The sequence below is a fragment of the Halobaculum saliterrae genome, from assembly GCF_009831625.1.
Taxonomy (GTDB): Archaea; Halobacteriota; Halobacteria; order Halobacteriales; family Haloferacaceae; genus Halobaculum; species Halobaculum saliterrae.
This window is the reverse complement of record NZ_WUUS01000006.1, coordinates 107,952-162,989: the sequence shown is the minus strand read 5'-3', so window position 1 is coordinate 162,989 and position 55,038 is coordinate 107,952. Positions and strand designations below refer to the sequence as shown.

At 69.5% G+C, this 55,038-nt stretch carries 58 protein-coding genes (2 of these 58 running past the window's edge); 26 read left to right on the top strand and 32 right to left on the bottom strand.

The window, feature by feature from the left end; genetic code table 11:
- From GRX01_RS10885 to GRX01_RS10855, 7 genes are all read right to left on the bottom strand, one after another.
- Nucleotides 1-389, bottom strand: the 5' portion of a protein-coding gene (locus GRX01_RS10885; RefSeq protein ID WP_159666981.1) for an archaellin/type IV pilin N-terminal domain-containing protein. Its footprint begins 217 nt before the window's first position; the window shows 389 of its 606 coding nt (coding positions 1-389); it begins with the start codon at nt 387-389; its stop codon lies off the left edge, out of view.
- A gap of 114 nt (nt 390-503) precedes the next feature.
- Nucleotides 504-1,316 (bottom strand): undecaprenyl-diphosphate phosphatase, encoded by an 813-nt coding sequence (locus GRX01_RS10880; RefSeq protein ID WP_321168036.1) that lies wholly within the window; start codon nt 1,314-1,316, stop codon nt 504-506.
- A 131-nt stretch (nt 1,317-1,447) separates the two neighbouring features.
- Entirely contained in the window at nt 1,448-2,770 is a 1,323-nt protein-coding gene (locus GRX01_RS10875; protein WP_159666978.1) for a hypothetical protein, read from the bottom strand.
- The gene (locus GRX01_RS10870; protein WP_159666975.1) at nt 2,763-3,461 is read right to left on the bottom strand and encodes a hypothetical protein; all 699 of its coding nucleotides are present in this window, start codon (nt 3,459-3,461) and stop codon (nt 2,763-2,765) included. Before GRX01_RS10870 ends, GRX01_RS10875 begins: the two co-directional genes overlap by 8 nt.
- 64 nt (nt 3,462-3,525) lie before the next feature.
- A complete protein-coding gene (locus GRX01_RS10865) occupies nt 3,526-4,698 on the bottom strand; it encodes an AI-2E family transporter (protein WP_321168035.1) in 1,173 nt (390 codons plus the stop codon).
- An 81-nt stretch (nt 4,699-4,779) separates the two neighbouring features.
- Nucleotides 4,780-5,532, bottom strand: coding sequence for a VOC family protein (locus GRX01_RS10860; RefSeq protein WP_159666972.1), 753 nt, complete (start codon nt 5,530-5,532; stop codon nt 4,780-4,782).
- 101 nt (nt 5,533-5,633) lie between these two features.
- Complete coding sequence (locus GRX01_RS10855) at nt 5,634-6,716, bottom strand: hypothetical protein (protein ID WP_159666969.1); 1,083 nt, start codon at nt 6,714-6,716, stop codon at nt 5,634-5,636.
- A gap of 159 nt (nt 6,717-6,875) precedes the next feature.
- Between GRX01_RS10855 and GRX01_RS10850 the strand changes: the two genes are divergently transcribed.
- Nucleotides 6,876-7,790, top strand: coding sequence for a hypothetical protein (locus GRX01_RS10850; protein WP_159666966.1), 915 nt, complete (start codon nt 6,876-6,878; stop codon nt 7,788-7,790).
- A 33-nt stretch (nt 7,791-7,823) separates the two neighbouring features.
- Here the strand turns inward: GRX01_RS10850 and GRX01_RS10845 are convergent, their stop codons facing one another.
- Both GRX01_RS10845 and GRX01_RS10840 read right to left on the bottom strand, forming a co-directional pair.
- Entirely contained in the window at nt 7,824-8,273 is a 450-nt protein-coding gene (locus tag GRX01_RS10845) for a TIGR04206 family protein (RefSeq protein ID WP_159666963.1), read from the bottom strand.
- 1 nt (nt 8,274) lies between these two features.
- Nucleotides 8,275-9,384: an OBG GTPase family GTP-binding protein gene (locus GRX01_RS10840; RefSeq protein WP_159666960.1), complete on the bottom strand. Its 1,110-nt coding sequence runs from the start codon at nt 9,382-9,384 to the stop codon at nt 8,275-8,277.
- A gap of 238 nt (nt 9,385-9,622) precedes the next feature.
- Here GRX01_RS10840 and GRX01_RS10835 point away from each other — a divergent pair, with 238 nt between their 5' ends.
- From GRX01_RS10835 to GRX01_RS10805, 7 genes are all read left to right on the top strand, one after another.
- On the top strand, nt 9,623-9,823 hold the full coding sequence (locus tag GRX01_RS10835) for a VNG_1110C family protein (protein WP_159666957.1): 201 nt from the start codon (nt 9,623-9,625) through the stop codon (nt 9,821-9,823).
- Nucleotides 9,824-9,879: 56 nt separating this feature from the next.
- Entirely contained in the window at nt 9,880-10,257 is a 378-nt protein-coding gene (locus GRX01_RS10830) for a DUF7541 family protein (RefSeq protein ID WP_159666954.1), read from the top strand.
- Between the two features lie 144 nt (nt 10,258-10,401).
- On the top strand, nt 10,402-10,899 hold the full coding sequence (locus GRX01_RS19160; protein WP_233740989.1) for a DUF6684 family protein: 498 nt from the start codon (nt 10,402-10,404) through the stop codon (nt 10,897-10,899).
- 128 nt (nt 10,900-11,027) lie between these two features.
- Nucleotides 11,028-12,770: a cbb3-type cytochrome c oxidase subunit I gene (locus GRX01_RS10820; protein ID WP_159667278.1), complete on the top strand. Its 1,743-nt coding sequence runs from the start codon at nt 11,028-11,030 to the stop codon at nt 12,768-12,770.
- 197 nt (nt 12,771-12,967) lie between these two features.
- Nucleotides 12,968-13,276 carry a DUF7520 family protein gene (locus GRX01_RS10815; RefSeq protein ID WP_321168034.1) on the top strand — a complete coding sequence of 103 codons (309 nt, stop codon included), beginning with the start codon at nt 12,968-12,970 and terminating at the stop codon, nt 13,274-13,276.
- A 99-nt stretch (nt 13,277-13,375) separates the two neighbouring features.
- The gene (locus tag GRX01_RS10810; protein WP_159666951.1) at nt 13,376-13,777 is read left to right on the top strand and encodes a universal stress protein; all 402 of its coding nucleotides are present in this window, start codon (nt 13,376-13,378) and stop codon (nt 13,775-13,777) included.
- Nucleotides 13,778-13,883: 106 nt separating this feature from the next.
- Entirely contained in the window at nt 13,884-15,023 is a 1,140-nt protein-coding gene (locus tag GRX01_RS10805; RefSeq protein WP_159666948.1) for a hypothetical protein, read from the top strand.
- Nucleotides 15,024-15,142: 119 nt separating this feature from the next.
- Here GRX01_RS10805 and GRX01_RS10800 read toward each other — a convergent pair whose 3' ends face one another.
- Nucleotides 15,143-16,762, bottom strand: coding sequence for a glycosyltransferase family 39 protein (locus tag GRX01_RS10800; protein WP_159666945.1), 1,620 nt, complete (start codon nt 16,760-16,762; stop codon nt 15,143-15,145).
- Nucleotides 16,759-18,156 carry an aryl-sulfate sulfotransferase gene (locus GRX01_RS10795; RefSeq protein ID WP_321168033.1) on the bottom strand — a complete coding sequence of 466 codons (1,398 nt, stop codon included), beginning with the start codon at nt 18,154-18,156 and terminating at the stop codon, nt 16,759-16,761. The genes GRX01_RS10800 and GRX01_RS10795 overlap by 4 nt, the downstream gene beginning before the upstream one ends.
- A 134-nt stretch (nt 18,157-18,290) precedes the next feature.
- Between GRX01_RS10795 and GRX01_RS10790 the strand changes: the two genes are divergently transcribed.
- The gene (locus tag GRX01_RS10790) at nt 18,291-20,231 is read left to right on the top strand and encodes an ABC transporter substrate-binding protein (protein WP_159666943.1); all 1,941 of its coding nucleotides are present in this window, start codon (nt 18,291-18,293) and stop codon (nt 20,229-20,231) included.
- A gap of 3 nt (nt 20,232-20,234) precedes the next feature.
- Nucleotides 20,235-21,125: a phosphatase PAP2 family protein gene (locus GRX01_RS10785; protein ID WP_159666940.1), complete on the top strand. Its 891-nt coding sequence runs from the start codon at nt 20,235-20,237 to the stop codon at nt 21,123-21,125.
- A 34-nt stretch (nt 21,126-21,159) separates the two neighbouring features.
- Here the strand turns inward: GRX01_RS10785 and GRX01_RS10780 are convergent, their stop codons facing one another.
- The 8 genes from GRX01_RS10780 to GRX01_RS10745 all read right to left on the bottom strand — a co-directional run bounded on the left by GRX01_RS10780 (nt 21,160) and on the right by GRX01_RS10745 (nt 28,774).
- The gene (locus tag GRX01_RS10780) at nt 21,160-21,867 is read right to left on the bottom strand and encodes a DUF4013 domain-containing protein (RefSeq protein ID WP_159666937.1); all 708 of its coding nucleotides are present in this window, start codon (nt 21,865-21,867) and stop codon (nt 21,160-21,162) included.
- Between the two features lie 91 nt (nt 21,868-21,958).
- Entirely contained in the window at nt 21,959-22,678 is a 720-nt protein-coding gene (locus tag GRX01_RS10775; RefSeq protein ID WP_159666934.1) for a thioredoxin family protein, read from the bottom strand.
- Nucleotides 22,679-22,680: 2 nt separating this feature from the next.
- Nucleotides 22,681-23,409, bottom strand: coding sequence for an ABC transporter ATP-binding protein (locus GRX01_RS10770; RefSeq protein ID WP_321168053.1), 729 nt, complete (start codon nt 23,407-23,409; stop codon nt 22,681-22,683).
- Between the two features lie 140 nt (nt 23,410-23,549).
- Nucleotides 23,550-24,308 (bottom strand): ABC transporter ATP-binding protein, encoded by a 759-nt coding sequence (locus tag GRX01_RS10765; RefSeq protein WP_321168032.1) that lies wholly within the window; start codon nt 24,306-24,308, stop codon nt 23,550-23,552.
- Nucleotides 24,305-25,486 (bottom strand): branched-chain amino acid ABC transporter permease, encoded by a 1,182-nt coding sequence (locus tag GRX01_RS10760; RefSeq protein WP_159666931.1) that lies wholly within the window; start codon nt 25,484-25,486, stop codon nt 24,305-24,307. Before GRX01_RS10760 ends, GRX01_RS10765 begins: the two co-directional genes overlap by 4 nt.
- Entirely contained in the window at nt 25,483-26,436 is a 954-nt protein-coding gene (locus GRX01_RS10755; RefSeq protein ID WP_201289581.1) for a branched-chain amino acid ABC transporter permease, read from the bottom strand. Before GRX01_RS10755 ends, GRX01_RS10760 begins: the two co-directional genes overlap by 4 nt.
- Nucleotides 26,437-26,563: 127 nt before the next feature.
- Entirely contained in the window at nt 26,564-27,910 is a 1,347-nt protein-coding gene (locus GRX01_RS10750; RefSeq protein ID WP_159666925.1) for a substrate-binding protein, read from the bottom strand.
- A 189-nt stretch (nt 27,911-28,099) separates the two neighbouring features.
- Nucleotides 28,100-28,774 carry a haloacid dehalogenase type II gene (locus tag GRX01_RS10745; RefSeq protein ID WP_159666922.1) on the bottom strand — a complete coding sequence of 225 codons (675 nt, stop codon included), beginning with the start codon at nt 28,772-28,774 and terminating at the stop codon, nt 28,100-28,102.
- A gap of 181 nt (nt 28,775-28,955) precedes the next feature.
- On the opposite strand from GRX01_RS10745, the gene GRX01_RS10740 reads away from it, so the two are divergent.
- The 3 genes from GRX01_RS10740 to GRX01_RS19620 all read left to right on the top strand — a co-directional run bounded on the left by GRX01_RS10740 (nt 28,956) and on the right by GRX01_RS19620 (nt 30,881).
- Nucleotides 28,956-29,708 (top strand): GNAT family N-acetyltransferase, encoded by a 753-nt coding sequence (locus GRX01_RS10740; RefSeq protein WP_159666919.1) that lies wholly within the window; start codon nt 28,956-28,958, stop codon nt 29,706-29,708.
- Nucleotides 29,709-29,853: 145 nt separating this feature from the next.
- Nucleotides 29,854-30,696, top strand: coding sequence for a P-loop NTPase (locus GRX01_RS10735; RefSeq protein ID WP_159666916.1), 843 nt, complete (start codon nt 29,854-29,856; stop codon nt 30,694-30,696).
- Complete coding sequence (locus tag GRX01_RS19620; RefSeq protein ID WP_394351380.1) at nt 30,693-30,881, top strand: fructosamine kinase family protein; 189 nt, start codon at nt 30,693-30,695, stop codon at nt 30,879-30,881. The genes GRX01_RS10735 and GRX01_RS19620 overlap by 4 nt, the downstream gene beginning before the upstream one ends.
- Before the next feature lie 74 nt (nt 30,882-30,955).
- Here GRX01_RS19620 and GRX01_RS10725 read toward each other — a convergent pair whose 3' ends face one another.
- The 5 genes from GRX01_RS10725 to GRX01_RS10705 all read right to left on the bottom strand — a co-directional run bounded on the left by GRX01_RS10725 (nt 30,956) and on the right by GRX01_RS10705 (nt 37,425).
- The gene (locus tag GRX01_RS10725) at nt 30,956-32,566 is read right to left on the bottom strand and encodes a long-chain-fatty-acid--CoA ligase (RefSeq protein WP_159666913.1); all 1,611 of its coding nucleotides are present in this window, start codon (nt 32,564-32,566) and stop codon (nt 30,956-30,958) included.
- Nucleotides 32,567-32,806: 240 nt separating this feature from the next.
- Nucleotides 32,807-34,801, bottom strand: coding sequence for an acetate--CoA ligase (gene acs, locus GRX01_RS10720; protein WP_159666910.1), 1,995 nt, complete (start codon nt 34,799-34,801; stop codon nt 32,807-32,809).
- Between the two features lie 166 nt (nt 34,802-34,967).
- Entirely contained in the window at nt 34,968-35,270 is a 303-nt protein-coding gene (locus tag GRX01_RS10715; RefSeq protein WP_159666907.1) for a hypothetical protein, read from the bottom strand.
- 70 nt (nt 35,271-35,340) lie between these two features.
- On the bottom strand, nt 35,341-35,616 hold the full coding sequence (locus GRX01_RS10710; protein ID WP_159666904.1) for a winged helix-turn-helix domain-containing protein: 276 nt from the start codon (nt 35,614-35,616) through the stop codon (nt 35,341-35,343).
- A gap of 105 nt (nt 35,617-35,721) precedes the next feature.
- Nucleotides 35,722-37,425 (bottom strand): acyl-CoA mutase large subunit family protein, encoded by a 1,704-nt coding sequence (locus tag GRX01_RS10705; RefSeq protein WP_159666901.1) that lies wholly within the window; start codon nt 37,423-37,425, stop codon nt 35,722-35,724.
- Nucleotides 37,426-37,579: 154 nt separating this feature from the next.
- Between GRX01_RS10705 and GRX01_RS10700 the strand changes: the two genes are divergently transcribed.
- A complete protein-coding gene (locus tag GRX01_RS10700) occupies nt 37,580-38,023 on the top strand; it encodes a DUF5788 family protein (protein ID WP_321168031.1) in 444 nt (147 codons plus the stop codon).
- Nucleotides 38,024-38,078: 55 nt separating this feature from the next.
- On the opposite strand, the gene GRX01_RS10695 is transcribed toward GRX01_RS10700, so the two are convergent.
- On the bottom strand, nt 38,079-38,585 hold the full coding sequence (locus GRX01_RS10695) for an FxLYD domain-containing protein (RefSeq protein ID WP_159666898.1): 507 nt from the start codon (nt 38,583-38,585) through the stop codon (nt 38,079-38,081).
- Between the two features lie 275 nt (nt 38,586-38,860).
- Here GRX01_RS10695 and polX point away from each other — a divergent pair, with 275 nt between their 5' ends.
- Nucleotides 38,861-40,603, top strand: coding sequence for a DNA polymerase/3'-5' exonuclease PolX (gene polX, locus GRX01_RS10690; RefSeq protein ID WP_159666895.1), 1,743 nt, complete (start codon nt 38,861-38,863; stop codon nt 40,601-40,603).
- A 100-nt stretch (nt 40,604-40,703) separates the two neighbouring features.
- Here polX and GRX01_RS10685 read toward each other — a convergent pair whose 3' ends face one another.
- The gene (locus GRX01_RS10685; RefSeq protein WP_159666892.1) at nt 40,704-41,747 is read right to left on the bottom strand and encodes a DUF7139 domain-containing protein; all 1,044 of its coding nucleotides are present in this window, start codon (nt 41,745-41,747) and stop codon (nt 40,704-40,706) included.
- A gap of 183 nt (nt 41,748-41,930) precedes the next feature.
- On the opposite strand from GRX01_RS10685, the gene GRX01_RS10680 reads away from it, so the two are divergent.
- The gene (locus GRX01_RS10680) at nt 41,931-42,224 is read left to right on the top strand and encodes a DUF5789 family protein (RefSeq protein ID WP_159666889.1); all 294 of its coding nucleotides are present in this window, start codon (nt 41,931-41,933) and stop codon (nt 42,222-42,224) included.
- Nucleotides 42,225-42,347: 123 nt separating this feature from the next.
- Here the strand turns inward: GRX01_RS10680 and GRX01_RS19155 are convergent, their stop codons facing one another.
- From GRX01_RS19155 to GRX01_RS10665, 3 genes are all read right to left on the bottom strand, one after another.
- Nucleotides 42,348-42,650, bottom strand: a complete 303-nt coding sequence (locus GRX01_RS19155) for a preprotein translocase subunit TatA (protein WP_233740988.1) — start codon at nt 42,648-42,650, stop codon at nt 42,348-42,350.
- Between the two features lie 60 nt (nt 42,651-42,710).
- Entirely contained in the window at nt 42,711-43,985 is a 1,275-nt protein-coding gene (gene nreA, locus GRX01_RS10670; RefSeq protein ID WP_321168030.1) for a DNA repair protein NreA, read from the bottom strand.
- 332 nt (nt 43,986-44,317) lie between these two features.
- On the bottom strand, nt 44,318-45,325 hold the full coding sequence (locus GRX01_RS10665; protein WP_159666886.1) for a transcription initiation factor IIB: 1,008 nt from the start codon (nt 45,323-45,325) through the stop codon (nt 44,318-44,320).
- A gap of 85 nt (nt 45,326-45,410) precedes the next feature.
- Here GRX01_RS10665 and rnhA point away from each other — a divergent pair, with 85 nt between their 5' ends.
- On the top strand, nt 45,411-46,001 hold the full coding sequence (gene rnhA / locus GRX01_RS10660) for a ribonuclease HI (RefSeq protein WP_159666883.1): 591 nt from the start codon (nt 45,411-45,413) through the stop codon (nt 45,999-46,001).
- A gap of 1 nt (nt 46,002) precedes the next feature.
- Complete coding sequence (locus GRX01_RS10655) at nt 46,003-46,683, top strand: DUF7108 family protein (protein ID WP_233740987.1); 681 nt, start codon at nt 46,003-46,005, stop codon at nt 46,681-46,683.
- Nucleotides 46,684-46,764: 81 nt separating this feature from the next.
- On the opposite strand, the gene GRX01_RS10650 is transcribed toward GRX01_RS10655, so the two are convergent.
- Entirely contained in the window at nt 46,765-47,130 is a 366-nt protein-coding gene (locus GRX01_RS10650) for a PadR family transcriptional regulator (RefSeq protein WP_159666880.1), read from the bottom strand.
- Between the two features lie 326 nt (nt 47,131-47,456).
- On the opposite strand from GRX01_RS10650, the gene GRX01_RS10645 reads away from it, so the two are divergent.
- The 6 genes from GRX01_RS10645 (at nt 47,457) to GRX01_RS10625 (ending at nt 51,352) form a co-directional block, all read left to right on the top strand.
- Nucleotides 47,457-47,990, top strand: coding sequence for an inorganic diphosphatase (locus GRX01_RS10645; RefSeq protein WP_159666877.1), 534 nt, complete (start codon nt 47,457-47,459; stop codon nt 47,988-47,990).
- A gap of 130 nt (nt 47,991-48,120) precedes the next feature.
- Complete coding sequence (locus GRX01_RS10640; protein ID WP_159666874.1) at nt 48,121-48,264, top strand: hypothetical protein; 144 nt, start codon at nt 48,121-48,123, stop codon at nt 48,262-48,264.
- A 152-nt stretch (nt 48,265-48,416) separates the two neighbouring features.
- Entirely contained in the window at nt 48,417-49,340 is a 924-nt protein-coding gene (locus GRX01_RS10635; protein WP_159666871.1) for a rhomboid family intramembrane serine protease, read from the top strand.
- Between the two features lie 4 nt (nt 49,341-49,344).
- The gene (locus GRX01_RS18850) at nt 49,345-50,136 is read left to right on the top strand and encodes an endonuclease V (protein ID WP_201289574.1); all 792 of its coding nucleotides are present in this window, start codon (nt 49,345-49,347) and stop codon (nt 50,134-50,136) included.
- Nucleotides 50,137-50,208: 72 nt separating this feature from the next.
- A complete protein-coding gene (locus GRX01_RS18845; protein ID WP_201289573.1) occupies nt 50,209-51,033 on the top strand; it encodes an SDR family oxidoreductase in 825 nt (274 codons plus the stop codon).
- Between the two features lie 4 nt (nt 51,034-51,037).
- The gene (locus GRX01_RS10625) at nt 51,038-51,352 is read left to right on the top strand and encodes a hypothetical protein (protein WP_321168029.1); all 315 of its coding nucleotides are present in this window, start codon (nt 51,038-51,040) and stop codon (nt 51,350-51,352) included.
- Between the two features lie 10 nt (nt 51,353-51,362).
- On the opposite strand, the gene GRX01_RS10620 is transcribed toward GRX01_RS10625, so the two are convergent.
- Both GRX01_RS10620 and GRX01_RS10615 read right to left on the bottom strand, forming a co-directional pair.
- Entirely contained in the window at nt 51,363-52,541 is a 1,179-nt protein-coding gene (locus GRX01_RS10620; protein WP_159666868.1) for an ArsA family ATPase, read from the bottom strand.
- A gap of 206 nt (nt 52,542-52,747) precedes the next feature.
- Nucleotides 52,748-53,848 carry a pyridoxal phosphate-dependent aminotransferase gene (locus tag GRX01_RS10615; RefSeq protein WP_321168028.1) on the bottom strand — a complete coding sequence of 367 codons (1,101 nt, stop codon included), beginning with the start codon at nt 53,846-53,848 and terminating at the stop codon, nt 52,748-52,750.
- Between the two features lie 95 nt (nt 53,849-53,943).
- Between GRX01_RS10615 and GRX01_RS10610 the strand changes: the two genes are divergently transcribed.
- Nucleotides 53,944-54,477 carry a CinA family protein gene (locus GRX01_RS10610; protein ID WP_159666865.1) on the top strand — a complete coding sequence of 178 codons (534 nt, stop codon included), beginning with the start codon at nt 53,944-53,946 and terminating at the stop codon, nt 54,475-54,477.
- 75 nt (nt 54,478-54,552) lie between these two features.
- Nucleotides 54,553-55,038 carry the 5' portion of a metal-dependent hydrolase gene (locus GRX01_RS10605; RefSeq protein ID WP_321168027.1) on the top strand. The gene runs 21 nt beyond the window's last position, so 486 of the gene's 507 nt are visible here — the first part of the coding sequence; the start codon lies at nt 54,553-54,555; its stop codon lies off the right edge, out of view.

Below are 55,038 nucleotides of genomic sequence, written 5' to 3'. Positions count from 1 at the left end.
AACACATTCGAGGCGTTTTGGATATCAGTACTTGAATAGTTCTGCGTGGTCGAGGTGAGTTGGTAGGTTCCGCTCGGCCCGATCCAGGTGACGGTCGCGTTCTGGATGTCGATCTCGCCGGCGCCGGGCGCCTGCGTCACCGTCACGTTCACGATGTCGATAGTACCACTATCCGTGACGTTACCGACAGTTGCGACCTCTTGGACGCGGTCGCTGACCTGCTTACTGCTCTGTTGTCCCGTTTCCTGCGACTTGCTCTGAAGGAATCCCGCGGTGTTGATGAGGACGCCGGCGGCGATCGCCGCCACCAGCACCATCGCGATGAACACGATGAGCGTCCCGATACCCACCTGACCGCGTTCTTCCTCGTCCGTGATGAACTCGAACATTGTGTAGTCGTCCGCTCCCTGTCCGGAGCTACCTCACAATATCTCGAAGGGGTACTTACCAGTAACCACCCAATTACCGAACTCGATAACAACACAGGTCCGACGACAGAACGCTCACAGGACCAGTACTCCACCGGCGACGGCGAGGGCTCCCAGCCCGAGACACACGGCCCAGAAGGACACCCGTTCGACGACGCGAACGAGCGCGTCGATCGTGGCGTACCCGACGATGCAGGCGGCCGCGAGCGACACCAGCGCGGCGAGGGGCGTCACCGCACCCAGACCCGTGTCGAGATACGCGAGCAGTCCGCCGCCGACCGCCGCCGGGATCGAGAGCACGAACGAGTACCGGAACGCGTCGGGCGCGTCGTGGCCCCGCAGAAGGAGGGTCCCGGTCGTCATTCCCGACCGGGAGATCCCGGGGAGGATCGCGAGCCCCTGCGCGACGCCCACGAGGACGGCGTCGCCCGCGTCAGGCTCGCGCCGCGGGTCCACGTCCAATCCCGAGGATATCCGCTGGAAGACCCCCGTGAGTACGAGGAGCACGCCGATGCCGACGACGACCGCGCCGCCGGTGAGCGCCGAGACGACCTCCTCGAGGGTCGCGTACGCGGCGATGCCGACGACGCCGGAGACCAGCGTCCCGACGGCGAGAAAGGAGACGACCGCCTGGTCGCCCTCGAACGCCGCGTCCGGGCGCCACCGCGGAACCCGCGCGGCGATCGACGCCAGCTCCCCGCGGTAGTAGACGGTCGCGGACAGCGCCGTTCCGAAATGGAGGAACAGCGCGAACGCGACTGCCGTGTCCGGCGAGCGACCCAGCGCCGACAGCGCGATCGTGATGTTGCCCTCGCTGGAGATCGGCAGCCACTCGAAGACCCCCTGGAGCACACCGACGACGAGCGCGACGACGAGCGAACGGTCCACTGTCGCGTGAGACGGGTGCCCGGATATAATGGCGTACTGATCTCCGTTCGCCGGCGTGCCGATATCGGCGCGCTCGATGCGGTCATTAAAGACGGCGAGCTGGCGTCAGAGTGGCGAAGCCGGTCCCGTTCTCAGGCCCGGGTCAGCGCCCGCGCCACCGCGGCGCTGGCGTCGCCGACCGCCCGCGCGGTCGCCGCGACCCGCGCGTAGTCGGACAGCTCCCAGCGGAACCGCCCGAGCGACACCTCGTTGCCTCCATCCACCCGCGCCAGCTCGTCGTCGAGATACCTCAGCGTCGCCGCCAGCCGGTGTAGTCGGAGGCGATCGAGCCGCGGGTGCGGCCCGTCCGCGTGCGCCGAGCGCACCGACTCGACCGCCCGCGTCCGGATCGCGCGAACGTCGGCGGCGGACGCGACGTCGATCACCTCGCCGGCGTCGACCCGCGAGCGGAGCCGCTCGACGGCGCCGAGCCGCGCCAGCGCCGCGTGCGCCGCGACGATCGCCCGCGGGAACTCCCCGGCGTCGCGCGCCTCGGCGGGACGCTCGTCGCGACGCAGGTCCTCCCGGAGGTCCCGGAGCGCCCGCTCGGCCGGGAGCGCGTCGCGGTCGAGTTCCGAGGGCTCCTCGCCCCGTCCGATCCCCACGGCGTCCCGCCGCTCGGCGACCGACGAGACCAGCGCGTCCGCGGCCGCCGAGAGCGCCTCCCGTCGGGACGCGACCCCGTCGGCGGCGTTCAGCCGCTCGAAGACGTGCGCGGCGTCCTGTACCGCGCCGCGTGCGGTCGCCAGTTCCTCGTCGGCCTCCGCGACCGCCAGCGCCGTCGCGTTCCCGTCGGGCTGTGCCGACAGGACCTCGTTGAGCGCCGCGATACACGAGCGCACCAGCCCCGCGATCGCGTCGTTGACGACGACCGCCTCGACCGCGTCGCGCCCGCGGTAGTGCCATTCGCTGCGGAACGCCCGCAGGTCCGCGCGCAGCGCCGCGCCGTCGTCGCGCACGTCGCCGAGGTCACGGCCGGCGTCGACCGCCTCCCAGCCGCCGCCGACGAACGCGGCCTCGCTGCCGGCACGCCGGAGCTGGCCCATGCGGCTCCACGGCGTCGACGCCTCCGACGCCCGCGCGAGCGCCTCGTTCGCCCGCTCGTGAGCCCGGTCGAGGCGCTCGCGGATCGCGCCGTTGGGCACCTGTGTGGCGTCGAGCGGGGCCGGCACGGCCGCCAGCGAGGCGTCGATCTCATCGGCCCGGGAGGTCGCCGCCGACGCCTCGATCGCGACGGGGAGCCGCTCGGGGACGGCGGGCGGCGACTCGGCGAGGACCGACGCCAGCTCGTCGCCGGAGACCGTCGACTCGTCGTCGCCGCCGGGAAGCGCCCCGCAGCCCGCGAGCGACCCCGCTAACGCGGCGCCGGCGCCGGCCAGGACCGCCCGCCGCGTCCGCCCGGAGCGCTCACGCATCGTCGCCCTCCGTGCTCGCGGGCTCGGTCGTCGCGTTCGCGGGCACCGCGTCGGCGGTGATCGGCGGATCCGGCTCGGGCTCTGGTGGGCGCCCCCGTTCGGCACACGAGCCGCCGCCGACACCCGAGCCGTACCCGGTGATCCGGTCGGTGTCGAGCGCCTCGGGGATGCGGATCAGCCACGCCGTCGAGTCGCGCGCCTCCGCCTCGCAGGCGACGCTCGCGTCGCGGAGCACCCGGCCGAACTCCGTGTCGATCTCCGTCTGTGACCACGAGACGCCACACAGCTGGAGCTTGTAGCACTCCCCCACCGGGAGCCGCTGGACGAACACGGTCGCCGCGTCGAAGGCCGTCTCCTCGAGGAACGACCGGGCGGCGTCGGCGCCGTCGGCGTCAGCGAAGTGGAGCCGCTCGACCTCCTCGCGGGAGGTGAGGAACCGCGGCCGGCGACGGCGGGGCTCGCCGTCGGCGTCGGTCCGCGTCTCGTCCGGGAGCCACACCAGCGGGTCGTCGGTGGCGGCCCGGAGGCGCCGGTGGGGCGGCACCGAGCCGGGGTCGGACGGGCCCCGCGCCGGCTCCGTCGAGGTCGATCGGTCGCCGCCGTCCGCGCTGCCGTTACAGCCCGCGAGCGCCGTCAGCGCGCCGGCGCCCGCGAGGAGGACTCGTCTGCGGGAGAGGTCGGAGGAGACCATCGGGTCGTGTGTCGACGGGAACGCGACAAGTGTCTTGTTCTCCGGCGATGGGGTCGGCGCCGGCTCACTGCGTGGGGTCCGCGCCCGTCGAGCCCGCGTCGAGGCCGTCGACCCCGCCGTCCGCGTCGGGGTCGGGGCCGAGGTCGTCGCCGTCGTCGTCGGAGCCGACCAGCGTCGTCTGCGCGTCGTCGACGCCGAGGAGCCGCGGCAGGGCGGTGTTCGCGAACGTGAGCCCGATCACGAGCACGATCGGCGCGAAGAACAGCCCGTAGAAGCCGAGCACGACCGGCCCGAGGGTGTACGCGAGCATCAGCAGGCCGACGTGGGTCTCGTCGCCGCTCAACAGCGGCCGAAGCACCAGATCCGGGACCGTGTCGACGACGACGACCGCGACGAGGAGGAACGCGAGGACGTATCCGAGCTCCGCGAACGCGCCGTCGAGCAGCGGCGGGATCGCCATCGCCGCGGTCACCGGGAGGTACACGATCTTCATCCCGACGATCGGAACCAAGCTCGCGATCCCGGTGAGCGCGCCCGCCAGCGCGGGGTACGGCACGCGGACGCCCGCGGGGACGAGCGCGTTGTACCCGCTGAACGTCGCGATCGCGATGAGCGAGATGGCGACCACGTTCAGGAGGTTCCCGAACAGCACCGCCTCCAGCTCGCGGTCGACGGCCTCGAGGTACTCGCGAACGATGGCGTCGTCGTCGAACCGGAGCAGCCAGTCGCTGATGCGGTCGCCGTCGACGAGGAGGTAGTAGGTGACGATGGTGACGACGAACAGGTTGAGCACGAACTCCGAGACGACCGTCGTGAGGAACGAGGCGTTCTCGGTCGCGAACTCGACGAACGGTTCGAGGTCGCCGGACTGGTACGCCTCGTAGATCCCCTGGACCGTGAACTCGGGGATGCGCTCGATCGCGGCGAACCACGCGATGTTCGACGCCGCCGCGCTCACCAGCGCGGTGTCGGTGACGAACTGTCGCGCCTCGACGACGAGCAGGACGCCCGCGTAGCTGATGAGCAGGACCAGCGGGATCGCCAGCGACGCGAGCACGACCCCAGCCCGTACCCGTGGCGGAAGCCGAAATCGCGCCAGAAACTGGTGATACCGTCGCGTCGAGTAGTAGAGGAACACCGAGACGGTGAACGCTGCGATGAACCGGTACGCGAGCGTCCCGATGACGACCGCGACCGCGAGCCCGAACAGCGCGACGACGAACCGCTTCTCGTTCACGTCATACGAAGGTCAGTAGTTTGACTTAATTGGTTCGGAGGTGGGCGCAGGCGCCGAACCGTGGCGGTCGATGGCCGCGTCCTACCGCTCCAGCAGTTCGATCTCGTGGCCGTCGGGGTCCTTCGTGAACCCGTAGGTGTAGTCGCACGACTCGGGGTCGCGGTAGTCCTCGGTCTCGCGCGTCATCAGGGTCTCCCAGTCGTCTACCAAGTCGTCCGCGCGCACGCACACGTGACCCCACGCGTCACCCATCGTGTAGCTCCGGCCGTCGTAGTTGTAGGTGAGCTCGATCGCCATCGCCTCCTCGGCGGCGTCCTCGGGCTTCATGAAGTAGTTCGCGAACGTGTCGGCCTCCCAGCGACCGGTGTGTTCGTACTCGAACGTGCGCGTCCAGTAGCCGAGCGCCTCGGTGGCGTCCTCGACGCGGATCATCGTGTGGTCGATCGACCAGCGCGCGCCGTGGTCGCGCTCGACGATCTCGATCTCGTGGCCGTCGGGGTCCTTCACGAACGCGTAGCCCGGGTTCTCCTCGGGCGGGCGGTAGTCCTCGACTCCCTCGTCCATCAGCTCGTAGTACGCCTCCTCGACGTCCTCGACGCGGACGGCGATATGCCCCCACGCGTCGCCCATCTCGTAGGTGTGGTCGCCGTGGTTGTAGGTGAGCTCCAGCAGGGCGCCGTCCTCGTGCACGTCCTCCGGCCCGAGGTAGTAGTTCGTGAAGTCGCCGCCCTCCATCTCCCCCTTGATCTCGTAGTCGAGGTGTTCGGTGTACCAGTCGAGGGACTCCTCCTCGTCCTCGATCCGCATCATCACGTGGTCCAGCGTGTACGCCATACCCGACATACCGGCCGCGCGCTCGAAAAGGATACCGGAGGGGGAAGGGACCGAGTCTCACACGACGGGTCCTCACGCGACCAAGGGCCCGGGTCGCCTGCTCAGAACCGCTTTTTGCGTTTCTCCGGGACGTATCCCGGTTCCACCCGGCTCATGATGTCGGCGGCCGAGTCGTGGGTGAACGACGGCGTCTCGGTGAGCGAGAAGGTGTCCGCACGCGTGCCCGTCTCGTATCGGAGCGCCGCGCCCGCGACGCCGGTCGAGAACGGCGTCAGCGACGCGCCGTATTCGTCGGCCAGCGCCTCGAGGAACTCCCCGCGCGTGGCCGCCACCTCGTCCGCGTACTCCGGTTCGGTCTCGTTGCGCGCGATCGCGGCGAACCACTCGTCCGTCTCGCCGTGGCGCGCGTGCCAGAGGTGACTGGCGTATCGCCACCGGAGCCGGGCGGTGTCCCGCAGCGCGACCGTGAGCGATTCCTCCAGGGAGCGCTCGGCGTCCTCGGGGGGCGCGTAGTCGAGGAACAGCAGGTCCCGGTCGATGCGCTTGAGCGCGCCGGTGTCGAGCAGATCCAGACACAGCACGCCGTCGCCGTCGCGGACGCGCATCGTCGGGTGCTCGCCATCCGTGTCGACAACGCCCGACCGGGGACCGACTGCCAGCCGATAGGCGGCCTGCAGCGCGAACAGGTGGAACCACTCGATCCGACCGCCGGCGGCCGCCTCACCGGACAACGGCGGCTCGAACGCGTCGGCGTCGAGGACGCGTTTCGGCGTCGCATCCGACTCCGGGGCCAGCGTCGGATCCGAGCCGTCGGTGTCGCAGTCGCTCGCGGCGTACTCCCGGGTTCGGAGCCCGCCCGCGAGGACGGGCACGATCTCGATCGCCATCGGCACGACCAGCAGCGGTCGGACCCCCTTGTGGGTGACAACGAACACGTCCGGCGTCGTGAACGGGACGAGCGTCTCGCCCAGCTCCGCGAGGCGGCACTTCTCCTCGGGCCCGTCGGCCGTGTCGAACCAGTGGGGCGCCGTGACCGGACCGTCGAAGTGCGTCCGGCGGACGTACTCCCCCATGCGGTCGACGAAGTCGTCGGGGGAGTCGACGCCGACGCGGTACACCTTGTACCACCGCTCGCCGGTTCCTCGGCGAGTCTGCTGGAAACACACGAGCGCGTCGGACTCCATTCGATCTGAGGGAGCCGGGCGGGCAGGGATAACGCTTCGGCGCCGAATGTCACGACTGATTCTCACAGGGTCGGGGCAGACGACGCGTCGGGACCGTGAGCCGTTCCGTCGTGTTCTCCACAAAACACATTCCGGCGGACCCGAGACACGCCCGACATGATGTCCCCACGACGAAGATCCCTCCTCGTCGCCCTCGGCGGCCTCGGATCGACCGCCGCGACTGGCTGTCTCGGGGACGCGCCGACCGAGTCACCGGACGGAGATCCGTCGGCGACGGGGGCGACTGAGACCGATCCGAGTGGCGAACCGGACGGCGACAACGCTCGCGCCGCCGACACCCTCCGGCTCGCCGTCGCCGACGGGTTCCCGGCTGACGGGCCCGTCCGGGTTCATTCCGGCCCGCTCGCATCGCTCCTCGAACGCGGCGCGACAACGGGCGACCGGGTTCGGGCGACCGATTCGATCCTGCTGACCGGGCGGCCTCCGCTCCTCCCGGGAGAGCGCACTGTCACGCTCGCGGGCGACGGGGTCGACGACGGCGCGTACGAGCTCGCGGTCGACGGCGGCCTCCTGTACGACTGGCTCCTCGGCGCGACCGCCGTCGATGACCCGCCGAGGGACGTGGATGTCGTCGACGTCGATGCCCTCCCGAACGACCGCCGATCGCTCGCGGTCGAAGCCATCCGGGGCGGTCGCGCGACCGTCGAGCCGCAGACGCCGCTGGGAACGTGGGCTCGCACGGAGTTCGTCGACGGCTACGTCCGGCGCGAGGGGACGGTGTATCGGGGGTACGAGCGCCGGCAGACGGACGCCGCGTTCTTCTCGGAGGAAGTGTGGTACGTCGCGAGTGTGACGCCGACCGAGGGGGCGTCGAGCGACGCGCCGACGCTCCACCTCGACCCGCTCCCCTCGGCGGCCCGCACGGTGGTCGACGACCTGCTCGCGGACTGGGCCTCGACCCTCGACCCGGTCGAGGCGGACGTGTCCGACCTCGACGATCGGGCACGGCGAGCGCTCGCGGGGACGGACCGGCTGCTCACCCACGTCGCGGTGTTCGAGGTGGATCGCTCGTGAGCCCCGCGAGCCGCGGCGGGGGCCGACCGGTCCCTACTCCCGCGCCGACGCCCGGTAGCGCCACGCCGCGACCGCCCACAGCGCGAGCGTCCCGACGGGGTAGCCCGTCCGCACCGGCTGGAGGCCGAAGCGGACGGCGACGGAGGCGTTCACCGCGCCCGCGAGCACGAGCAGTCCGGCGGTGACGCGTGGGTCCTCGCGGCCGACGAATGCCAACGACGCCGACGCGACCGCGAGGACCCAACACGCCGCGGCGACGATCCACGGAACCAGCAGCGGCGACCCCGACAGCGCGAGGTACTCGGGGAGCGTTCGGGCGTACAGGACCGGCGCGAACGAGAGCCCGCCCCACGCGAACCGGAGGAAGGGGACGCCGCCGTCGGCGAACGTCTGGACCGACCACGGGACGAGCCCACAGGCGAGAACTGCCGCGAGGACGCGCCACGGAGTCGGTCGCGGTGGCCGGAGGACCGTGTCGGTCACGCTACTTGCGGGCGACGATCCGGAGCACGTCCTCGTCGGCGAGCTCGTGGCCCTGCCCGACCTGCTGGTCGTCGTGTTTGGCGGAGTCGCCGGAGACGCGCGCGAACTTGAACCGCTCGTCGAAGCTCCCGCCGAGCTTCTCGCAGGCGTCGCCGACGGTGTCGCCCTCGCGGAGCACGAGCGGCTCCTCCCGGTCGACGCCGCGGCCCGGCTTGTCCATGTAGATCCGGATGAGGCCGAGCGCGTCGAAGATCCGCTCCCGCAGCACGTCGAGGCCTCGCTCCTCCTCCGCGGAGATGAAGATCGCGTCGTCGGGGTCGATGCCGTGCTCGCGGAGGTCCTCGTTGACCGTCGGGAGGTAGTCCTCGTCGATGAGGTCGGCCTTGTTCACCGCGACGATGGAGGGGAGGTACTCGCGGTTGTCCATCACGCCGTCGATGAGCTCGTCGATCGTGAGGTCGTGCGGGATCGTCACGTCGGCGTTGACGAACCCGTGCGCGCGGAGGACGTCCTTCACCGTCCCCTCGTCCAGCGAGACGGTGTCACGCATCGTCACCTGGATGCCGTCCTTGTGCGTCTTCCGGACGGAGATGTTCGGCGGCTCGGTGTCGAGGCGGACCTTGTTCTCGTACAGCTCGTGGCGGAGGCGCTCGTACTGGTCGATCTCGAACACCGAGAGCATGAACACGACGAGGTCGGCGGTGCGGACGACCGACAGCACCTCCTTGCCGCCGCCGCGACCGCCGGCGGCTCCCTCGATCAGCCCCGGCACGTCGAGGATCTGAATGTTCGCGCCGCGGTACTTCAGCATCCCGGGGTTCACGTTCAGCGTGGTGAACTCGTACTCGCCGATCTCGCTGTCGGCGTTGGTGAGCGCGTTGATCAGCGTGGACTTGCCGACGGAGGGGAAGCCGACGAGCGCGACCGTCGCGTCGCCGGTCTTCTCGACGGCGTACCCGTGGCCGCCGCCGGAGGAGGACTGGTTCTCCAGCTTCTCCTTCTTCTGGGCGAGCTTCGACTTCAGCCGCCCGATGTGGGCCTCGGTGGACTTGTTGTACGGGGTTTCGGCGATCTCCTCGCGGAGTTCCTCGATCTCGTCCTCCAGTCCCATCGCTAGCAGATGGGCCGTCCGCGAGCCTAAACGCTTCCCTTCCAGGGACAGCACCCCTCCACGGACGCGCGGCGACCGGATATCGCCGTTCGCGGACGGTCGCCGGCCGAACGGCCTAACGGGCGGTGCAGGCGAGCGAACGGGGGAGGGAGATCCCACCACGTGAGCCCGTCCCGCCCGCGACACGGACTTCGATACCACTATGTCGCGGCGGGCGCGACACCGCTTCGAGGACGGCATGCCGGACCCCTCCAGCCTCCGAGACAGCACGCAGATCGTTCTCCCGAAGCGGGAGCTGGACGGGATCAGATCGACGATCGAGTCGGAGTTCACCGTCTCGGTGTTCACGACGGACGACCAGTGCCGGATCATCGGCAGTCCCGTCGAGATCAAGGCCGTGTCGGAGTTCCTCGCCCGCCACGGCGTCACCATCCCCTGAGCGGGGCCGTCGCGGGCGACCGACAGGCTTTGGACCCGCAGGCCCGTCGGTAGCGTATGGACGAGAATCCGGGAGTGAGCGAGGAGTACCGGATGGTCAGCCCGTGGCCGCTGTTCGTCGCGCTGGGGATCCCGATCGCCGAGATCGGGATCCTGTTCGGCCTGGTCCCGCTGGCCGTGGGCGGCCTGCTCCTGTTCTGCGGGTCGATCGCCGGGATCCTCCGCGAGAACGAGTACGTCTCCTCTGCGTGGCGCGGACTCGCCGGGGTGTCGGTGTTCGTCATCGCCGGAGGGCTGGCGCTGTGGTACGCGGACACGGCGACCGCGTCCGACCTGCTGATCCGGGCGTACTCGCTGATCGGCACCGGCGTGTTGCTGCTGGTCGCCGGTGTCGGCGGCGATCTGTTCGCGCGTGACGCCGAGCCGGGTCTGTGAGCGCGTGTGGGTCCGTGAACGCGTGCGTGTCCGCGAGCGATCCGGCGGCGTGACCGGGGAACGGTCCGACGGAACGGGACGATCGGGCCCCCGCGAGCGCGGAAATGGGCAAGGTATTAGGTCGCGACGGTGTACGTTCCGCGCATGGCAGAGATCTTCGACAGGGACACCCTGCTGGATCTGACGGTCAACGTCATCCCGCTGGGCATCATCCTGTTCTTCGTCGCGGCGTTCGTCCTCATCGACCCGTTCGGCGGACTGGACTTCTACGGCCGCGTGCTCCAGATGGGGCTGTTGGCGTTCCCGTTGGTCGCGCTGGCCATCCTGACGTACGTCTCCGGGAAGGCCATCGCGGGCGACGAGAAGCGCTCGAAGGTGTTCTTCCAGGGGCAGGCGACGATAGAGGGCTCCCCGGAGAAACACGAGGTCGAGGAGGCGATCGAGGCGGAGGCGGCCGGGGAGACCGACGTCGAGGACCCCTACGGCGGTGACGCCGACGAGGACGAGAGTGAAGTCGACCCGGACGCCGACGACAACGACGACAACGACGACGAGAGCGACGTTGACGCTGACGACGAGAGCGACGAGAGCGACGAGAGCGACGCCGATGAGGACGGGGAAGTCGACGCCGACGAGAAGTAGTCGAATCTGACCTCCGAACGGCCCCGGAACCGAGGGGCTGCGGCCGGGGGCGACCCGAATCTTTCTTGTGTATTCGACGCTGATGCGTGTCCATGGAGATTACCGGCCAACTACTGCTGACGGTGCTCATGGGGGCGTTCCTCCTGGGTGTGGCCGCCTTCCTCGCTCGGGTCGAGGACTGGCGGTCGTACACGCCCCTGGGTGCCGGCGGCGGCGCAGTCGGTGAGTCCGGCTACGGGCACTCGGAGAAGCCCGCAGGGCTCATCCGCTGGTTCACGACGGTCGACCACAAGGACATCGGACTGCTGTACGGCGCGTACGCGACGGTCGCGTTCGTCGTCGGCGGGCTGATGGTGATGCTGATGCGCGCGGAGCTCACCACCCCGGAGACGGCGGTGCTGGGTTCGGCGACGTTCTACAACTCGCTGCTCACCAGCCACGGCATCACCATGCTGTTCCTGTTCGGAACGCCGATCATCGCGGCGTTCTCGAACTATCTCATCCCGCTGGTCATCGGCGCCGACGACATGGCGTTCCCGCGCATCAACGCCATCGCGTTCTGGCTGCTGCCGCCGGGTGCGCTCCTCATCTGGGCCGGCTTCTTCCCGCTGCCGGACGTCATCCCCGCCCAGACCGCCTGGACGATGTACACGCCGCTGTCGGCGGGCGTCGGCAACGGCAATCAGATGAACGTCGGGGTCGACCTGATGCTGCTCGGCCTGCACCTCACCGGCGTCTCGGCGACGATGGGGGCGATCAACTTCATCGCGACCATCTTCACCGAGCGCGCCGAGGAGGTCACCTGGGCCAACCTCGACATCTTCTCGTGGACGATCCTGACGCAGTCGGGGCTCATCCTCTTCGCGTTCCCGCTGCTGGGCAGCGCGCTGGTGATGCTCCTGCTCGACCGCAACTTCGCGACGACGTTCTTCGCCGTCGAGGGCGGCGGTCCGATCCTGTGGCAGCACCTGTTCTGGTTCTTCGGCCATCCCGAGGTGTACATCCTCGTGCTCCCGCCGATGGGGATCGTGAGCTACGTGCTCCCGCGCTTCTCCGGCCGGAAGCTGTTCGGGTTCAAGTTCGTCGTCTACTCCACGCTCGCGATCGGCGTGCTCTCGTTCGGCGTGTGGGCACACCACATGTTCGCGACGGGGATCGACCCGCGGCTTCGCGCCTCGTTCATGGCCGTCTCGTTGGCCATCGCGATACCGTCCGCGGTGAAGACGTTCAACTGGATCACGACGATGTGGAACGGGAAGCTCCGCCTCACGACGCCGATGCTGTTCTGTATCGGCTTCGTGAGCAACTTCATCATCGGCGGCGTGACCGGCGTGTTCCTCGCGTCGATCCCCGTCGACCTCGTGCTCCACGACACCTACTACGTCGTCGGGCACTTCCACTACATCGTGATGGGCGCCATCACCTTCGCGGGGATGGCGGGTATCTACTACTGGTTCCCGCTCGTCACCGGCCGCTGGTACCAGCGCCGGCTCGCGAAGGCGCACTTCTGGCTGTGGATGATCGGCACCAACGTCACGTTCTTCGCGATGGTGCTGCTCGGCTACGGCGGCATGCCGCGCCGGTACGCCACCTACCTCCCGCAGTTCGCGACGCTCCACCAGATCGCGTCGCTGGGGGCGTTCCTCCTGCTCGTCGGCGGCATCATCTGGATCTACAACGTCGCCGTCTCCTGGATTGAGGGACCGCGCGTCCAGTCGGGCGACCCGTGGCGCCTCGACGAGACGGACCTCAACACCGCCGAGTGGGACTGGTTCGAGGCCAAGCGCGAGACCTCGCTGGCGGCCACCGACGGCGGCGAGGACGTGACGGCCGACGGCGGGCAGGAGATCGAGGACGACACGGCGGAGTAACGCGGCTGTCCCCGAGTTTCGTCGAGTTCTCGCAGGTTTTCGACCGGGTTCCATCGCGACCAGCGGCGCGTCCGTGACGACGGGGCTTTTGGTCGCGCGGCCCCGAACGGGAGTATGAGCGACAAGGACCTCCTCGGACTCGTGCTCGGCGGCATCGCCCTGCTCATGTTCGCGACCGGCCTGATCCTCGTGTTGCAGTGACCGCCTCCCGGGACGACGCGGACCGGAGCGACCGGGACGGAGGCAGGCGGTTCGGCGGTCGACGGGTCGTGATCGCGCTGTATCTGATCCTCACGGCCGTCGGCGGCGGCGCCGGCGTGCTCGTCGCCACGTTCGTCGACGGCCTCAGCGCGCCCGCGCTGTACGGGGTGATCCCCCTGCCGCCGACGGCGCTCGGGTTCGGCGTGTACGGCGCCGTCACGCTCGCGACGGTGCTCGGGATCCCGCTCGCGCTCGTGGTGTACGTCTCCCGCCGGATCGACGACCCGGACGCGATCGACGAGTGAGGCGTCGCACCCGAGCTGTGAGGACGGGGACCGGAAGTCACGACCCGGAACGTCGCCGACGGCGAAAGGACTAATCCCCGCCCGGGAGTGGTGCGATGTATGTATCACGTGGTACTCGGCGTCGACGAGGAGGAGGAGCACGCGCGCGCCGCCGCGAAGGAGATCGCGAAACTGCCGGGTGACGGGAGCGACACCGAGGTCACGATCGTCCACGTCTTCCAGGACAACCCCAGCGGCGCCTCCGCGACCCAGGTCGCGTCGGTTCGTGAGGCGCAGAAGGTCCTCGAGGACGCGGGCATCACCGTCGACGTGACCGAGTCCAGCGGCGACCCGGCGGACGCGATCATCGAGGTGAGCGAGGAGGCGGACGCCGACCTGATCGTCGTCGGCGGACGCAAGCGCTCGCCGGCGGGCAAGGCGCTGTTCGGTTCGGTGACCCAGACGGTCATCCTCAACGGCGGCCGCCCGGTGATGGTCACCGGCGTCGTCGACGACGAGTAACGGACCGACACGGAACGCCCCGGCACCCGGGACCGGTTCACGACCGGACGCCGGCGACCTCTCCCCTACACGTATAGTCTCGGGCCCGGTAGCGACCGTCAGTGTGATGCGGGTCAGGCTGATCGCGCTCGTGGGCGTCGTCGTGCTCGCCCTCCTGGCCAGCGTCGCGGTCGACCCGTCGACGCCCGGGACGGGACGGGACCCGACGGCCGAGCACATGTACGCGCCGCAGGGGACCGGGAACCTCCTCTGGCCCTACACCAGTCGGACCCGGTCCATCGAGGGGCGGACCCTCGCGATCAACGTCGTCGTCCGGGCGGATCCCGGAACGCTGAGAACCGCGCTCACGGACCGGTCCGAGGGGAACTGGACGGCGGTCGAGGGCGACGACGCGCTCGCGGCGGAGTCGTCGCCGTGGCGACCGGCGCGCGGCGCCGCCCGGTACACGTACGTCGCGCCGGACCGAAACGCCACGGGGACGTGGGTCGACGCGAACTACCAGTTGGGCACCGGCGCGTACCTCGGGCGCCGCGTCCACGTCCGGGTGTACCCGGCCCCGTCGGGGAACTGGAGCGCGATCCAAGCACACGCCGAGTACTGGGACTGGTTTCGACTTCGGCACACCGTGACCGGGATCCGCCCCGGGGCGCAGTTCATCGAGCGCGATCTGCGCGACGAGCCGTTCGTCGCGAACGTCGCCCGAGAGTACCACGGCCTCCCCGGCGGCGGGAGCGACGGCTGGACGACGACCATCGAGTTCGCCGCCCCCGTCGCGCTCGTCGGCGCGGTCGCGGTGAGCCACAGCCGCGAGTGGCTCGGCGAGGGGTGGTCGCCCGCCGACGTCGCCCTCCCGATCGCGCTCGCGGGCGTGTTGCTCGGCGTCCGGTCGCTCGGGCTGACCGTCGAGAGCGCCGTCCCCGCCGCCGATCCGCGGGTCTTCGCCGCCGGGCTGTACCCGGTGCTCGCCTTCGGGCCCCCGGCGCTCGTGACGTGGCTCGCGTCGGGTCGGCCGCCCGAGCGGACGGCGCTGCTCGTGGGTGGCGGGCTCGGGACGGGCGTCGTGCTCGACCTCGTCGGCGTCGGGGTCAGGGAGGTGCCGATCCGGCTGGGGGTACACCGACTCGCGCTGTGTTGTGCGCTCGGGCTGTTCGCGCTCGGGATCGCCCGCGGAGACCGCCGTACAGCCGCGGCGGGCGCGATCGCGTGGGCGGCCGCGCTCGCGGCGCCGCTCGCGGGCTACGCGTGACCGGCCGAGCCGGACGACAGTCCGCATCCGGGACAGGACGGGACGGGACGACGGAGTCGGTCCGCGTCAGGGAGCTGTTCACCCGCGCCGATCGCCGCGGGCGGCGACCGTCGGCGCGGTCAGTCCGCCGTCGTCCTCGTCGAGCGATAGACCACGACGCCGTCGTTCTCGTGGACGCGCGTCCAGCCGTCGGCGGCCGCGAACGACCGGTCGAGCGTGCCGAAGGTGACCGTCGACTCCCCGCGGACGGTGTACTGCCCCTTCGGGAGGTACACGTGCGTCGGGACCGCGCCGACGCTCGCCGCGCTCGACTCGACGCAGCCGGCGCTTCGACACGTCGATAGCGTCTCGAACGCCGACAGGTGGCGCTCGTACTCCCCTGCGTCGCGCCACTCCACCCCCCACGGCCCGACGAGCAGCGTGCGATCGGTCAACGCGGGGAGCCACTCGGCGGCGTCGCCGACGGCGACGAACGTCGCGTCGGGCGGCGTCTCGCTCGCGATCCACGCCATCGCCTCGCGGTCGTCGCCGTCGAGGAACTCCGGGGTCGACGGGTCGCTCGCGGCCGTCATCTCCGCCGCGAGCGCGGCCCCGCCGACGGCCGCGGTGGCGACGAGCAGCGCCGCCGCGAGCGCGGCGCGAGCCCCCGTGCGACCGGACGGCCCCTCCCGCCCGGACACGAGACCCGACGGCCACGGAGATGACGGGAGCGAGTCCCCGAGCGACCGCTCCGGGAGGCGACCCGCGAGGTCGACGGCGACCGCCGCGAGCGCGACGGCGCCGGCGGCGTAGGCGAACCGCGGCTGTTTGAACAGCAGCTCCGCGACGACGATCCACGTCGGAAGCAGCCGGTCGCCGCGGGCGAGGAGGTACGCGGCCGCGGCGAGCGGGACCAACGTGAACGGGGATAGCTCCCCGGCCAGCAGCGCCGCGCCGCCGCCGACGCCCCCGTGGGTGCCCGCGGCGGCGGCGAACACCGTGGGGCCGTGGGTGGCGACCGCCCACGCCAGCCACGGCGCCGCGATCGCCGTCCCGCCAAGCCCGACGGCCAGCCCGCGGACGAACCCCACGGGCGACGGGTCGAGCGTGACCCACAGGACGACGTAGCTCGCGACGACGAACAGCGTGTAGGTTGGATGCGACAACGCGGTCAGTCCGAACAGGACCGCCCCGGCGACGAGCGCTCGGCGCGAGCCCGTCGTGTACGCCCGGTACCCCGCGTAGATCGATGCGAGCGCGTACAGGAAGGCGAACGCGCGCACGACGCCGCCGGCGGAGACGTGCCACTCCAGGATCTGCGGGTTCACGGCGACGAGTGTCGCCGCCGCGGCGCCCGCCGGCCGCGACCCCGTGACGTCGCGTCCGAGGAGGTACACGGGGACGGCGACGGCGACGACCGCGACGCTCGGGAGGAATCGGGCGACGGTGACGGGGTCGACGCCCAGATCCAACAGGAGCGCGAACGCGTAGAACTGCAGCGGCGGGTACGCGAACGGGACGCCCTCGGCGGTGTAGCCGGGGATCGTCGCCGGCGGCCGGTAGCCGTTCGCGGCGATCTCGGCGGCGATCTGCGCGTACAGGCCGGCTCCGTACGCCGGGTACGGGTTCGTCGCGAGGTAGACCGCGACGGCGACGCACGCGGGCAACAGCGCCAGCGCGAGCCACGGACGGTCGCGGGCGTCGAGCGGAAGCGCGTCGAACCCGCCGTGTGCGGCGATCGCGACGATCCGTCCCGTCATTTGCGCTCGAACGTGAGGGGCCACCGAAGCGACGCAGAGACGCCGAGGCGGCGGTATTCGCTCCACGCGAGCGCGGGAATCGACACGAGCAGCGCGAGGATCGCCGCGCCCTCGGCGAGCCCGACCCAGCGCGGACGGACGTACGCGATCGCGTTGACGAGTGTCGGCGGCGCCGCGGCCGCGACCCGGTCGAGCGCGGATCCGGTCTCGGGGTCGAACGTCCGTGACTCCAGCCCCAGCGACGCCGCGGACTCGCCGCCGGCGCTCTCGTCGCCGGTGCCGAGGCGTTCGGACTCGTACGGGAAACCGAGGTCGGCCGACCAGACGACCTCCCCGTCGGTGTCGACCTCGACGACGCGGTCGCCGTTGGAGTCGGTGATGAGCGTGTGGCCGTTCGGGAGGCGGTCGGCGTCACGGGGCCACTGCACGCGCTCGTCGCTCCACGTCCACGAACGCTCCCACGCGCCGTCCTCGCGCCGGTATTCGACGACGCGACCGTTCTCGGAGTCGGCGACGAGCAGCGCGGGTCCGCCGCGCTCGGGCGGGATGTAGTCGGGGTTGTGCTGCTCGTACAGCGTGTCGTGGTCGCCGTCGCTCCCGAGCGTCCAGTCCTCGCGCAGCCCCCGCTGTACGTCGACGAACACGACCTGATCGTGGTTGCGGACGCTCACCATGACCGTCTCGCGCCCGTCGATCTCGACGTACTCCACGTCGTTGATGTGCGTCCAGTCCTCCGGGAACGGACCGCCGCTCCCGGTCGGGTCGAAGTCGGACTGGGCGTCCCACTCCCACTCGGTCAGCCCGGTCGTCGTGTTCACGATGAACGCGCGGTCGCGATGGATGTCGGCCACGAGCAGGCGCTCGTCGTCGATCCGGTCGGCGTCGTGCCAGCGGGTGGAGTGTTTCCCGGGCGTGATCCGGCTGAACACGTCCGTCGACTCCCCGGTCGTGAGGTTGACGCGCTCGACGCCGTTGCGGGTGCAGACGCTCCCGGCACACTCGTCGGCGTCGAGGTGGTCCGCGTACACGAACTCGACGGTGACGTCGGTTCCCTCGACGGGGTCGACGTCCCAGTAGCGGGTGTGGTCGTTCTGGTGGTACCGGATCGTGCCGTCGGGCGCGAACGCGATCAGTTCGGCCTGCGCGCGCGGTCCGTCGTTCTCGTCGGCGACGAAGGCGTTCGAGTCGGTCGCGACGACGGTGACGCCGTCGCGGGGGCCGACGACCGCGGAGTCGTCGCCGGTACGCAGCGCCCGCTCGACGGCCGGGTCGCCGGTGACGTCCTCGCTCGCACGCTCGGCCTCGACGTAGCCGACGACGAGCGTCCCGGCCGCGACGACGACGAGCGCGGCGAGGAGGACGCGGACCGACGGCGTCGGCGGTTCCGGGGACACGTCCGTCGCTTCGACTCGCTCGCACAAAATACTCACCGTGGCACGGGTAGCCGATCGGGGGCCGAAACCGCTCGTTGCCTTTGACCGGAAACGGTAACAAGGCCTAATCGACCAAGGATCCAATTGGACAGGAGATGGGTCACCGTCCGTCGTCCGGACCGCCGCGCCGGCGTGCGCTCGCGACGATCGCAAGCGGCGCGGCCGTCGCCGCGAGCGGATGCGTCGGCCGGATCCGCACGATGTCGGGGTGGGAGTCGCGGAGTCAGGTGACGCTCACGATCAAGGCCGCACCGGCCGACGAGGACCCGTACGCCCTCCGCGTGGGGCGACGGATCGCCGAGTGGCTTCGAACCGCCGGGATCGACGCGCAGGTCTCTCCGGTGTCCGAGCAGGAGCTGTTCAGACAGGTGCTGTTGAACCGTGAGTTCGACCTGTTCGTCGCGCAGACGCCGGCGCGGTTCGAACAGCCGGACAGCCTCTACTCGCTGTTGCACTCCCGGTTCGTCGAGACACCCGGCTGGCAGAACCCGTTCGGCTACAGCGACCTCGACGCCAACGACCACCTCGAGACGCAGCGCCGGACGACCGGACGGGAACGCGAGGACGCGCTCGAACGGCTCCAGTACGTGATCGCGCGGACGCAGCCGTTCACCGTCGTCGCGTTCCCCGACGACATCCGCGCGGCTCGCGCCGACAGGTTCGACGGCTGGCGATCGGCGGACCTCCGGTCCCCGACCGGCTACCTCTCGCTGGAACGGACGACCGGCAGGGGAGGCGAGGGGAGTCCGCGAACGACCGCCACGGAGTCCGACTCGGAGGTGGACGACTCGTCGGCGTCGACGCTTCGGCTGGCCGTGACGGACCGGCGCGGGACGTCGAACCTGAACCCGCTCGCCGTCGAGTTCCGCCGCAGCGGCGTGCTGACCGGGCTCCTGTACGACTCCCTCGGATACGTCGCCGACGACGGAACGACCGAGCCGTGGCTGGCGGCGTCGTGGTCGTTCGACGGCGACGAGCCGCCGGTCGCTCGCGTGGAGCTGCGATCGGGCGCCACGTGGCACGACGGGGAACCGCTCACGGCCGACGACGTGGCGTTCACCTACGACCTGCTCGCGGACACGTCGATCGGACCCGTCGACGGCGACGGCAGCGACGGCGGGGCCGGCGGCGACGAGGACTCCGACGGCGACGGCGGGTCCGACGCCGACGCCGACGACGGGGAGGGGATCCCGGACGACGAGGAGGTGCCGTCGCCGCGGTTCCAGGGCCGGATCAGCCTCGTTGACGAGGTGCGGGCGGTCGACGACCGGCGGATCGAGATCCGGTTCGTGGAGTGTCCCCCCGACATCGCCGTGCGCGCGCTCACGGTTCCCGTCCTCCCGGAGCACGTCTGGAGCGACCGGACCACCCCCGCCTCGTTGGCGGGGATCGAGATCGGGTCGGTGACGGACGCGCTGGTGACGAACAACATCCCGCCGGTCGGGAGCGGACCGCTCCGGTTCGTCCGGAACTCCCCGAGGGAGTCGCTCACGCTCGAACGGTTCGACGACCACTTCCTGGTCGACGCCGATCGGGCGACGCTCCCCGAGGGCGTCGACGGTCCGCCGGCGTTCGACCGGCTCTCCGTGCGCGTCGTCGGCTCCGGCGTGAGCGCCGTCGGCGTCGTCACCGACGGCGACGCCGACGTGACCGGCACCGCCGTCGGCGCCGACACGGTTCCGCGGATCGGGCGGTCCGACGGGACCGACCTGATCGTCGACGGTCGCACGCCGCCGTACGTCGTCGGCTACAACGCGCTGTCGGCGCCGCTGTCCAACCCGCAGTTCCGCCACACGCTCGCGCGCCTGATCGACCGCACGGCCCTCCTCGACGACGTGTTCGACGGCTACGCGCGGCCGGCGGTGACCCCGCTGGCGAACACCGAGTGGGTCCCCGACGAGCTCCGGTGGGACGGCGCCGACCCGGTGACGCCGTTCCTGGGTCGCGACGGCGAGGTCGACGCCGAGCACGCGATGGAGGCGTTCAAGACGGCGGGGTACAGCTACGACGAGGGACGGCTCGTTCGGACGGACTGACCGATGAGCCTGCTCGACGTCGTGCTCGAGGTCGCCGTCGTCGTCGGGGTGCTTCACCTCGCGTCGGTGCTCGTGTTCGTCGGACCCGATCGACTCCGACCCTCGACGGCGGCCCGGGCCGTGCGATCGACCGTTCGCGCCGCGGGCACGCCGCTGGTCGCGCTGGCGGCGGTGTTGGCCGCCAACGGCGTCGTCCGACGGATCGGCGTCGAGCTGTCGTGGGTGGTCGGCGTCAACGTCACCGGCGCGATCTACGCGATCGAGGGGACGTTCGTGGCCGCCGTCCAGTCGTACGCGACGCCCGCCGCGACGGCGTACTTCGGGTTCGTCTACGTGTTCGGGTACGTGTACCTCCTCACGTTCCCGGCGATCGCGTACGCGCTGCGGGAGCACCCCGGCGAACTGCGGACGCTGCTGATCGCGTACGGGTTCAACTACGGGATCGGTCTCGTCTGTTACGTCCTCTTCGTCGCGTACGGTCCCCGCAACCTCATGCCCGAGCTGGTCGACTCGCTGCTGTTCGAGAGCTGGCCGCGGTCGCAGCTGCTCACCAGCCAGGTGAACGAGAACACCAACGTCTTCCCGTCGTTACACACGTCGCTTGCGGCGACGGTCGCGATCCTGACGTGGCGCGGAGACTCGCTGTCCCGGTGGAGGCCGGTCGCGGCTGCGCTCGCCGCGTCGATCGTCGTCTCGACGATGTACCTCGGCATCCACTGGGCGACCGACGTGGTCGCCGGGGTCGCGCTGGCGGCGGTGAGCGTCGTCGCCGCCGAGCGGATCGAGGCGCGACGCGACCGATCCGTCGGGGGCGGCGCCGACAGCCTCGACGATGGCGATGGCCGCGACTGTCCGGACGATCGGGACCCACGCGACGGGCGGATGCCGGAGTGACCCGTCGTCCGCGTCGCGCGACCGACCTGCCGCCTCAGGCGACCGGTCCGCCGACGTCCGGGCGGGTCGTTCCGTCGGCCTCGGTGCGAGCGTCGACGTAGCCGCCGGCCCACAGGCGCGCGGCCACGACCTGCGCGTAGAAGAAGGCGAACGCGCCGATGACCGCGCCGAGGATCGGGATACCGTTCAACACGCCGACCAACACGCTCGCCCCGACGAGGACGGCGACCGAGAACACCCACGCGGTCGCGTACGCCCCGCTGAGGACGACCGGCTTGAGGACGTCGGGGTCGAACGCCGCGCCGATCCGCCGCTCGTCGGCGAAGGCGACGACCGCCGCCACGGCCACGTAGCCGAGGACGAGCGAGAGAGCGACCGTGAGCAGTCCGCCGACGACGAGCCCAGCGAGCCCGGTGGCTGTGCCGCCTCTCGTGCCCGTCGCGACGGCGACGAGCGAGCCGCCGACGGCCACCCCACCGACGATCCCGGGTATCAGCATGTACACCACGCCGACGAGGACCGCCTTCGCGCCGTCGACGACGAGCTCCTCCCAGTCGCCGAACGTCGGCGGGCGCGGGTCGCCCTCCAGCGAGTGCCGGACGACGCGAACGACGTAGCCGTACACCGGAAGCAGGGGGAGTAACAGGAACCCGAAGGCCGAGAGGACTCCGCCGATGAGGAAGGTCTTCACCCAGTCGTCGTGTTCGGTCGGGTACGTGATCGCGTCGCTGATCTGTGGCATGATCACGTACGTCACATCGAGAGCTCTTTGTAAGGCACAAGATACGACCGGTACGCGGGACGAAACCCCTCGGAAGCGACGACCGACCGGGTCAGTCGTCGCCGAACGCGTCGGCCACGAGCTCGGCGACCGCTGACGGCGACTGGTATCCGGTCTCGATCCCGACTTGCTGGCCGTCGGCGACGCACACGACCGCGGGCGCCACGTCGACGTCGAACCGCTCGCGAACGGTCGGCGCGGCCTCGCCGTCGACGCCGACGACGGCCACGTCGTCCGGGAGCAGATCGAGCGTCTCCTCGAGCTCGGCCTTCATCGACTCGCACGGGTCACACCGGAGGCGCCACACGAACAGGACCGCCCGGTCGTTCACCTCCAGGAACGGTTCGACCTCGTCGTTCTCGAGTTCGCGCATCCCCTGCGGAACGGGCGTCGCGGGCGCGACATCGACGACGAGTGACGCCATCGTCGCTCGTTCGAGGGAGTCCGGCACCGGTTCGTCCTCGTCCTCGAAGTGCGCGCGCACGGAGAGGTAGGCGACGAACTCCTCGCGGGTGACGCCCTCCTCGTCGATCCTGCGAACCGCCTCCGAGTACTCGAGACCGAACGCGTCGGCGACGGCCTCAGTGAACTCCTGGTCCGGCAGGTCGCCGTAGCTCTGCTCGTACAGGTCGATGATGTCGTGAAGCGCCGAGGAGAGCCGGAGCGTTCCGTCGTCGTCCTCCCGGATCGCGCCGACCTCGATGAGGCGATCGAGCATGGCCTCGGGGTCGGGCTGGTCGACGGGCGGGCCGGGATTGGGGTTCGCGTCCATTGTCAGACACCGAGGTACCGCTCGCGGGTCTTCTCGTCGTCCCGAAGCTGCTCGGAGTCGCCCGCGAACACGATGCTCCCCTGGTCTATCACGTACGCCCTGTCGGCGATGCTCATCGCCGCGACCGCGTTCTGCTCGACCAGCAGGATGGTGGTACCCGTCTCGGCGATGCGCTCGATGGCGTCCTCGACGGTCTGGATGATCTGCGGCGCCAGCCCCTCGTAGGGCTCGTCGAGCATCAGCAGGTCCGTGTCCTGCTTCAGCGCGCGCGCGATCGCGAGCATCTGCTGCTCGCCGCCCGAGAGCGTTCCAGCCTTCTGCGACTGACGCTCCTCCAGCCGCGGGAACACCTCGAACACCTCCTCGGTGGACATGCCGGGATGGTCCATCGAGACGTCACGCCCGAACGTGTTCGACCAGTTGCGCGCCACGTCCGACAGGTGGAGGTTCTCCTCGACCGTCAGGTTCGGGAACACCCGTCGTTCCTCGGGAACGAGCGAGATGCCGAGCGAGGAGATGTCCTCCGTCGTCCGGTCGGTGATCTCGTCGCCCTTGAACCGGACGGCGCCCTCGCGGACGTCCGGCGGGCGGGCGCCGGCGACCGACCGCAGCGTCGTCGTCTTGCCCGCGCCGTTGCGCCCGAGCAGCGCACACACCTCCCCCTCCTCGACGTGCAACGAGAGGTCCCGGAGGATGTGGCTCTGGCCGTAGTAGGCGTCGACGTCCTCGATGGAGAGGAGGTGTTCGCCCTCGGCGGCCGCGGCGGTCGCCCGCGCGGCGTGATCGTCGGCGACGTCCGCGGCGGCGGCATCCGCGGCGGCCTCCGCGGCTTCCTCGCTCGTGTCCGCGGCGGGGTCGGATGCGTCGGAGCTCACAGCTCCACCCCCCCGAGGTACGCCTCCTGAACCTCCTCGCTTTCCTGCACCTCTTCGGGAGTGCCGTCGGCGATGACTTGCCCACGATTCAACACGAGGATTCGGTCGGCGATCTGGAAGATGATCTCCATGTCGTGTTCGACGATGAGGATGGTGAGGTCGAGGGTGTCCTGAAGCTCCTCCACGAGCTCCACGGTCGCAGCGGTCTCGTCCGGCGACATGCCGGCGGTCGGTTCGTCCATCAGCAACAGATCCGGCTCGGAGGCCAACGCGATCGCGATCTCCAGGCGGCGCTTGTCGCCGTACGGGAGGCTCGCGGCCTCGACGTCGGCGTCCCCGAGCAGTTCGACGGACTCGAGCATCCGGTCGGTCGTGTCGTGGACCGCGTCGAACCCGGACAGCCGCTTGAGGAAGTCGAAGCTGAACGAGCCGTGCTCGGACGCGAGCGCGGCGATCTCGACGTTCTCCCGGACGGTCATCTCGGGGAAGATCGACGCCGTCTGGAACGACTTCGAGACGCCCGCCTGCACCGTCTCGTGCGGCTCGAGGTCCGTGATGTCCTCTCCGTCGAACTCGACGGTGCCGGCCGTCGGTTCGAGCGCGCCCGTGATGCAGTTGATGAGCGTCGACTTGCCGGCCCCGTTAGGACCGATGACCGCGCGGGTCTCCCCGGAATCGACCTCGAAGCTCACCTCGTCGACCGCGACGAGACCGCCGAACTGCTTCGTCAGGCCGTCCGTGCGCAGAAGACTCACTCGCGCTCACCCCCGTCGGCCACGGCCGGCTCCTCGGGGTCCTCGCCGAGGAGGCGCGAGCCCAGGTCCGAGAACGCCCCGTAGATGCCCCGGGGGAACACCCACACGATGAACACGAACACCGCGCCGAGCACGAACCGCCACAGCGACCCGATCGACCCGATCATCGGCAGGCTGACGCCGGAGATGACGTTCGCGACGTACTCGAACACGAGCGCGCCGAGCACCGGTCCGACGAGGCTTCCGGTGCCGCCGAGGACGGTCATGATGACGAAGTCGCCCGACTGGATCCAGTACAGCGCCGTCGTCGGGTGGATGTACTGTTCGTGGATGACGAACATCGCTCCCCCCACGCCCGCGAAGACTGCGGAGATGATGAACGCCATCAGCTTGTAGCGGAACACGTTGAGCCCGACGAACTCGACGCGCTCCTCGTTCTCGCCGAGCGCCTCGAAGATGAGGCCGTACGGCGAGTTGATGATCCGGTTTCCGACCCAGACGGCGATGAGCATCACGACCGCCGTGAACGCGTACATCACCGTGTAGGAGTCGAACACCGGGATCAGCTGGGCGTCCAGCGGGATCGCCCCGAGGAACAGCCCGTGTGCCTCGATCCCCGAGAACCCGTTGTCACCGTTGGTGAGCCACGACCCGGGACCGAGCGCCCAGAAGTACAGCGCCTGTCCGAACGTCAGCGTCAGGACGGCGAAGTACACGCCAGACCGGCGGATCGAGACGAACCCGATCGGCCACGCGAGCAGCGTCGCCACGATCGTCCCGACGATCACCATGAGGATCGGGCTCGGGACGACCTGGCTGAACAGCGCCGCCGAGTACGCCGCCGAGCCGAAGAAGGCGGCGTGTCCGAACGACAGCAGGCCGGTGTATCCGAGCAGGAGGTTGAAGCCGATGACGATGATGCCGTAGATCAGCACCAGCGACGGCAGGCCGGTGTAGCCGCCGATCGAGATGCCGATCACGTCCCCGACCGCACCGAGAATGTCGATCAGCAGGAACGGGAACACGACCAGCGCCGCCGCCATCGCGACGACGACGAAGTCGTCGCGCTCGCGCAGTCCCGCCAGCGCGGAGCCGCCGGAGCCGCCGGCGGTCTCCTCGGTCACGGTGCCGCCGTCGGGGATCGCATCGGTCGCGTCGCCCGAGCGGTCGCCGCTCATTCGCCCACCTCCGCGGAGCCGAACAGGCCCTCGGGCTTGAACACGAGCATGAGCGCGACGAACAGGTAGAGGACGATCTGCGCCCACTGGCTGTACGTCTGCGTCATCGCCGAGATGATGAGTCCCAGCACCAGGCCGCCGGCGATGGCCCCGCGAACGGAGCCGGCGCCGCCGACGACGATGGTGAGGAACGCGGGCACCAGCGCCTGCTGGGTGCCGATCTGGGGGCTGACCGTCTGGATCGACGCGCCGATGAGGCCCGCGAACGCCGCGAGCGCCGCGCCGAGGGCGAACACGAGGCTGTAGGAGCGGTTGATCGGGATGCCGAGGATCCGGACCATCTCCGAGTCGTGAGTGCCCGCCTGGACGACCAAGCCGAAGTCCGTCCGCTCGATCGCGAGGTACGTCAGGCCGATGACGAGGAACGCGATGGCGATGATGAACAGTCGCCACGAGGGGAACAGGCCCACGAGCGGCAGGCTGATCGGCTGGGAGACGTTCACGCCGAGGATCGTCGAGGGCGCGATCGACTGGAAGGTGTTCCCCCCGATGACGTTCTTGACCGTCTCCTCGACGATCAGTGCGAGGCCGAACGTCACGAGGAGTTGGTCGGTCTCCGGGCGGTCGTAGAACGGCTCGGCGACGAACCGCTCCATGAGGAGCCCGATTCCGAACCCGACGATCGGGACGACGATCAGCGCGGCGAGGAACCCTCCCTCGAAGCCGAGCGTCGTGATTCCGGAACTGTACAACAGCCCGTTCGAGAGGGCGGTCTCCTGAAACACGATCAGTCCCGTGTACGCGCCGACGAGATAGAGCGCCCCGTGCGCGAGGTTCAGGAACTCCATCGTCCCCAGGATGATGGTGAGGCCGATACCCAGCAGCGCGTATATCGCGCCCTGTTGGAGGCCGTTGAGGAGTATCGATGCGATCTCGGACTGTAGGAGCAACATTATCGTTCGTGTAGGTGCGGTGTGGTCCGCTTGCTAGTAGTTGTCGGTGTTGACATTCGTTGACGTGGTTCCGCGGATCGAATAAGAACGTGCCGGTACGGGACGGGGAGGACCTAGCCGTCGGTCACTCGTCGCCGTACTCGCCCAGCTCACACTCCGCGGCCGGGCCCGCGTCGCACGCGTACCCGATGTCGTCGCGCGAGGTCGTCGAGACGATGTTCAGCAGCTTGTCCTCCGTCTGCTCCTCCTCGCTCGCGCCCTGCATGACGAGCACGTCACGCTGGGCCTGGTGGTCGCAGCCGCGCATGGTCTCGTCACCGAGCCCGGCGCCGCTGTAGTCGTGACCCTCGAGTTCCCGGATGACCTCCGGCGGGTAGAACGTCTCCGCCCGCTCGACGGCCGCGGCGTACTGGAGCGTCTGCGTGTACGCGATACGGGCCCCGTAGCTGGGCGCGCGGTCGTGCTCCTCGCGGTACACCTCGACGAACGACTGAGTCGCGTCGTCCTCGAGCTGCCAGTTCCAGTCGGCCGTCCCGAAGATCCCGTCGATGGATCCGCTGGCCGCCTCGGCCATCAGCCGGTTGTACAGCGGGACGACGATCTCCATGTCCTCGTCGAGGCCCGCCTCGATCGCCTGCGGGAGCGAGTTCGCCGCGTCCAGCCCGTAGTGGTTGAGCACGAGCACGTCCGTCTCGTCGCGGGGCACGTCCGAGAGGTACGACGAGTAGTCGGAGGTGCCCAGCGGCGTCGGCACCGACTCGAGCTGGTTCCAGCCGCCGACCTCGGTGAAGAACTGCTCCATCGACGCCTGCTGAGTCTGTCCCCACGAGTAGTCGGCGTACAGCTGGTAGAAGTTCAGGTCCTCCCCGTACTCCTCGGCGAGGACGGGCGCGAGCGCCTGGCCGGTCATGTACGCGTTGAACATCTCCCGGAAGGAGTAGCGCACACACTCCGACCCCGTCGTGTCGTTGGAGTGGGTGATGCAGCACTGGAACTGGACCTTCTCCTCCTGACAGAGCCCCTGCACCGCGATCGCGACGCCGGAGGACGACCCGCCGGTGATCATGATCGCGTTGTCGCGGTTGATCATCCGCTGTGCGGACTGGCGCGCCGTGTCGGGGTCGGTCGCGGTGTCACCCTCCACGGACGCGACGGTCTTGCCGAGGACGCCGTCCCCGGAGAGCCCGTCCCAGTTGTCGACCCAGCCGCCGCCGTTGTTCAGGTGGTCCTTCGCGAGGTTGTACCCCCGAAGCTCGTCGGCCCCCTCCTGAGAGTACGACCCGGACTGCGGAACGTTGAAGCCGAACACGACCTCGTCGCCCTCGACGGGGTAGTTTCCGATCGCCGGGTACTCCGAGTCCCCGCCGCCGCCGCCGGCACAGCCGGCGAGTCCTGTCAATCCTGCGGCGCCGGCTGCCCCGGACGCCTTGAGCACGTCACGTCTGCTGAGTGCGGTGGTATCCCGTGCCATGCCCCTATCGCCGGAAGCAACCTTAATGAACGTTCCGCCCATATTCCCTTAAATCGTGTTAATATTGGTAATATGGAGGACGGACATTCCCCATGATAATGGTTATCACTCGTAGGGCGTTTCAGTCCGTCGATCGGGGAAGAAACGATGGGGTCGCCCGGCGCACAGGCCCGGGGTCGATCGCGTCGATCAGGCGAGTTCGTCGGCGACGCCCGCGAGGCCGGTCACCTCAAGTGAGGGCGCGACGCCGATCTCCTCGAACGGGTCGTTCGCCCGGTTCACCCACGCGGTCCGCATTCCCGCGCTCCCGGCGCCCGCGACGTCCCATGCGTTGCCGGAAACCAGCCGACAGCGGTCGATCGGCGTGTCGGTCCGAGCGGCCGCGTTCTCGTACACCGCGGGGTTCGGCTTGAACGTCGACACCTCGTCGGCGCTGATCACGTCGTGGAGGTGCGGCGCGAGCCCCGCGTTGTCGGCGAGCGTCTCCAGCATCTCCGGGTTGCCGTTCGACAGCACTGTCACCGTGTGGCCTGCCTCCGAGAGCCGGGTCAGCGTCTCGATCGCGTCGGGGTACGGATCGAGGTGCTCGTAGGCCGCGAGGATCCGCTCGCGGGTCGGCCCGTCGGCGTCGACGCCCCACTGGTCGAGCGCGTACGCCAACGCGTCGCCCGTCACCTCCCAGAACGGCTGGTACTCCTCCATCAGCGCCGACTGATAGGAGTACTGGAGCTGCTTCGCCCGCCAGGTCGCGTCGATCTCGGCCACGAGCGTCTCGGGCGCGTCGAGTTCGGCCGCGAGCGTGCTCGTCACGCTGCTCGTGTCACACAGCGTCCCGTACATGTCGAAACAGAGCGTTTCGGCCATACTCCACGGATCCACATCGTGCATGTTAGTACCACGGGAGGCGGCGGTTCGTACCGATCACGGGGGCCGCGGCTCGCGACGGCGAGGGACCCCGCCTCCCGCGGGTGGTACGCCGAGCATACCGGGTCGACGGGCGAGTAAGCGCCCGCGTGATTAAGTGCCACCCGTGCTACCTATCCACATGGATCTCAGAGACGCGACGACCGAGGACGTTGACGACATCCGCGAGACCGCACGCGCGTCGCTGTCGGCCTCCTACGGCCACGCGCTCTCGGCGGATCTCATCGACGACGCCGTCGAGTCGTGGTACGACGCCGAGGCGCTCGCCGACTCGCTCACCGACGAGGGCGCGGTGTTCGTTGTCGCCGTCGAGGACGGCGGCGTCGTCGGGTTCGCACAGAGTCAACTCGTCAAGCGCCGCGAGCCGGTCGGAGAGTTGGACTGGCTCCACGTCCACCCGGACCACCGCGGGAAGGGGATCGGAGACGACCTGCTTCGCCGGGCGGAGACGGAGCTACTGGAGTTGGGCGCGGAGCGACTCGAGGGGCGCGTGCTCGCGGCCAACGAGGCGGGGGGTGAGTTCTACGAGGGCGAGGGGTTCTCCGAGATCGGCGAACGGACCGTCGAGATCGGTGGCGAGGAGTTCCTCGAGCGCGTGTTCGCCCGCTTCCCCAGCGGCGACGGCGAGCAGGTGCTCACCGAGGCACGCGTCGCCGACGACGGCGAGCAGGTGTACGTCGCCTACGACGAGGCCGACCGCGCGTCGATCGCTCCCTTCTACGCGACGTACGCCGACCGCGAGCGCACCGAGCGGATGGGCTACGTCTGCGGCAACTGCGGCGGGTTCGCAGTGAACGTCGACACCATGGATCGTGTGCAGTGCAGCGAGTGCGGGAACCAGCGGAAGGCCAGCCGGTGGGACGCGGGATGGTGAGGGCGTACGCAGTGGACGGTCGGGTCGGTATCGGGTGAGGCCGCAGGCATCGACGGCAAGGGCGACGGCGGGCGATCCGCCGGACAGTCTCACGTGCGATACTTCGGGGGCCGCAGTTAAGTCGCGGCGGCGCCGTCGGGTGCACATGGACGGACGCGTGCTCGCCGTCGTCGGCGCGAAGGGGGGCGTCGGCAAGACGACGACGAGCCTCAACCTCGCGGCCGCGCTCGCGGAGGACGGTCGCGCCGTCGCGGTCGTCGAGGCGGATCTCGCGATGGCGAACGCCGTCGACTTCCTCGACATCCGCGTCAACGGCGGGCGGACCCTCCACGACGTGCTCGCCGGCGGCGCGGGCGTCACGGACGCCACCTACCCGGCGCCGGGCGGGTTCGACGTCGTCCCCAGCGGCGTCACCCTCGACGGCTTCGTCGACTCCGACCTCGATCGCTTCCCGTCGGCGATGGACGCGCTGAAGGCCCGCTACGACGCCGTGCTCGTCGACACGGCCGCCGGCGTCAGCAGCGAGACGGTCGTGCCCATGTCGGGCGCGGACGCCTCGGTGCTCGTGTCGACGCCGCGGGTGGCCTCCATCCGCGACGCCGACAAGACGATCACCGTCGCCGAGCGCGCGGACGCGCCCGTCGGCGGCGTCGTCCTCACGAAGTCGGGCACCGGACGCTCCCCGCCGGCCGACCGCATCGCGAGCTTCCTCGACACCGAGCTGCTCGGACACGTGCCCCACGACGAGTCCATCCCGGAGGCGCAGGACGCGGGCCAGCCGGCCGTCACCTATCGCCCGCACAGCGACGCCGCCGCGGCCTACCGCGAGGTGGCGGCCGCGCTCCGCAAGCGACCGGACATGCTCGGGATGACCGTCACGGCGAACGCTGGCGGGTTCCGCTTCGGCGACGGCGACGACGACGGCGCGTTCGCCGACGGCGGCTCCGACGGGAGCGCGGACGACGGGTTCACGAACCCGTTCGGATAGCCGGCGACGACGCGGAGTCGCGACCTGGGACCGGAACGGCTACCCGCGAGCACACCGGGGTCGCCGACGGGTATCGGGAGCGCGAACCGGCCTATCGGCTGTACCCGCTGCTCACGCACCTCCGGTACTTCGGCGGGGGGTACCTCGACGAGGTTCGGACGACGCTGTCGGCGCTCGGCTACTGAGCGTCGGCGTCGAGGAACCGAGGAACGGGTGGCCGTCGGTCGGGAATCGATGCGGCCGAAGCCGTGAGCGCGACCTATCCCTCCCCGACCATTCGGTCCTCCTCCTCCCACTCGTCCTGCCGGAGCTCGTACTTCTGGACCTTCCCGGTGGAGGTCTTCGGGAGCTGCTTCACGAACTCGATCCGCGTCGGCGCCTTGTAGTGGGCCATGTTGTCGCGGGCGTACTGGATCAGCTCGTCGGCGGTGACGCCGGGGTCGTTCGGGTCGCCGCCGGCCGGGACGACGAACGCCTTGGGCGTCTCGCCCCAGTCGTCGTGCGGCGAGGGGATGACCGCCACGTCGTCGACCCGGTCGTGGCTGAACAGCGTGTCCTCGACCTCGATCGAGGAGATGTTCTCGCCGCCGGAGATGATGATGTCCTTCTTGCGGTCCTGGATGGAGATCATCCCGTTCTCGTCGACGACCGCGAGGTCCCCCATGTGGTAGTACCCCTCGACGCGGTCGGTGAACGCCTCCTCGGTCACCTCGGGTTTGTTCCAGTAGCGGTCCATCACCTGGTTGCCGCGGACGACGACCTCGCCGATGGTCTCGCCGTCCTCGGCGACGTCGTTGCCGTCCTCGTCGACGACGCGGATCTCGGTGCCGATGTAGCCCAGTCCCTGGGTCTTCTTCACCGCGAACCGGTCCTCGGAGTCGTCGTCGAAGAAGCGCCGCGCGTCGCTGGTGGTGATGAGGGGCCCCGTCTCGGTCGCGCCGTACACGTGTTGGATGTACCAGCCGAACTCGTCTTCCGCCATGCGGATCGTCGCCTCCGGCGGCGCAGCCCCCGCGGTGGCGACGCGTACGTCCTGCCCGGCGTCGGGTTCGCCGCCGTGTTCATCGAGGTGGTCGCCGAGCATCTTGACGACGGTTGGCGCCGCACAGAAGTACGTCACGTCCTCGGTCCGGAGCTTGTCGAAGACGTACTCGGCGTCGACGCCCCGGGTGCACACGTGGCGTGCGCCCATCCCGGTGACCGCGTAGATGTGTCCCCACCCGTTCACGTGGAACATGGGGAGCGTCCAGAGGTACGTGTCGTCGTCGGCGATCTCCTGATGGATCGTGATGATGTACGCGTGGAGCGTCTCCGTCCGGTGGGTCCGGCACACGCCCTTCGGGTCGCCGGTGGTACCGGAGGTGTAGTTGATCGTGATGATCTCGTCCTCGGCCATCTCCGGACGGTCGTACGCCGTCGACTCCGCGATCACCTCGTCGAACTCCTCCCAGTCGCCCTCGACGGCGTCCGCGTCGTTCGTGATGAACGTCTCCGTCGGCACCTCGTCGCGGATCCCCTCGATCTTGTCCGCGTAGGCGTAGTCGGCGTAGACGGCGTCGACGCCCGCGTCGTTCAGGATGTACTCGAAGTCCGACTCGACGAGGCGATAGTTCAACGGCGTGTGGACCGCGCCCGCCTGGAAGCTCCCGTAGGCGGCCGCGAGGTGGTAGTGCGTGTTCGGGTCCAGCACCGCCACGCGGTCGCCCTTCTCGATGCCGCGCGCCTGCAGCGCCGCCGCGAACCCGTCGGCGCGCTCGCCCAACTCGTCGTACGTGAATCGCTCCCCGTCGACCCCGAGGACCGCCTCGTGATCGCCGTAGTTCCGGCGTGCCCTGTCGAGGAAGTCGGTCACTAACAGCGGTTTCTCCATGGACAGGCGAATTTCAGGCACGTTCGTGATAATCGTTGCGGGGACGGTACCACCTGCCATGGGGCTCGGTCACGGATCCACCGATCGCAGACACGGTGGGGAACCGAAGGCTACGAGCGTCATCGGCGCCGTGACGAGCGGTCCGCGGCGACGTCGCTGGCGGACGAACGGCGAAAGAAGACACGGATCGACTGCGCGTCGGTACGACGGCGAGCCGGCGTGGCGGTGCGGTACGAGGGGTCAGTCCCCCTGAACGACCTGCCGGATGTCCTCGACGATCTCGGGGTTGCGCAGCGTCGAGGTGTTGCCGAGCTCCTCGCCGTTGGCGATGTCCTCCAGCAGGCGACGCATGATCTTCCCGGAGCGCGTCTTCGGGAGCTCCGGCGTGAAGATCACCTGCTCGGGGCGGGCGATCGGGCCGATGGCGTCCTCGACGGCCTCGACGATCTCCGCGCGGAACTCGTCGGACTCCTCCTGGCCGTCCTCGACGATGACGTACGCGTAGACGGCCTCGCCCTTCACCGGGTGGTCGCCGCCGACGACGGCGGCCTCGGCGACGCCCTCGACGCCGACGATCGCCGACTCGATCTCCATCGTGCCGAGCCGGTGGCCCGAGACGTTGAGCACGTCGTCGACGCGGCCGAGCACGGTGATGTAGCCGTCCTCGTCGATCTTGGCGCCGTCCTCGGGGAAGTACACCCAGTCGTCGGGGTCCGAGGAGTCGGTGTCGGAGTACTCGGCCCAGTACTCCTCGATGAAGCGTTCGTCGTTCTTGTACAGGGTCCGGAGCATCCCGGGCCACGGCTTGTTCACGGTGAGATAGCCCGCGCGACCGGGCTCGACCTCGTCGCCGTTCGTGTCGACGATCTGTACGTCGAGGCCGGGCAGCGGCGGCCCCGCGGAACCGGGCTTCATGTCCTTCACGCCCGGCAGCGTCGTCACCATCATGCCGCCGGTCTCGGTCTGCCACCACGTGTCGACGACCGGGCACTCCTCGTTCCCGATGTGCTTGTAGTACCACTTCCACGCGCGCGGGTTGATCGGCTCGCCGACCGTCCCGAGCAGTCGGAGACTGGAGAGGTCGTGCTGATCAGGGTACTCCTCGCCCCACTTCATGAACGCGCGGATGGCGGTGGGCGCCGTGTACAGCTGCGTCGCCCCGTAGTCCTCGACGATCTCCCACAGGCGGTCGCGGTCGGGGTGGTCCGGCGTCCCCTCGTACATCATCGTCGTCGTGCCGAGCGCGAGCGGGCCGTAGACGATGTACGAGTGGCCGGTGATCCAGCCGATGTCGGCCGAGCAGAAGTACGTGTCCTCGGGCTTGATGTCGAGCACCGCCTGCGAGGTCCACGCGGTCCACGACAGGTAGCCGCCGGTGGTGTGTTTCACGCCCTTCGGCTTGCCGGTGGTGCCGGAGGTGTACATGAGGAACAGCATGTCCTCGGCGTCGCGGTCGACCGGCTCCACCTCGGCGCCCTCGTGGTCGGCCATGAGCTCGCCCCAGTCGTGCTGGTCGTCCGCGAGGTCGTGGCCGAAGTCGTCGCCGTTCCGCCCGAGGCGGTCGACGACGACCGTGTCGGTGTCGTGCTCGACGCCCTCGAGGCCCTCGTTGGCCTTGTCGAGGTGGTCGAGCGGGTCGCCGCGGCGGTAGTAGCCGTCACACGTGACGAGGTACTCGGAGTCGGCCGAGTTCATCCGGGTCGCCAGCGCGTCCGCCGAGAAGCCGGCGAACACGACCGAGTGGGGCGCGCCGATGCGCGCACACGCCAGCATCGCGATCGGCAGCTCCGGGATCATCGGCATGTACATCGTCACGACGTCGTCCTCGCCGACGCCGAGGTCCCGCAGCGCCGCGGCCGCCTCGTTCACCTTCTCGTGGAGGTCGCTGTAGGTGAGCGTGACGTTGTCCTCGTCGACGGGCTCGCCGACCCACTCGATGGCGGCCTCGTCGCCGCGCTCGTCGAGGTGCCGGTCGATGCAGTTCGTCGAGGCGTTCAGGGTGCCGTCGGTGAACCACTCGTAGAACGGCGGGTTCGAGTCGTCGAGCACCTGATCGTACGACTCCTCCCAGTCGAGAAGGTCCGCGGCCCCCTCCCAACACTCCGGCCACTCCTCCTCGAACTCCTCGTAGATGCCCGCGTCCGAGACGTTCGCCTGCTCGACGAACGCGTCGGACGGCTCGAACACCTCCTGTTCCTCGAGCCGGGCCTCCAGTTCCACGTCTTCGTCAGACATACTCACGCGATACGTCTCAATCGACCGTGATAAAACTGCCTCACTCCGTCGAATTCGCCGCGTCGTCGTGGGGTTTTCGCCGGACGAGAAGCGGTCGTCTACCTCGATGAAGGGTCGGAATATCGCGATCGGAGGCCGACGGAACTGGCGCAGGGAGCCGTGCCGATCAGTCCCAGGTGACCCACGTGAGGAACGCGATTGCGACGAGTTCGAGCAGGCGGAGGCCGCCCATCGCGAGGTGGGCGATCGGTGCCTGCGCGGCGATCCAGGCGCTGAGGTCGGCGTGGAAGTAGAAGAGATACAGCGCGAGGGCGTTCTCCGCGAGGAGGACGACCCCGAACGCCGCCAGCCCGAGGGTGTGCTTCGAGCGGAACCGCGAGTAGTTTCGCCCCCAGACGTAGCTCAACCCGAGGAGGAGGACGATGTTGACCGCGGCGGCGACCCAGACCACCTGTAACCAGAGACTCATCGACTCAGCCTCCAGTAGCGCGCTGGTTCGTTTATACTCTTTCCAACCGTCGACCCGAATCCCCGTCGCGTCATTCTACCTTCTCCATGATCCGTTCGACCGTGTCCCAGTGCTGGCGAGCGCGGTCCGTCGGGAGGTACACCGCGCCGTAGTCGCCGCCCTGCTTCTCCAGCACGTCGTTGTCACACAGTACGTCGAGGTGGTGACGTACCGTCGTGTAGTCCAACTCCAGCGTCTCCGCGAGCCTGTTGGCGTTCCGCGGCCGATCGTCGACCGTCTTGAGAATCCGGACGCGGTTCTCACCGCCGCGGGTTCCGGTGAGCACGTACCACAGAACGCCGTCCATCGTTCCGTTTTCACGCCGACGATGGAAGTAAGTCCACCGAAGTCCGGGATTCACCGGGGCCCGCGGGCCGCCGTGCGACACCCATCGGGGATCCGACGCGTCCGTCTACGAGGCGAGCCCGATCGTCTCGCGGTAGGCGCCGTGGTGTTTCTCGAACACGTCCATGATCTCGCCCATCGTCGCGTACTCCTTCACCGCGTCGACGACGTACGGCATCACGTTCTCGTCGTTCTCGATGGCCGAGTCCAGCGCCCCGAGCGTCTCCTCGACCGCGTCGTCGTCGCGCTCCTCCTTCACCTCGGCGAGGCGCTCGAGCTGTCGGTCCTGCACCTCCTCGTCGACGTGGAGCAGGTCGGGGTCGGGCTCGTCCTCGACGGTGTACTTGTTCACGCCGACGACGACCTCCTCGCCGTCGTCCACGCGCTCCTGGTACTCGTAGCTGGCCTCCTGGATCTCGCGGTGGAAGTACCCCTGTTCGATGCCCTCGAGGACGCCGTCACGAACCGATCCGTCGCCCATCTCCTTCAGCTCCTCGAGGTACGCCATCGTCTTCTCCTCGACCTCGTCGGTGAGGCTCTCGACCATGAACGAGCCCGCGAGCGGGTCCGCCGAGTCGGCCGCGCCGGACTCGTCCGCGATGATCTGCTGGGTCCGCAGCGCCACGCGGACCGCCTGCTCGGAGGGCAGCGCCAGCGCCTCGTCGAAGGAGTTCGTGTGCAGCGACTGCGTCCCGCCGAGCACGCCCGCCAGCGCCTGAATCGTCACCCGGACGATGTTGTTGAGCGGCTGCTGGGCCGTCAGCGACTGCCCGGCCGTCTGCGTGTGGAACTTCAGGCGCTTGGACTCGTCGGCCTCCGCGTCGTACCACTCGTCCATGATCCGCGCGTAGATGCGCCGGCCGGCGCGGAACTTGGCGACCTCCTCGAAGATGGAGTTGTGGGAGTTGAAGAAGAAGGACAGCTGCGGCGCCACCTCGTCGACGTCCATCCCGCGCTCGACGGCGTCCTCCACGTACGCGAAGCCGTCCGCGAGCGTGAACGCGAGCTCCTGGATCGCGGTCGAGCCGGCCTCGCGGATGTGGTACCCCGACACCGAGATGGGGTAGATCCCCGGCGTCTCCTCGATGGCGAACTCGACGGTGTCGGTGACCAGATCCAGCGAGGGTTCCGGGGGGATCACCCACTCCTTCTGCGCGATGAACTCCTTGAGCATGTCGTTCTGGAAGGTCCCCCGGAGCTCATCGCGGGGGATCCCCTTCCGGTCGGCGAGCGCGACGTACATCGCGAAGATCACGGGCGCGCTGGGGTTGATCGTGAACGAGGTCGACACCTCGCCGATGTCGATGCCGTCGAAGAGGATCTCCATGTCGCGCAGGGTGTCGACGGCGACACCCTCCTTGCCGACCTCGCCGTCCGAGAGCGGGTCGTCGGAGTCCTTCCCCATCAGGCTCGGCATGTCGAACGCCGTCGACAGGCCGGTCTGGCCGTTCTCGATGAGGTAGTGGAAGCGCTCGTTCGTCTCGGTCGCGGTGCCGAAGCCGGCGAACTGCCGCATCGTCCACGTGCGCCCCCGGTACATCGTCGGGTACGGGCCGCGGGTGTACGGCTCCTCGCCGGGGAACCCGATGTCCTCCTCGTAGTCGATGTCGGCCACGTCCTCGGGCGTGTACAGGTCGTCGATCTCGAGGTTCGAGACGGTCGCGAACCGGTCCTTGCGCTCGCCGTGTGCGTCCAGAACGGGATCGCGGGTCTCCTCCTCCCACTCCTCACGGGATTCGCGGATCTCCGCGAGGTCATCCTCATCGTACATGGACGCAACAACTGCCGGAAGGACCATTAACGATTCGGGTGGCGGGGATCCCTGCTGGCCGCGCGGCCCGATCCCTCGCGGTCGAGCGACACGGCTCGATCCGCCCCGAGCGAAACACGAAACACCCCGGCGGCCCAATCCCCGACGACAGACCGTGCAGGAGTACCAGCGCAAACAGCTCCTCGAACGCGTCACCAAGGAGAGCGCGACCATCGGGGCGGACATCCCGGACCGCATCGAGGTCCAGGGCGAGGAGATCGACCTGCAGGAGTTCGTCTTCGAGATCAAACGCCGCGACACGATCCCGGAGGGCGAGCGCGAACGTGTCGAGCGAGCGAAGCGGAACCTCCGGCGCGAGCGGCTGGAGCGACTCGAACGGATCGAGGAGAACCGCGTCGACTTCGAGACGGGCGAGGAGGTCGCGGCGTCGATCATCGGGATCGACCGCGCGCTCGACGCCCTCGACACCCTCCGGGCCGCGGACGTGGAGGGCGAGGCGCGCCGGCAGGAGGCGATGGACCGGAAGCGCTGGATGAGCTTCCTCAAGAAGGCGCTCGGGCAAGACGACGCCAGCGGAAGCAAGCGCGGCGGCTACTGACCGGCGGCGTCGTGTTCCGGGGAAGGAGCCCCGAACGATCGCCCGAGTCGGCCGTTCAGTCGTATCTGGCGGTCGCCTCGACGGAGTAGTAGTCGACCTCGAACTCGGGTTCGCCGAACGTCGTCGCCCACGCCCAGTAGTTGCCGGCGTCGAGCCGCCCGTGTGTGGTCCGCAGGGTCGCCGAGTCGAGGAGGCCGTCCTCCGTCTCGTTCTCGTCGTAGAGGATCACCTCGACGGCCACGTGCACGAACGGTCGGTCGGCGGTGTTCGACAGGTTGCCGGACACCACGATCCCCCGCTCGCCGGCCCGCTGGAAGATGACCTCATCGAGGGCGAGCGCGTCGGACTCCTGCGGAACCACGGTGCCGGCGGGGTCCTCGTAGGGCTCCGGGTTCTCGGAGGCGTTGCGGACGACGGTCAGGGAGACGTCGGGGGCGACGCTGGCGACGTCGTCGGTTGGTTCGGTCGTGTCGGCGCCCGCGTCCGGCGCGCCACTACAGCCCGCGAGGCCGATACCTGCCGAGGCGATGCCGGTCGTCCGGATGAGAGTTCGTCGGTTCATTGTGGCCTGCTGGTCCCGCCCCGTGACCCGTCCGGGAACTCGGTACGCTCGATCGTTCTGTCCCCCATGCAGTTCCTACTGCTCGATGCGTCGGGCGGTTCGTCAGCCGACTGAGCAGGTCGGTGCGGAGTTCTGGGAACGGCGGTCCGTGGTGGCGCTATGCCGACTGGACCGAAAAGCCGGATCCCTGCACTCGCAGGGTGACCGACCCCGTCCGTCGCGGGCGCGGTTCCGGCCATTCGTTCTAAGTTCCGGCCACCCGGATGCACACGTACATGCGAAACGCCGAGGTCGCCGGGCTGCTGGAGGAGTTCGCGGACCTGCTGGAGGCGCAGGGAGTCGAGTACAAGCCCAACGCCTACCGGCGCGCCGCCGAGAACGTCCGCGACCACGCGCGCGCGATCGAGGACCTCGCGGGCGAGGGCGGCGAGGACGCCGTCGCCGAGATCGACCGCGTCGGCGACGCGATCGCCGCGAAGGTCGTGGAGTACCTCGACACCGGCGAGGTGGAGGAGCTCGAGGCCCTCCGCGAGGAACTCCCCGTCGACATGGCCGCCCTGACCCGGGTGGAGGGCGTCGGCCCCAAGACCGTCGGCACGCTGTACGAGGAACTCGGGATCACCACCCTCGACGAGTTGGAGGCTGCCGCGGAGGCCGGCGAGATCCGGGAGGTGAAGGGCTTCGGAGCGAAGACCGAGCAGAACATCCTCGACAACGTCGCGTTCGCGAGGGAGGCAGGGCAGCGTCAGCGGCTCGGCGACGCCCGCCCGCTCGCCGAGGACGCGCTCGGCCATCTCGAGGGCGAGTCGGTCGTCGAGCGGGTCGACGTGGCTGGGTCGATCCGGCGCTGGAGGGACACCATCGGCGACGTGGACGTGCTCGTCGCCAGCGACGACGGCGAGGCGGTCGTCGACCTGTTCACCGACTGGCCCGACGCGGACGACGTGATCGAGGCGGGCGAGCAGAAGGCGAGCGTCCGCGTCGACGGGATCCGGGTCGACCTCCGCGTCGTCGTCCCCGACGAGTTCGGGGCCGCGCTCCAGTACTTCACCGGCTCGAAGGCGCACAACGTCGATCTCCGCAACCGGGCGATCGACCGCGGGCTGAAGCTCAACGAGTACGGCGTGTTCGATGTGAGCGGCGTCGACGACCCGGACTCGGGCCAGCGCGTCGGTGAGCGCCTCGGCGGCGCCGACGAGTCGGAGATGTACGGCGCGCTCGATCTCCCCGTGATCCCCCCCGAGATACGCGAGGGCACCGGCGAGATCGACGCCGCCGCCGACGGCGAGCTGCCGGACCTGCTCACTGAGGGCGAGGTCCGCGGCGACCTCCACACCCACACCGAGTGGTCCGACGGAGCCAACACGATCGGGGGGATGGTCGAGGCTGCCGCCGATCGCGGCTACGAGTACCACTGCGTCACGGACCACGCGGACGGACCGGGCGTCTTCGGGGACACCGGCCTCTCGGACGACGAGGTGCGCGAGCAGGCCGAGACGGTCGCGGCGGTCCGCGAGGACGCCGAGATCGACGTGCTTCACGGCGTCGAGGCCAACATCGACGCCGAGGGCGACGTGACGACGAGCGACGACCTGCTCGCCGACCTCGACGTCGTGATCGCCTCGCCACACGCGGCGTTGGATCAGGACGAGGCGACCGATCGACTGATCCGCGCGGTCGAACACCCGTACGTCGACGTCCTGGGGCATCCGACGGGCCGACTGATCAACCAGCGGCCGGGTCTGGAGGTCGACTTCGAGCGCCTCGCCGAGGCCGCCGCGGGGGCCGGGACGGCGCTGGAGGTCAACTCGAACCCCGCGCGCCTGGACTGCAACGGCGACGCCGTGCGTGCGGCCGTCGAGGCTGGCGCGCCGATCGCGGTGAACACCGACGCTCACTCCCCGGCCGAACTCGACAACGTTCGCTACGGCGTCCACACCGCCCGACGGGGATGGGCCGAACCGGCGGACGTGGTGAACGTGCGCGACGTCGAGGGACTGCGCGCGTTTCTGGAGTGACCGGCGGGCTCGTGTATCGGCGGACGCGACCGAGGCGTTCGAGCCGCCGGGAGTCGAACGGGACGGGGACAGACGACGAGGAGAGAACCGTTCGTGCCGGTCAGCGCGGACGCCAGTCGTCGCAGGCCTCCATGTCCTCCATCAGTTCGTCGTGGAGGCCACAGTACGGCTGCATCCCCTGGTCGGTCCGAACGTACTGGAAGTGCCCACAGGAACCACAGTAGGAGTCGCCAGGGGACTGAGACCGCGGTGTGTCGCGCTCCGGGGCGGCCGACTGTTCGACGGCGGGACCCTCGGCCGAGGGGGCGACGCGGTCGATCCCGGGCGCCGAGTCGGGCTGTTGCCGCTCCGCCAGCGGGGTGATGTCGGACGACGACGCCCCGCCGTCGCTCGCCGCGCCCGCCGCCGCTCCGGCGTCCGTCTCGGCGTTCCCGACGGATCCGGATCCGACGGCCGCCGACGCCGACTGCGCCGTCCGGTCGCGGCGCTGGTCGCCCTCCGAACGGTTCGTCTGCGTCTCGACGCTCCCGTCCGGAGTGGTGCCGAGGAGCCCGACGCCGCCGACGGTTCCGGTGGAGCCCTTGGCGCCACGCAGCTCCTCGGCAGTCGATTTCGGCACCTCGATCACCTTCGTCTCGCCCTCGCGGGTGACCTCCAGGGTCACCGTTCCGCCGGGGTTGTTTCGCGCCTTGAAGTTCGCGACGCCGGTGAACAGACACCAGAACGTGGTGAACGCCCCGAGGAAGTACACGCCCGCCGTCGGGAGGGTCAGGTCGGCGTACTCCCCGACGCAGCGCGCGCCCGACCAGTGACACGGGTACGCGTGGGCGAACAGCGCCACGCCGAGGACGGCCACCCCCGCGCCGACGACGGCGGCCGCCCGCGTCCGACGGCTCGTCGGCATCACGACCAGCACGCCGAGGAACGTCGCCGGAACGCCGAGTCCCGCGAGGATTCCCGCGGTCTCGCGCGCCTGACCGAGGGTCCAGCCGAGCGTCGCCGTCGTCAGGTCCGTCGCCGCGATCACGATCCCGACGACGACGAGGAGCGCACCCAGCGAGAACAGTCCGACGCCGAGATACAGCCGCCGGAGGCTGGCGTACTCGCCGACTTGCCCCTCGTAGACCTCGGCGAGGCTGCTCATACACCCCTGTTATATCACGATCAGTTAAAAGGATGCGTCAGACATCGGCATGACGGTGTCCGTTCGGTCCACCGGTTCGGCTGCGATCGGGGGCGGTCGAGCCAGCCCCGACCGCGGGGCTCGGGAGCCGACCCGCAGCGGCGCTCCGAAAGGATTAGGCGGACCCTCGGCGAATCCGAAGACATGGCTGACGACGACGAACCCGAGGAGGAGGAGGAACCCGCCGTCGAACTCGGCGAGGGTCCGACGGTCGAGGGCGCACCGCTGGCGCGCGTCGCCTCGCGGCTCACGTGGCCGCAGGAGCGATCGGCGGTGCTCGACAAGGAGGGAGACGCGACCATCCGCACGCCCGACGGTCCGCGGGAGCTCTCCGACGTGCTGAGCGAGGTCGACATCACCTACTTCGACCGCCGCCAGACGTTCGTCGACGCCGTCGAGAACGAGGTCGGACGCGGGCCGGTCCGGACCGCGGAGTAACGACCCGAAGCGACTGCCGGGTTCACGCCTCGATCATCCGTATCGCCCGGCTGCTTGGGAACGACGCCCACGGGGGGAGATGGGCGCCGTCATCGAGGGGACGGGCGGGATGGTCGGCGCGGCCTACACCGACCTCGAGTCCCCGTAGTCGCCCTCCCCGCCGGGGTGGTCATCACCGCTGTTGTCGTCGTTCGGTCCGGACTCGTGCTCCCCGCGCAGTTCGGCCAGTTCCTCGCGCGTCTCCGCGAGTTCCCGCTCGAGTTCCGCGATCCGCTCGTCGTCGGCGCCGCCAGCGTCACCGAGGAGCCGTAGTCCCCCGACGCCGACGAGCAGCAGCACCGCGGTCCCGCCGAACAGCAGCAACAGGACGAGCAGGATGATCAGTAGTTCGGGACCGCCGGGGACGCCGCCGAAGAGAGGGACCATACTCCTCACGTGGCGGCGACGGCACCTAACGATAGGGGAGGCCGATACGGTCGTCGTCGCCTACGTCGTCCAGTCCGCGAGGCTCGACTGGAGCCCCGCGACCATCGTGGACTTCTTGCGGAGCCGCGCGAGCGACACCGGGAGCTGTTCGCTCACCCCCCGAACGGCGGCCTCGAACGTCTCGGCCTCCCCGTGTTCCCCCCGGAACGCGTTGCGGACGCTCTCGCGCACCTGCCAGACGCCGACGGGTCCCCAGTAGTCGTCGGAGACGTGCCGGATGACGAGTACCTTCGCCTGTCGGCCGCGTTCCGAGAGGTGCTCCAGCACGCCGAATCGAGAGGCGTAGTACGCGCCGGCGGTCTCGTCGACGTATCGCGTGCGGCCCTCGCGGTTCTCGTGGGCCGACGAGAGGTAGGTGTCGCCCTCGGGGTCGGGGTGCCAGATGCTCCCCGGCGACTTGATCTCGACCAGCTCGAACTCCCAGTCGCCGGGCGCGAGGACCACCCAGAACGCGTTGCCGAGGTATTCGTTTCGCCACACCTGCACGGTATCGATGCTCCGACGGTCGCGGATCGTTCCCCGGAGGTACTTGCCGATCGTGTCGTCGACGGCGGTGATCGACCACCGCGTCGGAACCAGCCGTCGCTGGTCGCCCCGACCCAGCGCGCCCGCCGAGAGGACGGTGTTGATGTCGTACACATCGAACCCCCGGCGGTAGAGGTAGTTCATCGCCCCCTCGGCGCGCCAGTCGTCGTCCTCCAGCGTCTTCTTCACCGGTCGCGGGACGTGGGGATTCTCGGTCAGATCCGCGCCGGCCGCCCGAGCTCTCGGCCCGGTCGGCGTCGCGACGTCGTCGGGCGAGACGTCGTAGTCGATGTCGGGGCCATCGTCGAGGAACACCTCGACGTCGACCGGGCGGTCGGCGATGGCGACCTCGCGCTGGACGCCGAGGAACCCGTCCCACGCGTCGTGGACGGACCCGGCCTCGCGGGCGTCGACTCCCTGGGTCGAGTTCAACAGCGAGGTGCGCCGCTCGAAGACGTCCGAGATGGAGACGCCCTCCTCGTACCACGCCCCGCTGGTCTCGTAGGTCGCGGCGTCGTCCTCGTGGCCGACCGGCGAGAGCAAGCCGGTCGAGAGGTTCGGGTAGTTCGACGACCCGACGAAGATGGACGGCGAGACGGAGCCGAACACGGAGTCGCCGCCGGTCGCCTCGTCGAAGCGGTGCTGGAACGACTCGAGGTGGTCCATCAGCTCGTAGGACTTCTCCTGTGCGAGCCGTCGGCGCTCGGCCCGGTCGTTCGCCTCGAACTCGACGTAGTCGTCCAGCTTCACGGTCGGGTCGGCGTAGCCGCTCCGCGGACATGAACGTTCCCCGCGCGGTCGTCACTGCTGACAGCCGCTACGCTCAGGAGATGGTTAACAGGCGGTCGGTGCGTCGCCGGGGCGGCCCGCGCGGGGCCGGCAAGGGACGCGACACGCGACGAGTGACCGCACGCGCGCACGGCTCACGCCGTCCGCGCCGAGGCCTGCGCGGCCCCACACCCGCTGACCGTCGCGCGACGACTGTCAGGTCACGGTGGGGGTGGTTCCGGTATCCGACAAAAACGTTCGCGGCGCCGCGAAGGCGCGGGCGGGAGTACGTCGCTGTCGAGTCGACGACCGCCTCAGCCGTGGATGCCCATCGCCTCGATCTGTTCCTGATAGCGGTTTCGGATGGTGACCTCGGTGACCTGCGCGACGTCGGCGACCTCGCGCTGGGTCTTCTTCTCGTTGCACAACAGCGAGGCGGCGTAGATCGCGGCGGCGGCGAAGCCTGTGGGCGACTTCCCGGACAGCAGTCCCTGCTCTGCGGTCGTCTCGATGATCTCGTTGGCCTTCGATTTGACCTCCTCGCTGAGGTCGAGTTCCGAGCTGAACCGGGGGACGTACTGCTTGGGGTCGACCGGCTTCATCTCCAGCCCGAGTTCCTGGGAGACGTAGCGATAGGTCCGCCCGATCTCCTTGCGCTCGACGCGCGAGACCTCGGATATCTCCTCCAGCGAGCGAGGGATGCCCTCCTTTCGACAGGCGGCGTACAGCGTCGCCGTGGCGACGCCCTCGATGGAGCGGCCGCGGATGAGGTCCTCCTTGAGCGCGCGGCGGTAGATGACGGATGCGACCTCGCGGACCGAACGGGGGACGCCCAGCGCGGAGGCCATGCGGTCGATCTCCGAGAGGGCGAACTGGAGGTTGCGCTCGCCGGCATCCTTGGTGCGGATGCGCTCCTGCCACTTGCGGAGGCGGTGCATCTGGGAACGCTTCTCCGAGGACAGCGAGCGGCCGTAGGCGTCCTTGTCCTTCCAGTCGATGGTGGTCGTGAGCCCCTTGTCGTGCATCGTCTCGGTCACCGGGGCGCCGACGCGGGACTTCGACTGCCGCTCGGAGTGATTGAACGCCCGCCACTCCGGCCCTCGGTCGACGTGGTCCTCCTCGACGATGAGCCCCGTCGGCTCGTGCATCAACTCGCCGTCGGCCGTGCGAACGAGGTCCTCCTCGTCGAGGTCCTCGAGGTCGATCTCGTCGCCGTCGTCGGTTCGCTCGTCCGCGCCGGTCGACTCCGACTCCCCGGCGCGCGCGTCGCCGGTCCACTGCCGTCGCTCGCGTTCGTCTCGCTGACGGGTGGGGCCTGACATCGTACTTATTACGTGTCTCTCGCAGTACAGTTAAGCGTTGGTCCCGATGGCAACGCTTTCTCCCCGTCGGCCGCCACCGATCGGTATGCCGGTCATCGACTGCGATCCCGAGGCGGCCCGCGGGCGGTTGACGGACGCGGGCGTCGAGGTGGTCGCGGGCAACACCGACCACGAACGCTGGCGCGCCGAGCGCGACGGGGCCGTCGCGGTGGCGTACGACGACAAGGTCGTCGTTCAAGGGGGAGATCCCCAGCGACTCGCCGCGCTCGTCCGCGAGGGGGGCGGCCGGGGGCACGTCTACTTCGACGGCGCCTCCCGAGGCAACCCCGGCCCCGCGGCCGTCGGCTGGGCGATCGTCACGGGCGACGGCGTCGTCGCCGAGGGGAGCGGGCGGATCGACGACACGACCAACAACAAGGCGGAGTACGAGGCGCTGATCCGCGCGCTGGAGGCGGCAGTCGATTACGGTCTCGACGAGGCCGACGTGCGCGGCGACTCGCAGCTGGTCGTCAAGCAGATCCGCGGGGAGTGGAACGTGAACGATCCCGGCCTCCGGAACCGACGCGTTCGGGCGTTGGAGTTGCTGGAGCGGTTGGACCGCTGGAGCATCGAGCACGTCCCGAGGGAGATAAACGAGCGCGCCGACGAGTTGGCGAACGAGGCGTTCGAGGGCTGAAATGGACGACGCAGAGGACACCACCGACACGACGCGAGCGGCATCGACCGACGAGCACCCGGACGACGTCGGGTTCGACGGCGCCGAGGGCGACGGTCCCGAACACGACGACGTCGACCCGAGCGACGACGGGTGGAACGAGGAGCTTCCGAAGCCGACCGTGGACGCCGCCGAGCGACTCACCCGCCTGGCCCGCGAGGCCGTCGACGAGTCGGAGGCGGAGGCCTACCGCGAGGACCGCGCCGAGCGGCTCGCCGACCACGGCTTCACGGCTCGCGTTCGCGAGGACGACGACACGCTCGTGTGCCACCCGGACGAGTGGATCGAGGGCGGAACGGTGCAGATCGACCGCATCGACGACACCGACCGCGCCGTCGAGGTGTCGCTGTCGGGAGCGGGCGACCCCGACGACTGGAGCGAGGTCGAGGAACACAACGGCGAACTGGTCGAGCGGGTCGCCGAGGAACACGACGAGGTCCACGCCGCGAACGCCCGGGCGTTCGCCGACTTCATGGGGAACCACTACGCGCGGCCGATGGACTCCGCCGACGCCGACGAGGTTCAGGAGTTCCTCGACGAGTACTTCCCCCGCAACACGTGGCCGTCCGAAGAACAACGCGACGCCGTTCGAGCGTCGCTGCGGTACGTCTTCGACGCCGCGGACGAGCGGACTCCCTTGTAGACCCGTCCGGGCGGTGACGCCCGCGAGGTTCGGTTCGATCCGGTGAACCGTGTTCGTCGGCCTGTGCGTCCGTTCGTCGGTCTACGCGTCGAGCGCGTCGTCGACGAGCGTGCGGAGGTCGTCCGCACGCGACTCGTCGGTGACGTACCGACCGACGACCCAGTTCAGGCGGTCGAGCACGGCCTTTCGGCCCGTCTCGGTGAGCTCGTACTGGTTCGTCCGCTTGTCGAGTTCGCTCTTCTCGACCAGGTCGAGCTCGACGAGGTCGTCGAGGTTGGGGTAGAGCCGGCCGTGGTTGACCTCGGCGTCGTAGTAGCTCTCGAGTTCGCGTTTGATCGCGAGCCCGTACATCGCCTCCTCCGAGAGGATGACGAGGATGTTCTGCTGGAACGCGGTGAGGTCCCGCGCGATGTCGACCACTTCCGTTTTCGATTGTGCCTCTGACATGGTCACTCGGTGGGAGGTCACGGGAGTATTTAATTGTTGCCAACCAGAAAGGATATTCTCCACGTAGAGAGCTTGAGAAGCCACTATTCGAGTGATCCGAGAATCTCATCCCCCCGGATCGTCTACCGACCGTGATCAGTGAAGACCGGTGACACAAATAAGGGTTCGGCCGACTATATTCGGTCAGTCGGATCTACGGCCTCCACGAAGAGTACCGCGGTCCGACCGCGCGGTCGGGCCCGGGATCGTCGTCGGAGGCGGCGCCGATCCCCGTCGCCACCGCGTGCCGAAAGGCCTTTGCTCGCGTTGACGGAACCGTCGGGCGCATGACGAACCTCTGGGAAGACCTCGAGACGGGGCCGAACGCCCCCGAGGAGATCTATGCGGTCGTGGAGTGCCTGAAGGGCGAGCGCAACAAGTACGAGTACGACAAGGACATCCCGGGCGTGATGCTCGATCGCGTCCTCCACTCGAACGTCCACTACCCCTCGGACTACGGGTTCATCCCGCAGTCGTACTACGACGACGAGGACCCCTTCGACGTGCTGGTGCTCGTCGAGGACGCGACGTTCCCCGGCTGCGTCATCGAGGCCCGTCCGGTCGCCCTGATGAAGATGGACGACGACGGCGAGCAGGACGACAAGGTGATCGCCGTCCCCACCGAGGACCCGCGGTACGACCACATCGTGGACCTCGAGGACATCCCGCAACAGCAGCTCGACGAGATCGACGAGTTCTTCGAGACCTACAAGAACCTCGAGGAGGGCAAGGAGGTCGAGACGCTGGGCTGGGAGGACAAGCGGGCCGCGATGGACGCGATCGAGCACGCCCAGGACCTCTACGACGAGAAGTTCGCGTAACGCGCCCAGTCCTCCCGGTTTTCGCCTCCCTCGGCGCTCCCGGATTAGCCGTGAGCATGGCCCCGCTCGCGCGCATACGTTATGCACATGGGTAATCTTTAGTGGCACAACCGGCAAGGTGTACCCGAACATGGCCGCGAAACAGCCCGCCGTCGGCATCGATCACGTGACCGTCGTCCCGACGAACGCCGACGTCGACGACGAGGGAACCGCCGAGTACGACGGCACCGACGACGACGGCGACGGAGTTGAGGCCGCCCACGACGAGGCGTGAGCGAGCACGCCCGGGCGGACGTCGACGTCTCCGAGCACACCTGAACGAGACGGGCGGTGGGCGGGCTCCGTCCCCCGCTCGCGGACCCCCGGATGTGCGCTCTCGTTCCCGAGAGGGGCAGACATATACCCCGCCCGCGGCTAGGGCGGGTAATGGCGAAGTGCGCGGAGTGCGGCGAGTACGAGAACCTCCCGTACCAGTGCGGACGCTGCGGGCAGTCCTTCTGTTCGGAGCATCGCCTTCCGGAGAACCACGACTGTCCGGGCTTGGGGGAGTGGGACGACCCCGGCGGCGTCTTCGACTCGGGCTTCGACGAGAACGTCGAGGACGGCGGGTCCGGCGGCGTCGGCGCACGGGTGAAATCCAAGATCGACCGCGAGACGGGCACCGGCGGCGTCATGGGCGCGTTCCGGGGGAACATGACGTACGTGTTCCTCGCGCTGATGTGGGTCACGTTCGCCGCCCAGTGGGCGGTGATCCTCACGGGCGGCCCGTGGCAGGACGTCTTCGTGCTCAGCGAGAACGCCCTCCGGCAGGGGTACGTTTGGACGATCGTAACGTCGGTCTTCTCGCACTCCCCGACCGTCTTCTTCCACATCGCCGGCAACTCGATCGCGCTGTACTTCTTCGGCCCGCTGGTCGAGCGCTACCTCGGGTCGAAGCGCTTCACCGCGATGTTCCTCGTGACCGGCGCGGTCGCCGGGCTCTCGCAGATCGGCGTGGGCGCGCTGCTGGGAGCCTCGCCCGCCGGCGGCGTCCTCGGCGCCTCGGGAGCGATCATGGCCGTCATGGGCTTCCTCTCGGTCGTGAACCCGAACCTGAAGGTGATGCTGCTCATCCCGCCGATCCCCCTGAAGATCCGGACGATCACCCTGCTGTACGCCGGCTTCTCGCTGTTCGGCGTCGTCTCCAGCGGGAGCGTCCTCGGCGGCGCCGGCGGCATCGCCCACGCCGCCCACCTCTCGGGGCTCGTGCTCGGCGTCCTCTACGCGACCGTCGCCGACGGTCGACGGGGCGTCCCCGACCAGATCGGCAGCGGCGGCGGCGGCCTCGGCGGCGGCCGCCGACGGCTCTGATCCGATGCCCGAGCCCGTCCGTCCCGAGTTCCTCCCGGATCCGGCGCTCGACCGCGAGGCGATGGAGGCGCTCCAGCGCGACATCGCCGACGCCGCCCGTTTCGCCGACGACCTGCGGTTCGACCCCGCCGACGTGAGCCTCGACACCCCCGGAATGGGGTTCGACGCCGGCCCGCCCTCGGAGACAGCGCTCGTCGCCGGCGTCGATCAGGCGTTCCTCGACGACCGCGCGGTGTCGGCGATCGTCGTGTCCCGCGGCGACGAGGTCGTCGAGCGCACGTACTCGGTGACGGACCTGTCCATCCCCTATATCCCGGGGCTGCTCGCGTTCCGAGAGGGCGGTCCGATCGTCGACGCGCTGGCGACGCTGGAGTCGGACCCGGACCTGTACGTCCTCGACGGGAGCGGCCGGATACACTTCCGGCAGGCCGGCATCGCCACCCACGTCGGCGTGCTGTTCGACGCCCCCGCGATCGGCGTCGCCAAGCGCCTGCTGTGCGGGTCGCCCGAGGCGGACGTCGACGGTCGTCCCGCCGGGTGGCGAACGCCGATCCTCGCCGACGGGCGCGTCGACGCGCCCCCGGACACGACGATCGGATACGCGTACCAATCGCGCCAGTACGACTCCTCGCCGGTGATCAACCCGCTGTACGTGAGCCCCGGCCACCGCGTGAGCGCCGAGACCGCGGTCGATCTCGTGGCGGCACTGTGTGACGGCTACAAGCTGCCCGAGCCGACCAGACTGGCGGACGCGTACGCCGACGAGGCGAAAGGCGAGGTCGCGGCGGACGAGTGATGTCGGAGTGCGGATCCGACACACCGCCACGAGACGGCGGGAGTTAACTTCGGGGCGCCCGACGGCGTTGACATGACCAGAACCGTGCTCATTACGGGGTGTTCGTCCGGCATCGGCCGAGCGAGCGCCGAGGCGTTCCTCGACGAGGAGTGGACGGTGTACGCGACCGCCCGAAACCCGGCCGACGTCCAGACGCTCGGAGACCACGAGGACTGCCGGATCGCGACTCTCGACGTGACCGACGAGGAGGACATCGAGCGCGTCGTCGACCGGATGCTCGACGAGGAGGGTCGGATCGACGCGCTCGTCAACAACGCGGGCTACGGCCAGATGGGCCCCGTCGAGGACGTTCCCACCGACGCCGTCCGCGACCAGTTCGAGGTGAACGTGTACGGTCCCCACCGACTGATCCGCGAGGTGTTGCCGGCGATGCGCCGCCGCGAGGACGGCGCCATCGTGAACGTCTCCTCGGCGGCCGGCCGGATCGCGTTCCCCGGCGGCGGCGTCTACTGCGGCTCGAAGTACGCGCTGGAGGCGATGAGCGACGCCCTCCGCAACGAGGTCCGCGAGTACGGGATCTCCGTCTCGCTGATCGAGCCCGGCCCCGTGGAAACCGGGTTCGACGACCGTGTCGAGTCCGAGATCGACGGCCTCGACCGATCGGGCGCCTACGAGTCGTTCTACGATCTCGTCGAGGACTACGACGCCATCGGCGGCGGCGGGTTCGCGGCCGTCGAGCCCGAGCGCGTCGCCGAGGACGTCGTCGACGCCGCGAGCTCGACGAAGCCGCCCGCGCGCTACCCGGTCGGCCCGCTCGCGACGGTCGCGGAGATCGGACGGTTCGTCCCGACGCGGATCGCGGACTCGCTGTGGTCGTTCGCGTCGAAGCTGTCGTGAGCCCGTGAGCGACGGCGACGAACCGGCCGTCGGGGACCGACTCGACGCGCTCCACGAACAGCTCGCCGCGACCGCAGAGCGACCGGTCGCGCGGGCCGCGAGCGCCCACCTCGGGGAGGCCGAGGCCGTCGCCCGCGACCTCGCCGAACGACCCGCGGACCCGGACACCGTCCGCGAGCGAGTCGGCCACGTCGTTCGCCTGCTCCGTGAGGCCGGCGACACCGAGGACGAGCGGGCCGACGAACACGTCGCCGCGGCGCTGGAACTGGCCGAGGGCCTGATCGCGGAGCTGGCGGACAGCGACGGCGAATCGACGTAGTCGACCGCCCTCAGGCCAGACAGGCGGCGACGACGCGCAGGGCGTCCTCGCCGCGAACCTCGTCGGCGAGCAGGGGAACGCGCTTCACGTCGCGGCCGCGGTAGAGGTCGGTCGCCTTCGAGAGGCTGTTCTGCTGGACCTCCCACCGACGCTGGCAGAACTCACACTCCTCCAGGTTCGGCGTGACGATCCACGAAGGGTCGACGCCGTCGCCGAACGCCGCGACCTCGCGCGGGTCCTCCATCACGCGGTTCACCACGAGCGTGTTCACCGGGATGGAGAACTCGTCGAGCCGGGAGACGAGCCGCTCGGACTCGACGACGCTCATCTCCTCGGGGACCATCACGACGCGGAAGTCGGTCTTCGAGGGGTCCTGTAACGTCTCGCGCAGCCGGGTGATGCGCGCCTTCAACTCGTCGAGGTCCGGCTCCTCGCCCGCGCCGTCGCCCATCCCGAACATGCCCTTCATACCCTCCATCATCCCGGAGAACTGCTGTTTGAGCTTCATGATACGCCCGACCATCGAGTCGAGCGTCTCGGGGAGTTGCAGCAGGCGAAGCGTGTGCCCCGTCGGGGCCGTGTCCACGACGACCCGGTCGAAGCGAGGGTCGTCGAGGTGTTCGAGCAGTTGACGCATCGCCGCGGCCTCGTCGGCACCGGGCATCGTCCCGCCGAGCATTCCACCCATCGGCGAGTCGGCCATCGCCTCGCCCATCCCGCCGAGCCCCCCGAGGGGGTTCTCGCCGGGAGCCGCGCCGCCGGATCCGTCCCCGGCGTCGTCGCCCTCGGCGCCGGTCGCCATCCCCGCGCCGAACAGTCCCTCCTCCATCGCGGCGTCGGGGTCGATCTCGGCGGCGTACAGCGGAACGTCCTCGCGGATGCGGGAGGGGTGGGCCGGGATGTCGGTGTCGAGCGTGTCCGACAGCGAGTGCGCCGGGTCGGTCGACACCACCAGCGTCGCGACGTCGTCGTGGGCGCTGGCGAGCGCGGTCGCCGCCGCGCACGTGGTCTTCCCGACGCCACCCTTCCCGCCGTAGAGAACGTACTTCGGATCGTCCGGGTCGGCGAGTCCCGCCGCGTCGCTCATGTCGATCTCGGCGCCCATCTGTGAGGCGTCCGGCTCGGGCGGCTGACCGTCCTCCCCGTCGTCGTCGATCTCGTCGACGGGCTCCACGTCGATATCGCTCATTGTCGGGACCGAGGAGACGGGAACTTGTCTATCCGTTGGTCGCGGCGCGACGGGGTCCACGCGGGGGTTGAAATACGATACCGGGAGCAACACCGCCGGACGCCTCGGGTCGTCCCCGTCGACCCACAGTCCGCGTCGCCCCTCGCGTGCCGTCGGAGCGCCCGGGGCCGAGCAACGAACGCGAGCGAGCGATCCCCCGTCGGCCGCTACGCGAAGTAGTCGGCCAGCCGCGCGGCCGCCTCCTCGGCACGCGGTGTCACCAACGCGAACCGGAGCCACTCGTCGCGCGCCGAGCCGAAGGTCTCGCCCGGCATCCCCGCGACGCCGGCCTCGTCGATCAGTCGCTTGGCGTTCGCCATCGTGCCCGGGAAGTCGTCGAAGCGGGCGAGTACGTAGAACGCGCCCTCGGGCGTCGTGTACTCGGCGCCCGCGGCGTCGAGCGCGTCGGTGAACGTCGTCACGCGCTCGCGCAGCATCGCGCGCACGTCGGCGTAGTAGTCGGCGTCCGTCTCGCGGAGCGCGCGCAGGACCGCCACCTGCGGCGGCCGCGAGGTGGCGACGTTGACGAGCATGTGTCGGGTCTTGGCGGCGTCGACGAGGTGCTCGGGGAGCACCGCGTAGCCGACGCGAAACCCGGTGATAGCCATCGACTTGGAGTAGCCGGTCGTCACGATCACGCGGTCGCTGTCGAGCGTCAGCGCCGACTCGAACTCGCCGGTGAAGTCGAAGTGATCGTACACCTCGTCGACGACGAGCGTCGCGTCCACGTCCTCGGCGATCGTCGCGAGCTCGGCCATCGTCTCTCGCGAGTACACCGCGCCGGTCGGATTGTTCGGCGTGTTCACGAGAACGAGGCTCGTCTCCTCGCTCGCCGCCTCGCGGAAGCGATCGGGGTCGATCGACCCGTCGCGCTCGGTCGGGACGAGCGTCGCGTCCGCGTCGAGCATCGACGCCTTCCCCGGATAGTACGGGTATACCGGGTCGGTCAGGAGGACCTCCGAGCCGGCGTCCCGATCCAGCGCGGCGGCCATCGCGAGGTAGTTCGCCTCACCCGTGCCGTTGGTGACGACGATCCGGTCGACGTCGACGTTTCGGCGGGCGGCGATCTCCTCGCGAAGGTCGCGCAGGCCCTCGCTGGGCGGGTACTGGAACTCGTCCGGGCTCGCGTCGGCGTACTCGCGCAGTCCGTCGCGCAGCGCGGCGGGCGGTTCCCAGTCGGGGTTGCCCGACACCATGTCGACCACGTCGCGGTCGGCGGACGCGGCGTACTGCATCACGTGGAAGAACTGCGGGCGCTCGTAGTTCACGGCTTGTCGGCGGTAGTGTGGTCCGTCGCTCCTTCACTCCCGCGGTCTCACGCCGGCGCCCACGATCTTAAGCCGCCGCCGAGATACCGTCGGATATGCGTGAATCCGAGACGCGAGAGTCCGGATCCGGTCCGCCCGTCGAGGAGCGCGTCGGCGACGCTCTCCGAGCCGCAGGCCAGACCGTCGCGACCGCCGAATCGTGTACCGGCGGCCTGATCGGGTCGTCGCTGACCGACGTTCCCGGCTCCAGCGACTACTTCGACCGCTCGGTCGTCACCTACAGCTACGACGCGAAGCTGGAGGAGCTGGCGGTCCCGCGCGAACACCTGGACGAGGCGGGTGCCGTCTCGGAGCCGGTCGCCCGCGCGATGGCCCGAGGCGTCCGCGACACCGCCGGCACCGACTGGGGCGTCTCGACGACCGGGATCGCCGGTCCAGACGGCGGCAGCGACGAGAAGCCGGTGGGAACGGTGTACATCGGTGTCGCGTACGCCGGCGCGTGGGGGACCGGCGAGAGCGACGCGACCGTCGAGCGCCACGAGTTCGACGGGACGAGAATCGAGATCAAAGCACAGATCGCGCGGCAGGCGCTCGCGAACCTGTCCGAGGCGGTCGAACGGCGCGGGTAACTCCGGCGTGCCGCCGTTCGTCGTCGGCCGGGCCATGCCGAAACGGTTTGGTCGCTCCCGCGAACAGGGGCGAGCGTGAACAAGAAGGGCCACGTGCTGAACGCGATCCTCCTCTCGATCGGACTCGGCTACGTCCTCCAGCCGTCGGGCGACGTGGAGACGTTCGTGACCATCGCCGAACTGTTCGTCCCGATCGTGCTCGGCGCGCTGTTCCCCGACGTCGACACGGCCTTCGGCAAACACCGAAAGACGCTGCACAGCCTCCCCGTCCTCGGGGTGATCCTCGCGTATCCGATCTACTTTGGGAACCTCCAGTTCGTCTGGATCGGCGTCGCGACGCACTACCTCCTCGACGTGGTCGGGAGCAAACGCGGCATCGCGCTGTTCTACCCGCTCTCGTCGACGGAGTACGGGCTCCCGGTCGGCGTCGCGACCTCCAGCAAGTGGGCGGACACGTTCACGGTCGTCATCACGCTCGCGGAGCTCGCGGCGCTCGCGCTGGTGCAGTTCTTCGTCGTCGACCTGAACACCGGGACGCCGCGGGAGGCGGTCGGGGCGCTC

What these genes read in the sequence shown, in the direction of transcription:
- GRX01_RS10875 (WP_159666978.1), bottom strand. Translation starts at nt 2,770, where the DNA reads ATGCGTGAGCGCTCCGGGCGGACGCGGCGGGCGGTCCTGGCCGGCGCC.
- GRX01_RS10870 (WP_159666975.1), bottom strand. Translation starts at nt 3,461, where the DNA reads ATGGTCTCCTCCGACCTCTCCCGCAGACGAGTCCTCCTCGCGGGCGCC.
- GRX01_RS10860 (WP_159666972.1), bottom strand. Translation starts at nt 5,532, where the DNA reads ATGGCGTACACGCTGGACCACGTGATGATGCGGATCGAGGACGAGGAG.
- GRX01_RS10855 (WP_159666969.1), bottom strand. Translation starts at nt 6,716, where the DNA reads ATGGAGTCCGACGCGCTCGTGTGTTTCCAGCAGACTCGCCGAGGAACC.
- GRX01_RS10850 (WP_159666966.1), top strand. Translation starts at nt 6,876, where the DNA reads ATGTCCCCACGACGAAGATCCCTCCTCGTCGCCCTCGGCGGCCTCGGA.
- GRX01_RS10840 (WP_159666960.1), bottom strand. Translation starts at nt 9,384, where the DNA reads ATGGGACTGGAGGACGAGATCGAGGAACTCCGCGAGGAGATCGCCGAA.
- GRX01_RS10835 (WP_159666957.1), top strand. Translation starts at nt 9,623, where the DNA reads ATGCCGGACCCCTCCAGCCTCCGAGACAGCACGCAGATCGTTCTCCCG.
- GRX01_RS10830 (WP_159666954.1), top strand. Translation starts at nt 9,880, where the DNA reads ATGGACGAGAATCCGGGAGTGAGCGAGGAGTACCGGATGGTCAGCCCG.
- GRX01_RS19160 (WP_233740989.1), top strand. Translation starts at nt 10,402, where the DNA reads ATGGCAGAGATCTTCGACAGGGACACCCTGCTGGATCTGACGGTCAAC.
- GRX01_RS10820 (WP_159667278.1), top strand. Translation starts at nt 11,028, where the DNA reads ATGGGGGCGTTCCTCCTGGGTGTGGCCGCCTTCCTCGCTCGGGTCGAG.
- GRX01_RS10810 (WP_159666951.1), top strand. Translation starts at nt 13,376, where the DNA reads ATGTATCACGTGGTACTCGGCGTCGACGAGGAGGAGGAGCACGCGCGC.
- GRX01_RS10805 (WP_159666948.1), top strand. Translation starts at nt 13,884, where the DNA reads ATGCGGGTCAGGCTGATCGCGCTCGTGGGCGTCGTCGTGCTCGCCCTC.
- GRX01_RS10800 (WP_159666945.1), bottom strand. Translation starts at nt 16,762, where the DNA reads ATGACGGGACGGATCGTCGCGATCGCCGCACACGGCGGGTTCGACGCG.
- GRX01_RS10790 (WP_159666943.1), top strand. Translation starts at nt 18,291, where the DNA reads ATGGGTCACCGTCCGTCGTCCGGACCGCCGCGCCGGCGTGCGCTCGCG.
- GRX01_RS10785 (WP_159666940.1), top strand. Translation starts at nt 20,235, where the DNA reads ATGAGCCTGCTCGACGTCGTGCTCGAGGTCGCCGTCGTCGTCGGGGTG.
- GRX01_RS10780 (WP_159666937.1), bottom strand. Translation starts at nt 21,867, where the DNA reads ATGCCACAGATCAGCGACGCGATCACGTACCCGACCGAACACGACGAC.
- GRX01_RS10775 (WP_159666934.1), bottom strand. Translation starts at nt 22,678, where the DNA reads ATGGACGCGAACCCCAATCCCGGCCCGCCCGTCGACCAGCCCGACCCC.
- GRX01_RS10760 (WP_159666931.1), bottom strand. Translation starts at nt 25,486, where the DNA reads ATGAGCGGCGACCGCTCGGGCGACGCGACCGATGCGATCCCCGACGGC.
- GRX01_RS10750 (WP_159666925.1), bottom strand. Translation starts at nt 27,910, where the DNA reads ATGGCACGGGATACCACCGCACTCAGCAGACGTGACGTGCTCAAGGCG.
- GRX01_RS10745 (WP_159666922.1), bottom strand. Translation starts at nt 28,774, where the DNA reads ATGGCCGAAACGCTCTGTTTCGACATGTACGGGACGCTGTGTGACACG.
- GRX01_RS10740 (WP_159666919.1), top strand. Translation starts at nt 28,956, where the DNA reads ATGGATCTCAGAGACGCGACGACCGAGGACGTTGACGACATCCGCGAG.
- GRX01_RS10735 (WP_159666916.1), top strand. Translation starts at nt 29,854, where the DNA reads ATGGACGGACGCGTGCTCGCCGTCGTCGGCGCGAAGGGGGGCGTCGGC.
- GRX01_RS10725 (WP_159666913.1), bottom strand. Translation starts at nt 32,566, where the DNA reads ATGGAGAAACCGCTGTTAGTGACCGACTTCCTCGACAGGGCACGCCGG.
- acs (WP_159666910.1), bottom strand. Translation starts at nt 34,801, where the DNA reads ATGTCTGACGAAGACGTGGAACTGGAGGCCCGGCTCGAGGAACAGGAG.
- GRX01_RS10715 (WP_159666907.1), bottom strand. Translation starts at nt 35,270, where the DNA reads ATGAGTCTCTGGTTACAGGTGGTCTGGGTCGCCGCCGCGGTCAACATC.
- GRX01_RS10710 (WP_159666904.1), bottom strand. Translation starts at nt 35,616, where the DNA reads ATGGACGGCGTTCTGTGGTACGTGCTCACCGGAACCCGCGGCGGTGAG.
- GRX01_RS10705 (WP_159666901.1), bottom strand. Translation starts at nt 37,425, where the DNA reads ATGTACGATGAGGATGACCTCGCGGAGATCCGCGAATCCCGTGAGGAG.
- GRX01_RS10695 (WP_159666898.1), bottom strand. Translation starts at nt 38,585, where the DNA reads ATGAACCGACGAACTCTCATCCGGACGACCGGCATCGCCTCGGCAGGT.
- polX (WP_159666895.1), top strand. Translation starts at nt 38,861, where the DNA reads ATGCGAAACGCCGAGGTCGCCGGGCTGCTGGAGGAGTTCGCGGACCTG.
- GRX01_RS10685 (WP_159666892.1), bottom strand. Translation starts at nt 41,747, where the DNA reads ATGAGCAGCCTCGCCGAGGTCTACGAGGGGCAAGTCGGCGAGTACGCC.
- GRX01_RS10680 (WP_159666889.1), top strand. Translation starts at nt 41,931, where the DNA reads ATGGCTGACGACGACGAACCCGAGGAGGAGGAGGAACCCGCCGTCGAA.
- GRX01_RS19155 (WP_233740988.1), bottom strand. Translation starts at nt 42,650, where the DNA reads ATGGTCCCTCTCTTCGGCGGCGTCCCCGGCGGTCCCGAACTACTGATC.
- GRX01_RS10665 (WP_159666886.1), bottom strand. Translation starts at nt 45,325, where the DNA reads ATGTCAGGCCCCACCCGTCAGCGAGACGAACGCGAGCGACGGCAGTGG.
- rnhA (WP_159666883.1), top strand. Translation starts at nt 45,411, where the DNA reads ATGCCGGTCATCGACTGCGATCCCGAGGCGGCCCGCGGGCGGTTGACG.
- GRX01_RS10655 (WP_233740987.1), top strand. Translation starts at nt 46,003, where the DNA reads ATGGACGACGCAGAGGACACCACCGACACGACGCGAGCGGCATCGACC.
- GRX01_RS10650 (WP_159666880.1), bottom strand. Translation starts at nt 47,130, where the DNA reads ATGTCAGAGGCACAATCGAAAACGGAAGTGGTCGACATCGCGCGGGAC.
- GRX01_RS10645 (WP_159666877.1), top strand. Translation starts at nt 47,457, where the DNA reads ATGACGAACCTCTGGGAAGACCTCGAGACGGGGCCGAACGCCCCCGAG.
- GRX01_RS10640 (WP_159666874.1), top strand. Translation starts at nt 48,121, where the DNA reads ATGGCCGCGAAACAGCCCGCCGTCGGCATCGATCACGTGACCGTCGTC.
- GRX01_RS10635 (WP_159666871.1), top strand. Translation starts at nt 48,417, where the DNA reads ATGGCGAAGTGCGCGGAGTGCGGCGAGTACGAGAACCTCCCGTACCAG.
- GRX01_RS18850 (WP_201289574.1), top strand. Translation starts at nt 49,345, where the DNA reads ATGCCCGAGCCCGTCCGTCCCGAGTTCCTCCCGGATCCGGCGCTCGAC.
- GRX01_RS18845 (WP_201289573.1), top strand. Translation starts at nt 50,209, where the DNA reads ATGACCAGAACCGTGCTCATTACGGGGTGTTCGTCCGGCATCGGCCGA.
- GRX01_RS10620 (WP_159666868.1), bottom strand. Translation starts at nt 52,541, where the DNA reads ATGAGCGATATCGACGTGGAGCCCGTCGACGAGATCGACGACGACGGG.
- GRX01_RS10610 (WP_159666865.1), top strand. Translation starts at nt 53,944, where the DNA reads ATGCGTGAATCCGAGACGCGAGAGTCCGGATCCGGTCCGCCCGTCGAG.